Here is a 57671-nt window from a genome sequence, read left to right as displayed (position 1 = left end):
CGCAAAGCTTGTCCCGCTGATCAAAGGAGACGTTAAGATTTCGCCTCGCTCACAGGGGTTGGCAAGCAGGTCGAGCGCAGATCGTTCGCAGTTTTTAGAGCACGGCGTTGCTCGGATAAATGATGTCGGATGGCGGGGCCAAAGAGGTTTCGATTCCGTCGACCAAACGATGTTCGCGAAGAACCGTTCAGTCGCACTGCCTCCACAGATCGATCCGACCGTGAGCGATCTCACAGCGCTTGAGCCGATGCCGGATGTTGGTTTTGAAGGTGCTCGTCCTGCACCGAAGTCAGCGGACAACAGCCTCTTCATCCCACGATCTGCCTCTTCATCGCGATGAGCGCTGGATTTCGCCGAAATCGGGTCCTGGCCTGCTTTGTCGCGGAATGGGCGGCGGAAGTGCTGGCGACAGGGGAAGTCGGGGAGGGATGGCAAGATAAAAGGCCGCGATGTGCGGCTCGGTCGGTCGGTTGGTTTGATTGGCTTTTCTCGCGCTTTGCGCACATCGCCAGAAATCCCCGCACATCGCGCAAATTGACTTTCTGAAACGGTTTCAGCGTGGTTCGCACATCGCGGGTGAAGTGTTGTGAGCGGTGACGATGATTTCCGCGTGCGGCCCGGACGTATCCGCTCACGCCACAGCCAAAGGGTACGGCCCTTCATCGCCCAAGCGCTCGCCGCTGCGCAGAAAGCTGGGGGGAGGATTTGTCACGATGGCAGAATCACCAACGGGCGCGGCTCATCTTTTGGACGCGGCCGGGTGGCGAGCATCCGTGCCAATCGCTTCATCACCAGCCGCTCTCGTTCCTGCACGGTCAAGGCGCTCGTGGTCCGTCACAAGCGACAGAATGGCCCACTTGCCCGACACCTCAATTATCTGCGTCGTGAAGGGGTCACTCGCGACGGCGAGAAGGCGCGCATGTTTGGTCTCGAAACCGACGATGCCGACGTCAAGGATTTCGCAGACCGCTGCGCGAATGACCGACACCATTTTCGCTTCATCGTCTCGCCCCAAGACGCGATCGACATGGCCGACCTCAAGGCCTTCACTCGCGACCTGATGGGGCAGGCTGAAAAGGACCTTGGCACCAAGCTGGATTGGCTGGCCGTAGATCATTGGAACACCGACAATCCCCACATTCACATCATCCTGCGCGGCAGAGCTGAGGACGGTCAGGATCTCGTCATCTCCCGCGACTACATCAAAAATGGGATGCGTAATCGTGCACAGGACCTGATCACTCAGGAGCTTGGCCTAAGGACCGATCGTGAAATTCTTCGCACATACCATCAACAGATTGAGGCAGAACGCTGGACGGAACTCGACCGCCAGCTTGTTCGTGAAGTCGACAAGTACGGCATCGTCGACTCCGCGCCTATCGGGGGCCGAAAGCCTGATGAGTATCTCGCGATGAAAGTCGGCCGCTTGCGGAAGTTGGAAAGCCTCGGCCTCGCGCACCCGATCGGTGCAGGCCAGTGGACCTTGGGCGGCGAAGCCGAAGCCACCCTGCGAGCGCTTGGCGAGCGCAACGACATCATCAAGCGGATGCATCGCACGCTGGCCGAGCATGGGCTCGACAGAGGCGCTGCCGAGCAAGTTCTTGCGGGCGAGGCGAGCGACGCCCCGATCATCGGAAAGCTCATGGAACGAGGCCTCGATGACGAGTTGCGCGCATCTGCTTACGCAATCGTCGACGGAACCGATGGCCGCACTCATTACATCCGCTTTCAAAATATCGATGCCACCGGAGACTCCGCACCAGGTTCGATCGTCGAGCTTCGGCGCTACGAAGACGGGAACGGCCGGAGCCGCGTCGCCCTTGCCGTCCGTTCGGATCTTTCGATCGAAGAACAGGTCAGCGCTGACGGCGCGACTTGGCTCGACCGACAACTCGCGCATGGGCCAACCAATTTAGGCGAGGGCGGATTTGCACAGCAGGTCAAACAGGCACTGGAGGACCGCACCCAGCACCTTGTTGAGAAAGGCTTCGCGCGGCGTGAGGCTGACCGTGTCATACTTGCGCGCAACCTGATTGCAGCGCTTCGCGCTCGCGAGGTCGAGGCACTCGGTGAGCAATTGGCCGCCGGGACAGGTCTGCCCTTCACGAAGGCTACTGAGGGCGACCAAATTGCTGGTACCTACCGGCGGCGCTTCTCTCTTGCCTCAGGCCGCTTCGCGATGATCGATGACGGGCTCGGCTTCAAGCTCGTGCCCTGGTCACCTGCACTCGACAAACACCTCGGCAGTCACCTCGCTGGCGTCATGCGGGCCGGGGGTGGTGTGGATTGGGCTTTCGGCAGAAAACGAGGGCTAGGGCTGTGAGGGGGGCAAGTAAGCCGCTCGCCAACGCGCCCTGCTGCACGAGCGGTATAGCGGCAGCCATCGACGCGTTCTCCGAAGAGGCGGGTCGCCGCTCTGACACAAGGACACCGAACAATACTTCCTGTCCGGTTGGTCGCGTCCGCGACACGGTGGTGTTCGGTCGATCCCCTTTTACATCAGAAAAACCCGGTCTTGCGCTGTTGGCACGACGATTGAGTGTAACGCCTCGACCCCGCGCGCGGCCGTATCGGTTTTGTTTGTTTTTTCCATCGCGATTAATGTCAGGAATAAAGGTGACCAACATGTCGAAATCTGCATCGGAGAGATCATGCGCGCGCGAAGCCAGCGGTGGCTTTGGGGTCAGCCGCCTGCGATCTCGATATTGCCCAAAGACGCCGATCTGGTTCAAACAGCTCACGAAGCCAGCTTCGACATCGGCGCTTTACACCCTCCGCGCCTTGCTCTTCACAGCCGCCCTTGCGGTGGTCGGCCCCGCACTTGCTGCCGACAAGCCGCCGGCCGAGTTCAAGGAAACGGCTTTTCTGCTCGAGAATGGTATGGAAGTGGTCGTCATTCCCGACCATCGCGCGCCGATCGTCACCCATATGGTCTGGTACAAGGTCGGCAGCGCCGACGAGCCTCCGGGCAAATCCGGCATCGCTCATTTCTTCGAGCATCTGATGTTCAAGGCGACCGCCCATCATGAAGCCGGCGAGTTCGATCGCGCCGTCTCCGACATTGGCGGCTCCAACAACGCCTTCACCTCCTATGACTTTACCGCTTTCTACGAGACAGTGGCGCCTCCGGATCTCGAGCTGATGATGAGCTTCGAGGCCGACCGCATGCGCAACCTCATCCTCACCGACGACGTCGTCAAGACTGAGCGCGATGTGATCCTGGAGGAGCGCCGCTCGCGCATCGACAACAATCCGCAAGCCGTGCTTGACGAGGAGGTCGATGCCACACTGTGGCAGAACCAGCCCTATCGCATTCCGGTCATCGGCTGGATGCAGGAGATGCAGCAGCTGAACCGGACCGACGCCGTCGCCTTCTACTACAAATACTACCAGCCCAGCAACGCCGTGCTGATCGTGGCCGGCGATGTCGAGCCGGATGCAGTCAAGGCGCTGGCCGAAAAGACCTATGGCAAGGTGCCGCGCGGGCCGGATCGGCCGCCGCGTGTCCGCCCGGTCGAGCCGGAGCAGAACACCAAACGCACCGTCACGCTCTCCGACGCCCGCGTCAGCGTGCCCAATTTCTCCACCCAATGGGTGGTGCCGTCCTACGGCACCGCCAAGCCCGGCGAAGCCGAAGCGCTCGACCTGCTGGCCGAGATTCTCGGCGGCGGCAACCGCAGCCGGCTCTATCAGGAGCTGGTGGTCAGGCAAGGCATCGCTTCCAGCGCCGGCGCGAATTTCGAGGGCACCATGCTCGACGACACCAATTTCACCGTCTATGGCGCGCCGCGCGGCGACGCCAAGCTGGCCGATGTCGAGGCTGCGGTCGATGCCGAGGTGGCGCGCATCGTGAGCGACGGCGTGACCCCCGACGAGCTCGAGAAAGCCAAGGACCGCTATGTCAGGTCGAGGATCCTTGGCCGCGACAACCAGAATTCGATGGCCGACATCTATGGTTCGACGCTCGCCACCGGCGGCAATGTGCAGGACGTGCAGCAATGGCCGGACCGCATCCGCAAGGTCACGACCGACGAGGTCAAGGCCGTCGCCGCGCGCTATCTGGTGCTGGACCGCTCGACCACCGGCTATCTCTTACCACAAGTCAAGGCGGAGAATTGATATGATGACCAGTGAATATCTCTGCGGTTTCTCGTCTCCCGCAAAAGCAGAGGGGAAGGGCTTGCGCACTTTCGCGACCCTATTCCTCTCCATCCTCTTCCTGGTCCTGCCGGCGCTTGCCGCCCGCGCCACGGAAATCCAGTCCGTCACCTCGCCGAAGGGCGTCACGGCCTGGCTGGTGGAGGACTATTCCGTGCCGGTCGTCGCCGTCAGTTTCGCTTTCGGCGGCGGTTCGACGCAGGATCCGCGGGGCAAGGAAGGCCTGGCCAATCTGATGACCGGCCTGTTGACTGAGGGCGCTGGCCCGCTCGACTCGGAAGCCTTCCAGATCAAGCTCGACGACGCCGGCGTCGAGATGAGCTACCGGCAGACCCTCGACAGCATCCACGGCTCGGTGCGCATGCTGGCCGAACAGCGCGACGAGGCATTCGACCTGTTGCGGCTGGCGGTCAACGAGCCGCGCTTCGATCAGGCGCCGATCGACCGCGTCCGCGCCCAGGTCCTGTCGGGCATCATCGCCAACGAAAATGATCCCCGCTCGGTGGCGCAGAACCAATGGGCTCGCACCCTCTATGGCGATCATCCTTATTCGCGCTCCGACCAGGGTACGACGCAGAGCATCGCCGCCATCACCCAGGATGATCTGAAGGCCCTGCACAAGGCAGTTTTCGCACGCGGTGGCCTCCATATCGCGGTCGTCGGAGCCATCGACCCGGAAACCCTTAAGAAAAAGCTGGATTTGGTGTTCGGTGGCCTGCCGCAAAACCAGGCGGTTGCCCCTGTCGCCGATATCGAACCCAAGCTGGCACAGCATGTTGAGGTCGACTACGACCTGCCGCAGACCGCGCTGAAACTCGCCTGGCCCGGCGTGAAGCGCAAGGCCGCCGATTTCTTCCCAGCGGTGCTGCTGAACGAGATTCTCGGCGGGCCCATGACCTCGCGCCTATGGCAGGAAGTGCGCGAAATGCGCGGGCTGGCCTACAGCGTTAATTCCTCGCTGATCAACCAGGACCATGCCGACGCCCTGATCGTAACCACCGCCACACGCTCGGACCGCACCAAAGAGACGCTTGGTATTGTGCGGGGCGTGGTCAAGCGGCTGGCCGAGGATGGTCCAACCGAGGCCGAACTGGTGGCGACCAAGAAACATCTGATCGGCTCATATGCCATCAGAAATCTGGTTTCATCGGGTTCCATCGCTGCGACCTTGGTCGAGCTGCAGCTCGACGATCTCGGCATCGACCACATGCAGCGCCGCGCCGGCCTCATCAACGCGGTGACGCTCGATCAGGTCAAGGCGGCTGCAAAGAAGCTGTTGTCGACCGAACCGACCATCATGGTGGTCGGGCCGCCGCTGGCGGGAGCCCGCAAGGGATGAGCCCGACGTTCGGCATCGCTTTCGGCGGCAGCGCGCGAGGGTTGGGCATCAGGCCGGTGGCGATCGCCAGCTCGTCGATTCTGCGCCGGGCATGGCTTCGGGCATGATCGGCAAGGACATCCGCGCCTGTGCCCGCTCGATCCTCGGCCGGCGCGGGAAGCTGCCCGCCTGTTGGCAAATGGTTGCCAATCGGGCATCTCGGCGGCAACGGCGAAGACTGTAGCTTCCAGACCTCTAAGGATGCTTTGAAGAAGGGGCCGGCAAGGCTGGGCGTCTAACCGCCCAGCCTGCTTTGGCAAACAGCTCCTGCGGATCGCGCCCAGCAAGCAACCGGTCCCAGTAATTCCTTCTCGATAGCCACGCGATGATCTCCTTTCCACCATCATGACCTCACGCACGTAAATCCTGATAGTGCCCAGCGGAAGGAGTTTGCGGCCTCCCCAATAGCCCCAAGTGCCCGGGCTCGGTGGCGTCGCCCCGATCGGTCTTGGACCCCACCGGCAGGCCTGTTAAAGGCACGCGTATGCTGCGGGTTCATCTGACCAAACGACGGTCTTTGCCCTCGGCTTGCGCTCGCGCAGCCGGACTTCACAGCTGAACAGATGCCCGAGATTTACGCCGCGCCGCGTCGATTCCGCTCTCCAGAGGTGCAGGGCGAAAAACCCGCACCTCTAAGGGAGGAGCGGGCATGTTGCCTGGGCGCTTGTGGCGCCGCGGTACTCGAAACATCACCGCAGGATTGAACCCTGCCGAATTACGGTAAACATAACATTAACGTACCGGGGGGGTCGGAGGCTATTCGAACCGGAACAGAATGGGATGGGATGGCCGCGCCTGACCAGCGACCCAGACGCTGAAAGATGGAGCCCGACAGGAGAATTATCAACTCGCATCGTGACTGCATGAATCGACGCGCGACGGAGCACGGCACGTGGAGCGATTCAGCGACCCTCCGACGATTTTTTCAGCCTCGACCGAACTGCCGCCTGCCTTTCTCGCGTGCATCCAGCGCCTTTGCATCGAGTTCGGAGATCCCTGACTATTTGGAAAAATCGCCGCGTACGATGCCGTGCCGCTGCAGCTTGTCATAAAAGGTCTTGCGCGGAATACCCAGTGCCTCGACCGTGCGCCTGACATCGCCGCCATTGCGGCCGAGCGTCTCGCGAATGATGTCGGCCTCATAGCGTTCCAGGCGCTCGGGCAAGGGCATGGCGGTGTCCCGATCGGCCGGCCGGAGACAAGAGCTGCCACCGATCTCCTCCAACCCGAGCACGAAGCGCTCGGCAAAATGCGCGAGTTCGCGAACGTTGCCGGGCCAATCGTGTTCCCGGAGATGGCGCTGGACGGCGACTGGCACGGCGGGTACCGGGCGATGAAAGCGGGTTGCGGCACGCTCTGCGAAGTAGCCGAACAGAAGAGCAATATCATCGCGGCGCTCGCGCAGCGGCGGAATGGAAACTGTGACCACGTTGAGCCGGTAATAGAGATCCTCCCGGAAATCGCCGCGCTGGCGTGGGTCGCCGAGATCGATCTTGGCGGCGGCGACGACGCGCAGATCCACTGGCCTCAGGTCATTGGTGCCGAGCGGCATGACCTCGCGCATTTCCAACACCCGCAACATACGCACCTGTGTCGAGGTCGGCATGCTTTCGATCTCGTCGAGGAATAGCGTGCCGCCGCTCGAATGCTCGACGCGGCCGATCCGCCTCTTTTGCGCGCCGGTGAAAGCGCCAGCCTCATGGCCGAACAACTCGCTTTCGATCACCGACTCCGGAAGCGTGCCGCAATTGAGCGCGACGAAATTGCCCTTGGCGCGGCGGCTCCAGCGGTGCAGCAGGCCGGCCACCACCTCCTTGCCGGAGCCGGTCTCGCCGGTCACCAGCACGTCGACGTCGGTGTCTGCAATTTGTCGCAAGGTGCGGCGCAGCCTTTCCATCGCCGGCGTCTGGCCGATGAGCGGCAGGCTGTCCTGCGCCAGTTCGCCCGCGTCGCGCAAGGCCCGGTTCTCCATGGTCAGGCGGCGTTTCTCCGCTGCCCGCTGGACACTCTGTGCCAGTCCATCAGCGGCGAACGGCTTTGTGATGAAGTCGTAGGCGCCGTCCTTGATGGCCTTGACCGCCATTGCGACGTCCCCATGGCCGGTGATGAGGATGACCGGGATGTCCGGATCGAGCAGTAGGATGCGGTCGAAAAGCTGCAGTCCATCGATACCGGGCATGCGGATATCGGATACCACCACACCGGCAAAATCGGAATCGATGGCGGCCAGGGCCTTCGACGCCATCGAAAAAGCCGATACCGAAAATCCGGCAAGCTCAAGCGTCTGGGCGGTGGCTTGCAGTAGGTCACGGTCGTCATCGATCAGGATGACCGGTGCTGCACTCTGGTGCGTCATGCTGGACTACGCTGCCTTCAAGAGATGGATGGTGAAACATGTGCCGCTGTCGCCGCTCGCCACCTCAATGCGACCCCCATAGTCGGCGACGATGTCCTTCGAGATCACCAAGCCGAGGCCCAGGCCGGTTTCCTTCGAAGTGTTGAACGGCGTGAATAGCGAATTTAGGATGGCCGGCGGAATGCCGGGCCCATTGTCCAATACGCTGAGCGCCACGCCATCAGGCGTTTCTTCGATCGAAACCTCCACCTTGGGGTGGTCGCAGCCGTCAAGCGCTTCCAGCGCATTCTGGACGAGATTGATTAGTACCTGTTCGAGCCGGACCCGGTTTCCCATGACCTTGAAGGGCGCGGGCGAGGGCTCGATGACAAGCGCGTCGAGCCGACCGGCAAAACGGCTTCGTAGCAGGACTACTGCACTCTCAATGATGCCGCGCAATTCGACCGGCGCAGCGGCGGTGCGGCCTTTGCGGGCGAAAGCCTTCAATTCCTCGGTGATCGAGCCGATGCGCTCCGTCAGCGCCGCTATGGCGCCCAGGTTCTCCTCTGCCGGAGCGGTCTGCTTGCGCTTCAGGAAGGTACGGGCATTGTCAGCATAGGCCCGGATGGTGGCGACCGGCTGGTTAATCTCATGCGCAACGCCGGCCGCGACCTGGCCAAGGATGGCCAGTCGATTTGCCTGGACCAGTTCCTGATGAACCACCTGGAGTTTGGCCTCAGTGCTGCGGTGACCGATGATCTCGGACTGCAGCCGATCGCGGGCGCGGCTTAGATCCTCGGTCCGCTCCGCGACGCGGCGTTCGAGCTCTGAGCGCGCCGCCTGCTCGATAGCGATCCGCATCTGCGCCGACTGCCGGCGCCAAAGCAAATAGGCAGCCAAGCTCAAAAGCGGAAGCACGAGGCTAAGTGCCAGAAGCCGCATGCCACGGACAGCAGCAGTGAGCGGCGCTTCCGCAGGTACGAGGTAGTCGAGCCGCCAGGGTGTGGTGGGGACCGGCGTCGAGAGGCGCAGATATTCCGCCTCGTTGCCACCTGGCGTGACGGCATGGACCATCCATGCATCCTTGCTCAACGCCTCGGAGCGTTTGATCGGCAAGGGTACAAGCGGCGCATGGCCGACCTGCTGGCTGTCGCGGATCGCGACAAGTTCGGGCCCGGCAAGAGCTCCTGTCGTCATGAAGCGCCACGATGGAATGCTGGTGACCAGCACGATACCATGTTCGTCGCTGACATAGGTCGGCCGATTCGCATCGCGCCAATTCGCCTCGAGCTGGTCGAATTCCATCTTGACGACGACGACGCCGAGCGGCGCTATGGCGCTGCCGACGCGTCGCGAAATGTAAAGGCCCGCACGCTTGCTGACATTGCCGAGCGCGAAGTATTCGGCTGTTCCGGTCTGCATCGCCCTAGAGAAGTAGGCGCGAAAGCCGTAGTCGCTGCCGACGAAGCTGTTCGGCTGGCGCCAGTTGCTGGACGCGACCGCCACACCATTGGCGCCCGTGACGTAGAGCACTGACGCCTTGGTGCCGGTGACCAACCCCTCAAGCTTGCGGTTCAGCGCGTCGATCGCGGCGGCGCCTCGCTGGGAAAGCGCGTCGTGCACCTGCTGGTCCTCCGAGAGCAGCAGCGGCAGCGCGCGTGGGTTTTCAAGAACAGCGCTCAGCAGCGCTACTTTCAGGTTGGCATCTGTGCGCCCTTGCGCCGCCAGCGCCTTGAGCTCGATGCCGCGAGCATAGAGGCCAGCGCTATAGAGCGCCGCCGCTACGATTACGAACCCGACAGCTGCGAACCCGAACCAGGCTCGGCCCGCACGCCTGCCGACTTGCTCGGGCGTCGAAGAGATATCGGCGGGGCGCTTCAGCATCGCCCATTTGTGCATAATTTCGCACAACGGACAATCCAGTTTATGCGGTCAGCCGCACTCTTTGCCCGGCGGCAAACATCGGCAATTAAAAATTATGACGTGAGATCATAGACTTAATGGTAGAAGACTGCGTCTGGCATGGCAGTTGCGAAGTCCGATTAAGCAGCCGCGAGGCTGTTGAGTTCAAGGTCCCGGGAGGTCGGGCTTGCCGATTGGGGCGCAACGGAGGATATCATGCAGACAGAAAACGCTCCCGCCGAGCCGGGCGGCAAGGTTCCCTTCTATCGTCATCTCTATGTACAGGTCCTGGTGGCGATCGCCGCGGGCATTGTTCTCGGTCACTTCTACCCCGAGACCGGTGCCGCGATGAAGCCGTTCGGCGACGCGTTCATCAAGCTGGTGAAGATGATCATCGCCCCGGTGATCTTCCTGACAGTAGCGACCGGCATTGCCGGCGTCTCCGACCTGCAGAAAGTCGGCCGCGTCGCTGGCAAAGCGATGAGCTATTTCCTGGTGTTCTCGACGCTAGCGCTGGTTGTCGGCCTCATCGTATCCAATGTTGTCCGGCCCGGCGCCGGCATGCATATCAACCCGGCAACGCTCGACGCGTCGAAGGTAATGGCCTTTACCGATAAGGCGCATGAGACGAGCATCGTCGCCTTCCTGATGAACATCATCCCCGACACGATCACCGGCGCCTTCGTGCAGGGCGACATATTGCAGGTGCTGTTCTTTTCGGTGCTGTTCGGCAGCGCGATGGGGCTCGTCGGTGACCGCGGCCGTCCGGTCCTCGATTTCCTGCAGGCGCTGACCGCACCAATCTTCCGCCTTGTCACCATCCTCATGAAGGCCGCACCCATCGGCGCCTTCGGTGCCATGTCCTTTACCATCGGCAAATACGGCATTGGCTCGATCGCTAATCTCGCCATGCTGATCGGCACGTTCTACGCGACCTCGCTGCTCTTCGTACTAGTGGTGCTGGGCGCGGTCGCCCGCTACAACGGTTTCTCGATCCTGGCGCTGATCCGCTACATCAAGGAAGAGTTGCTGCTGGTTCTCGGCACCTCGTCGTCAGAAGCGGCGCTGCCTGGCCTCATGGTCAAGATGGAGCGTGCCGGCTGCAAGCGCTCGGTGGTCGGCCTGGTTATCCCGACCGGCTACTCGTTCAATCTCGACGGCACCAACATCTATATGACGCTGGCGGCACTGTTTATCGCGCAGGCGACCGACACACCGCTTACCTTCGGCGACCAAATCCTTTTGCTTCTCGTCGCGATGCTGAGTTCGAAGGGTGCCGCCGGTATCACCGGTGCTGGTTTCGTCACGTTGGCGGCGACGCTGTCGGTCGTGCCCTCCGTGCCGGTTGCCGGCATGGCGCTGATTCTCGGCGTCGACCGCTTCATGTCGGAGTGCCGGGCGCTCACCAACCTCGTCGGCAATGCGGTCGCGACGATCGTAGTGGCGCGTTGGGAAAAGGAACTCGATCAGACGAAGCTCGCCGCCGCCATGGCCGGTGAATTGCCGGCCGAGACAGACCTGTCGCTGCCGCAAGTTCAGGATATCTCCGACTCGGCCAATGATCGACCACGGTTCTGGGGCAACGAGATGTATGAGGGCAAACCTCATTGAGACCATTCAGCCCGGGCGGATTTTGCAGCCGGCCGGGCCTGTCAGGTATTCGCACTGATCGAAAGCCGGGCGCGGAACAGTTGGCCGTCAACCTCGGCAACTGTGGAGATCAGGGTTCGAAGGGACATAGGACATCGAGGAATGACGGTCAGTAATATGCAGGACGCAAACCGGTTCGGTCCGCGCGGGCAAATCTCCGAAATGCTACATATGAAACCATGAAAATATTGACTTTCAGAAGTCGATTGTCGATATTGCCGCTAAATAACACTCAATAATTCGTGATATTATGCAAATGTTACTTTCGTTCGGCAGCTCAATGACCACAAAATTATTTAGTCTAACGGTGAAGCTTGTTATATTTAGTTCATAGGTTGAGATCGCTAATTTTGCTGGATGACGGGACAATCCACCGGTGATGTGCCGGTTGAGTTCAGCATGGCCGTCCCGATTAGCAATCTCCGGACGCCTCGGCCGATAGCGGCAGTGCAGCGGGTTCCTCCCTCCCTTGTTGCACCACCCAATCGGCCGAGGCTGCCTGTCGCAAGGACGCGCCTCGGAAATGCAGAATTGCGTTGGCCGTAGAGCACAGCACCCGTGGAGCATACGAATGGCGGTCGTGGATTCTGCCACCAATTGTGACGTTGAGGAACTAGCGGTACATCCCGGCTCAGCTCAAAGTACTGAGTTGTTGATGCTTGGCGCACTCGGTGTGGTCTACGGTGATATCGGGACGAGCCCAATCTATGCATTGCGCGAAGCGCTCCATGCCTCGTCGGGCGGCAACGTCGCTGACCGCACAGATATTCTCGGCGTGCTGTCGCTGATCATCTGGTCGCTGACCATTACCGTCACGGTAAAGTACATCATGTTCGTGCTGCGTGCTGATAACCGCGGCGAGGGCGGCGTGCTGTCGCTGATGGCGCTGGCCCGCGGCAGTTTTCCGAAGCGCTCGGCGGTGATTCTCGGCATCGGCATCGTCGGCGCCTCGCTGTTTTTCGGTGACGCGGTCATTACGCCGGCCATTTCGGTGCTTTCGGCGGTGGAGGGCATGAATGTCGTTACGCCCGCCTTCCAACCCTATGTCGTGCCGCTGACCCTGGTCGTTCTCGCCATACTGTTCGCGATACAACGCTTCGGCACCGGCGGTGTCGGGCTGGTGTTCGGGCCGGTAACCGCCCTGTGGTTCCTGGCTATCGGCTTCTCCGGCCTCAACCACATCATCGCCGATCCGGAAATCCTGTGGGCCGTCAGCCCCCATTATATCGTCGCTTTCCTGATCAATTCGCCCGAGGTCGCCTCCGTCACCATCGGCGCCGTCTTTCTTGCCGTCACCGGCGGCGAAGCACTGTATGCCGATCTCGGCCATTTCGGCCGCAAGCCCATGGTGCTTGCCTGGCTCTCGATCGTGTTCCCCTGTCTGCTCTTGAATTATGCCGGGCAGGGCGCCTTCATCCTGGCGAATGGCGGCGTGGTCGGCCATCCGTTCTTCGAGATGAACGAGGGGTGGACGCTGATCCCGATGGTGGTGCTGGCGACAGCGGCTACCGTGATCGCCAGCCAGGCGGTCATCTCGGGGGCTTTTTCTCTGACCCGCCAGGCGGTGCAGCTCAACATGCTGCCGCGGCTCGAAATCCTGCACACATCGGAGAAACAACCCGGCCAGATCTACATGCCGCGCGTCAACCTGCTGCTGGCGTTGGCGGTGGTGATTCTGGTCGTCGGCTTCGGCGAGTCCAGCAAGCTGGCTTCCGCCTATGGTATCTCAGTCACCGGCAACATGCTGGTGACGACGGTGCTGCTCTACGTGGTCATGACCCGGATCTGGAAGTGGAAGCTGTCGGTGGCGATCCCGCTGACCGTGCTGTTTGCCTTCATCGATATCGTCTTCTTCGCCTCCAACATCGTCAAGGTGTTCGAAGGTGGCTGGGCTTCGCTGGTGGTGGCTTTCACCATCGTGCTGGGCATGTGGACCTGGGTGCGTGGCAGTCGCTATCTTTTCGACAAGACCCGCCGCAACGAAATCCCGCTCGATTTCCTCGCCGGCAATCTGTTGAAGAAAAAGCCGCAGCTGGTGTCGGGCACGGCCGTGTTCCTGACCAGCGATCCGCTCAGCGCGCCGACCGCGCTGATGCACAGCCTCAAGCACTACAAGGTGCTGCACGAGCAGAACGTCATCCTTTCGGTGGTGACGGCGCCGCAGCCCGTCGTGCCCGACAGCGAGCGGGTCAAGATGGAGACGGTCAACGAGCTGTTCATGCGGGTGACTCTGACCTTCGGCTACATGGAACAGCCCAACATCCCGCGCGCGCTGGCGATCTGCCGCAAGCAGGGCTTGAAGTTCGACATCATGACGACATCCTTCTTCCTGTCGCGGCGCTCGCTCAAGGCTTCGCCCAATTCCGGCATGCCGGTATGGCAGGACCGGCTATTCATCGGCCTGGCGCGCACGGCGGCTGATGCGACCGAATATTTCCAGATCCCGACGAGCCGCGTGGTAGAAATCGGCACACAGGTGGTTGTCTAGCTCTCGCCTACATCGGCCCATCACCGTCCGTGCCAGGCACTTGCACGGCATGACCGACGCGACCGCCAGCATGGGAGTGAACGAAACGTCCGCTTCGCGCTCGGCCTGCTCTTCTGCGAAGGAAGGCCACCTGCCCGGTCCGCCGCCAGCGACGAGCACAGCAACACTCACTGCAGCATGGCTCCGCAAAAAGGGGATGCAAGACACTCCGCTGTCAAGCTCGATGACAATCGAACGCAAGACCGTCACCGTTCGGCGGTTCCGACAATCCACAAACACGTCTGATCTCCGGTCCGGCAGATCTCCAGCGTGCGAACAACTCGTAACCCCGCCGCTACCTCTAACGAAACAAGGCCGCCCACGGCAGCAACAATTTCAAGCGTCTTGAGCGAGAGTGAGGTAGGTCAATTAGACTCCAGAGAGAACTCTCGAGAGCTACGATGGGCGTAAGTTACTCATATCCACAGCCTTACCAGGTCCTCGCTAGAGGGGCGCGGTATCGCTTTCATGATCGCGTGCGCATCGCTTTGTGCTTCGACTGAAACGCTACGGACTGCTTTGGCGCTATCAATCTCCTCAACCTTGAACGTTTGCATAAGTCCGCTTCATCGCACCTGAGCGATGGTCGTGACGCCACGTTTAGGCGTCAGACTTGCCGTTTTCACCTTGCAAGGCCCAACTCGACCTAATTCGATCGCTGGCCTCCAGGTAAGCCATGTCGACCAAATAGGTCAGCAGGCTTTCCCCGTCAGCCTGCACCGTCTGACGAATCTCTCTCAACATCGCTTGGACAAACTTCAAGTTATCCAAGTTTTTTGATGGCTTCATGGAATCCCCCTCCAACAAAGACAAGTTAAATGACGTTTCAAACGATTCAATAACGACGAAAAACCCGCTTTAGCAGGGCGTTACGGAACCGAACAACCGAGCAGTGAGACCACAAAACGCTGCTCTAGAAATACTTACGGCGCCTTCATCTGTTTTTTACCGATAAGTAAAGCTTGAGAGTGGATTTCGATGGCGCAGAACTCTCACATTATGTTGTTTTAAACAAGCTTAACCCGTAAAATTCAGGTTGCGGTGGCTGGGCCGCAAACGCGCAAGCGCTGCCTCCCGTGCATTGCTGATGACACAAGAGAGGTGGCTACCTCCGACGGCAAAGTTCAGAACCTGCTCTGACACCGGTGGACGGGAGTCTGTTGGCTGCAGGGCAGCGCGGAACTCCATATGACGGCCGCGATTGTCGGTCCAATCGATCCTGCCTTGCATTTCACGATATTGCTGCGTTTATGGAACCGGTTTGGCTTTTAAGCCCAAATCGCGATCAATCGTTAGGAAGGAATAGAGTATGGCAACTGGAACCGTGAAGTGGTTCAACAGCACCAAGGGCTTCGGCTTCATCACGCCCGATGGCGGCGGCCAAGACGTGTTTGTTCACATTTCCGCAGTCGAGAGAGCAGGTCTTTCGACCCTCGCCGACGGCCAGAAGATCAATTACGAGATCGAGCAGGACCGCCGCAGCGGCAAGTCCTCGGCCGGAAATCTTAGCAAAGCAGGTTGACCGCCCGGCGTAAGCCGGAATGACGCGGAAGTCGCGCGTGTAACTGGCTGTCGTTCAGCGCGCGCGGCAACAGGGCTCATTCGGGAGCCGCAGTTGGTTTTCTGAGCCTTTCGGCAATTCTGGCAGGACCAGAAATGTCAAGTGAGGCGGGGGGTCCCCGCCTTTGGTATCGGCATACGGTCCGGGCGGCTGTAATGCGCCAAGACGATCGGCCGGCCGATCAATCAGCCTGTAGGCTCATTGCGTATCCGCTTCGCAGGCTCTGGGTTTTCCATTTGCGTGGGTTTGCGTCCAAGACCCATGGCCTTGGCCAATGCCGACCGTGCGACGGCATAATTTGGCGTCACCATAGGATAGTCCCTCGGCAGACCCCATTTGGCACGATACTGGTCCGGCGTCAGCCCGTAGTGGACAGACAGATGCCGCTTCAGCGACTTGAACTTCTTCCCGTCCTCCAGGCAGACGATGTAGTCCGGCGTCACCGATTTCTTAATCGGAACGGCAGGCTTCAGAGCTTCCGGCTTCTCGTGCGCCACGCCGGCCGTGCTCTTCAGTGCTGCATGCACCTGGCCGATCAGGGCCGGAAGTTCGCCGGCCGGAACCGGGTTCTTCGAGACATACGCCGAAACGACATGGGCAGTGAGCTCAACAAGGACATCAGTATTGTCCTGGGCTTCCTCTGCCACGCAACGCTCCTTTGGCATGATCAACAAGCGGCGAAGCTTCCTTTTTAGAGACGACCCGACCCGAGCGCAATGATGTTCGGTGATAGCCGTGTTGATATCGTCTACTACTTCAAGAACCGGTGCGGGTCCCAACAAAGACCGTCGGTATCGCGGCCCAGTGGATTATATACTGCTTGGACCGCTGGCCGAGTAGCTTCTTGGGGAATTAGGACCGGGCGGCTCGAGAGAGCACGTCGAACTGTCTGCCACAGGACCTGGTCGGCGACGCTGCTGCGGACCCATCCTTTCGAGCGGGGGCGGGAGCTTTTAGTTCGAACCGCGAACTCGATCAGACGTGCGCCATCAGTGCGTTCGCGTTCGGCATCGAAGGGCAGCCAAGATCACAGTTCCGTGCCGAGAACTGACGGAAACGTTGCTCGACAACCCTCCCGGTAAAGCGAGTCCAGGCCTCGTCTTGCAATCGGGAAGGTCTGTCGTTTCCTTTTTTGCGAGTCCGCTAAAAAGTCTTCGGTACAACCCACTTTTGTGGTCTGCCCTGTCACATTTTTTGCGTTCGTCGCGCGGTAGCGTGACGCTTGGCTAGTGCGGCCGGAAAGTTCAGAGAAGCTGGAATTGAGCTGAAGGCCAAGCTTGTCAGGGGCAGGCCGAACCAGGAACGCAAATCCTCATTTGCAAGGGATGGCAAAGGTGAAGGACCCACAAGACGGCTCAGACCGTCGTGCTCGACAGCAATAACTATTCTCGACAGGGGACCATCATTATCCAACTGGCGGTTGGGAGGAACAGCCGGCTGAAAGAGGACGACGGAAATGATGCGCTCAGGAGATGGGTGGGGCGACATACACGAGCCGATTGCACGGTTTCTCTGCAAGAAATGGCGGACCGGTCGCGCAATCAACCCGCCATCGCGAACTGTTCGCGCCGGTGGAGGCTTCGCTGTTTGCTGTCCGCAGGATGAAGCGCGTAGCAGATGAACCCTGCGCCATAGACCCATTCTTAACCGCTTGCCGCGTTTTGCGGCGTCTGGCCTGCTTGGGAAACGGGGCTGAGCTAGCGTAGCTTGTTCCTTGAACTCGACCGGCTCAGATAGCCGAGGGTCGGGTGCCTTCGCCGAGGGCCGTGGAAGCGCTCGATGTAATCGAACATCGGTCCCTGGCGTTATCCCTCGTCCTGGAGACCTTGCGGGCTGTCCGCTCGGTTTTCAGCGAGGAGAAGAAGCTTTCCATCGCAGCATCGTCCCAGATCCGAGGCTCATTGATCAGGTGATGCCATGATCGATCATCGGCCACAGGAACTGCTCGCGGGCGGATTGCGATCCCATGCCCAGCGCAGATCGCAAGTCTTTTTAGGTCTGGTTACAACGAGCTGCCGCGATGAAGCCTTACCTCTTGCACTGCTTGTGTTCGTACTCTGCTTATTCGCTCCCTAGATGTTGAATCGGGAGTCATGATGCCGGCAACCAGAATATTGTGGGGTCAGATCGTCGCTGTTTTCACCATCGTGCTCACGACCACGTGGGGAGCAACGCAATGGACCGCCTGGCAGCTAGGTTACCAAGAGCAACTTGGTTCGCCCTGGTTCGAACTCGTTGGCCAACCGATCTATCCGCCACCGGCATTTTTCTGGTGGTGGTTTTTCTACGACGCCTATGCACCAACCGTCTTTGTTGAAGGCGCGATGATCGCGGCGAGCGGCAGTTTCATCGCGATTGCTATTGCTATCGGCATGTCACTATGGCGAGCGCGCGAGGCCAAATACGTGGCAACCTACGGCTCGGCGCGCTGGGCTGTGCGAAAGGAGATCGAAGCTGGAGGACTGCTCGGCGTCGATGGCGTGGTTCTCGGGAAGCTTGATTTGGACTACCTTCGCCACGATGGTCCGGAGCATGTCCTGTGCTTCGCGCCGACCCGAAGCGGCAAGGGCGTCGGCCTGGTCGTGCCAACCCTGCTGACCTGGCCGGGCAGCGCAATCGTTCACGACATCAAGGGTGAAAATTGGGAGCTCACCGCTGGCTGGCGAGCACGTTTCGGCCGTGTGCTGCTGTTCGATCCAACCAATGCTGCGTCAACCGCATACAACCCGCTGGTGGAAGTCAGGCGTGGCGTTTGGGAAGTCCGGGATGTCCAGAACGTCGCTGACGTGCTGGTCGATCCAGAGGGGTCGCTGGAACGCCGGAATCATTGGGAAAAGACCAGCCACGCGCTGCTGGTCGGCGCGATCCTGCATGTCCTCTACGCCGAGAATGACAAGACACTGGCCGGTGTTGCCAAGTTCCTCTCCGATCCGCAGCGGCCGATTGAGACGACGTTGCGAACCATGATGCTAACCAAGCACCTCGGCGATGCCGGTCCGCATCCCGTTGTAGCATCGGCAGCACGTGAACTGCTCAACAAATCGGAGAATGAGCGCTCTGGCGTGCTGTCGACCGCTATGAGCTTCCTTGGCCTTTACCGCGATCCGGTTGTGGCCCAGGTGACGTCCCGGTGCGATTGGCGCATTGCTGATCTGGTTGAGAACGCGCAACCCGCGACACTCTATCTGGTCGTGCCGCCATCGGATATCAGCCGCACCAAGCCGCTTGTACGGCTTATCCTGAATCAGATCGGCCGCAGGCTAACGGAGGATCTTCAGGCGAAGGATCGCCGGCATCGCTTGCTTCTGATGCTCGATGAATTCCCGGCACTTGGCCGGCTTGATTTCTTCGAGTCGGCCCTCGCGTTCATGGCCGGTTATGGCATTAAGTCGTTCCTTATTGCCCAGTCACTCAATCAGATCGAAAAAGCCTACGGGCCGAACAATTCCATTCTCGACAACTGTCATGTGCGTGTGAGTTTCGCGACCAATGACGAGCGGACCGCCAAGCGCGTCTCCGACTCGCTGGGAACGGCAACCGAAATGCGGGCGATGAAGAACTATGCCGGGCATCGTCTTTCACCTTGGCTTGGGCACCTCATGGTCTCGCGACAGGAGACGGCCCGCGCGCTGATGACGCCCGGCGAGGTCATGCAGTTGCCGCCGACCGATGCCGTTGTGATGGTCTCTGGACTATCGCCGATCCGCGCGAAAAAGGCGCGCTATTTCGCAGATCCGCGCTTTGCCGAGCGCGTTCTTTCTGCGCCCAAGCCCGTAACCACGGGCGCCCCTTCGCGCCCCGACGACTGGACTGGACTGGCGCTTGCCAAGGTGCCAGAGGCGCAGGCGGGACTTGCATCGTCTCACCAACAGGACAGTGATCCTGACAATGGCGGTATCCGCCGCCAGCCCGAATTGCCCGAACATGAGGATATCGCGCCGGAGCCCACGCTTGTGCGTAATGATGAATTCGATCTTGATCGCGACGAATCCGACGATGAGGTTGCCCGACGACGTTCGGTCGACCAAACGATGCGGCGCACCGCGCGACAGGCCGCACTCGATCCCAAAGACGGAATCGAACTTTGACCTCCATGAAGAAGCGCCGTCTCTCAGCCTATCTGGAACCGGCGGTCATGAATGCGCTTGCCGACTACGCCGCAAAGAGGGATGTGTCCCTGTCGCTGATCGCCGAGGCGGCCATCGCTTCTTTTCTCTCCCCGGATTCTGAGGAGCGAAAAGAGGCGGCAATCACAAGGCGCCTCGACCAGATCGATCGGCGCGTTCAGCGCGTCGAACGCGATCTCGGCATCTCGATCGAGACGCTGGCCTTATTCGTGCGCTTCTGGCTCACCTCAACCCCGGCCTTACCTGACACCGCTCAACCTGAAGCGCGCGCAAAAGGTCGGCAGCGCTATGACGCTTTCATCGATGCGCTCGGGCGCAGATTGAGCAAGGGACCAAACCTCAGGCAAGAAATTGCCGAGGACATTGCGCCTCCATCATCGGCGGACACGGCTGAGCCGCACGCGAAATAGCGAGCAGAGGCGGTCGGCCAGATCGATTGCACCGCATTTTGCAAGTCTCTGCACGTCGCCTTGCCTCCGGTCGTTTTCCTTGTTGCAAGGTAGCCGTTCCTGCTTCTTCTAATCATCCCCGTCAGCGGCGCGAAACAAAATCGCCCGGGAAAATGGGGATCATCGTGGCAGACAATCAAAATGCCGGCAGGGAAGCGATATCGCGCGGGGCGCGCATGCTGCGCACGGCGCTGGGCCCGGCTATAGCCGAGTTTCTTGAAGATCCCTCAATCGTCGAAGTGATGCTGAACCCAGACGGCCGTCTTTGGGTCGACCGGCTGAAGGAAGGCCTATCTCCCGCCGACGAGATGCTGATCCCGGCCGATGGCGAGCGGATCATCCGGCTCGTTGCCCATCACGTCGGCGCCGAAGTGCATTCCGGCTCGCCGCGCGTCTCGGCCGAACTGCCGGAAACTGGGGAGCGGTTCGAGGGGCTGCTGCCGCCCGTCGTTTCAGCGCCCACCTTCGCGATCCGCAAGCCGGCCGTCGCGGTCTTCACGCTCCAGAACTACGTTGCCGCCGGTATCATGACGGAAGCCCAGGCCAATGTGCTGCGGCTCGCTGTCGAACGGCGAAAAAACCTGCTCGTAGCTGGCGGCACTTCGACGGGCAAGACCACGCTCGTCAACGCGCTGCTGGCGGAGGTGGCAAAAACCTCCGACCGTATTGTCCTGATCGAGGATACGCGCGAGCTGCAATGTGCTGCACCCAATCTTGTGGCCCTGCGGACCAAGGAGGGGGTCGCCTCTCTCTCCGACCTGGTGAAGTCGTCGCTGCGGCTTCGCCCCGACCGCATCCCGATCGGTGAGGTACGCGGCGCGGAAGCACTCGATCTCCTGAAAGCATGGGGGACCGGACATCCCGGTGGCATTGGCACTATCCACGCCAGCACTGGCCTTGGGGCTCTGCGTCGACTTGAGCAGCTCGTGCAAGAAGCCGTCGTCACTGTCCCGCGTGCGCTCATTGCCGAAACGATTGATCTTGTCGCCGTGCTTGCCGGCCGCGGTTCGGCACGCCGTCTTGTCGAGATCGCGCTCGTCGACGGGCTCGATCCCGTCACCGGCGATTACCGCATCCTCGAAGCCAAAATCGAGGCCAGGCCAGAAGCGAATTCGCAGTCCTCATTGGAGCCAAAGAATGAACCCGATCCCCTTCATTTCATCATCTATCCGTAGAACTGGTACGGTCTTTCTGCCGGTCGCCGCTACTGCTGCGGTCGTTGCCACCATGATCGTGCCTGCCCACGCGGCGGGTTCATCCATGCCCTGGGAGCAACCGCTTCAACAAATCCTCGAATCGATCGAGGGACCGGTTGCCAAGATCGTCGCGGTGATCATCATCATCGTCACCGGCCTGTCGCTCGCTTTCGGCGACACCTCAGGCGGATTCCGGCGGCTGATCCAGATCGTGTTCGGATTGTCGATCGCCTTCGCAGCGAGCTCGTTCTTCCTGTCGTTCTTCTCGTTCGGCGGCGGAGCGCTGATCTGATGGAACAGGATGTTCGCGGCTTCTTCGTACCGGTCCACCGGGCGCTGACCGAACCGATCCTTCTTGGCGGCGCACCACGTGCGGTGGCTATTGCGAACGGAACGCTGGCCGGCGCGGTTGGCCTGGGGCTGCGCCTCTGGTTCGCCGGCATCGTGATCTGGGCCATCGGTCATTTCGCGGCAGTGCTGGCAGCCAAGCGCGACCCCCAGTTCGTCGATGTGGTGCGCCGACACCTGCGCTACCCCGCGCAGTTCGGCTGCTGAGTGGTTTTCCCAAATGATGAACCTGATCGAATATCGAAAACGGCCATCCTGCCTCGCCGACTATCTGCCCTGGGCCGCATTGGTGGCCCCGGGCATCGTGCTCAACAAGGATGGCTCTTTCCAGCGCACGGCGCGTTTTCGTGGTCCCGACCTCGACAGTGCAACACCGGCCGAACTGGTCGGCACGACGGCACGCCTCAACAATGCGCTGCGCCGTCTCGGCTCCGGCTGGGCAATCTTCGTCGAAGCTGCTCGGCTTGCAGCGCAACACTATCCGGCAGGTCTTTTCCCCGACAGCGCCTCGGCGTTGGTGGATGTTGAGCGCCGTGAACAGTTCGAGGGTGAAGCCGACCGGGGATCGCCCGGGTGGGGCAGTGGCGAGGCGCATGGTGAGCTCTTCGAGAGCAGCTATTTTCTCACCTTTGTCTGGCTGCCGCCGACCGAAGAAGGATCTCGGATGGAGAGCTGGCTCTATGAGGGCCGGGAAACAAGCGGCGTTGATGCGTGGGAACTGTTGAAAGGCTTTGTCGACCGCACCGACCGCGTTCTGAATCTTATCGAAGGTTTCGTTCCCGAGGTCGACTGGCTCGACGATGGCGAGACGCTGACCTACCTGCACTCGACAGTCTCAACCAAGCGCCATCGCGTGCGTGTTCCCGAGACGCCGATGCATCTCGACGCGCTGCTGGTCGATCAGCCGTTCGCCGGCGGACTGGAGCCGCGATTGGGCGAGTTTCATCTTCGCACGTTAACGGTCATCGGATTCCCGACCACGACCTTTCCTGGAATCCTCGACGAACTCAACCGACTTGCGTTCCCATACCGCTGGTCGACGCGGGCAATCATGCTCGACAAGACCGACGCGACCCGCCTGCTCACAAAAATCCGCCGGCAGTGGTTCGCCAAACGGAAGTCCGTTGCGGCGATCCTCAAGGAGGTGATGACCAACGAGGCCTCGGTCCTGGTCGATACGGACGCGGCCAACAAGGCCGCCGACGTCGATGCGGCATTGCAGGAACTCGGCTCCGACCAGATCGGCGAAGCATACGTCACCGCGACGGTGACGGTGTGGGATCTCGATGCAGGAATAGCTGACGAGAAGCTGCGGCTGGTGGAAAAGATCATCCAGTCCCGCGATTTCACTGCCATCGTCGAGCGCGTCAATGCCGTCGAAGCCTGGCTCGGCAGCATCCCAGGCCAGGTCTATGCCAATGTCCGCCAGCCACCTCTTTCGACGCTGAATCTCGCCCACATGATGCCTCTCTCGGCAATCTGGGCAGGGCCGGCAAGCGACGAGCATTTTCGTGCAGCACCGCTGTTCTTCGCCCGGACCGAAGGCACGACGCCGTTCCGGTTCAGCCTGCATGTTGGTGACGTCGGCCATACGCTTGTCGTCGGTCCTACCGGCGCCGGCAAGTCGGTTCTGCTCGCACTGATGGCGTTGCAATTTCGCCGTTATCCAGACAATCAGATCTTCGCCTTTGATTTCGGCGGCTCGATCCGTGCGGCCGTGCTTGCCATGGGCGGAGATTGGCAGAATCTCGGCAGCAGTGCGTCGAGCGGTCAGGGCCCGGGCGATCCGCTTGCGGTACTCTCATTGACTGATCTGCCTGACGGCGCCGAGGACGTCTCGCTGCAACCTCTGGCCGGCATCCATCACACGCCCGAACGGGCCTGGGCGGCCGACTGGCTCGTCGACATTCTCCAGCGCGAAGGTGTTCCCGTCACGCCGCAGGTGAGGGAATATCTGTGGTCGGCGCTGACGTCGTTGTCCTCCGCACCGGTACAAGAGCGGACGCTGACCGGCCTGTCGGTATTGCTGCAATCATCGTCGTTAAAGCAGGCGCTGCGACCCTATTGTATTGGCGGTCCCTACGGCCGGTTGCTCGACGCCGAGCACGAGCGTCTCGGCGAAGCCTCCGTTCAGGCCTTCGACACCGAGGGTTTGATCGGCACGGGTGCTGCTCCAGCCGTGCTCGCCTATCTCTTCCATCGCATCGAACAGCGGATGGACGGACGGCCGACGCTACTGATCATAGACGAGGGCTGGCTGGCGCTCGATGAAGGTGGTTTCGCCGACCAGCTCCGCGAATGGCTGAAAACGCTTCGCAAGAAGAATGCTTCCGTCATCTTCGCCACGCAATCGCTCTCCGACATCGATGCCAGCAAAATTGCGCCGGCAATTGTCGAAAGCTGTCCAACGCGGCTCTTCCTGCCGAACGAGCGTGCCATTGAGCCGCAGATCACGGATATCTATCGACGCTTTGGATTGAACGACCGCCAGATCGAGATCGTCGCCCGCGCGACGCCCAAGCGCGATTATTACTGCCAGTCGCGGCGCGGCAACCGGCTGTTTGAACTCGGCCTCGGTCCGATCGCGCTCGCTCTTTGCGCCGCCTCATCGAAAACAGATCAGGCGGCGATCGAGCGGATCATAGCTGAAAGCGGTCGCGAACATTTCTTGGAAACCTGGCTTTCCGATCGCGGTCTCTCCTGGGCCGCTGACCTCGTTGCCCACCTCACCAACATCATCGATCAATCCGCAAAGGAGATTCCGTCATGAAGTCCGTCCGCAATTGGCTCCGTGTTCCGCATTTGGCCGCGGCCAGTGTTGTCGTTGTAGGCATCGTCCTGTCGTGCGCGCCCGCATCGGCACTGATCGTCTTCGATCCCAGAAACTATGCGGAGAACGTCCTTTCCGCCGCACGAGCGCTGGAGCAGATCCAGAACCAGGTCACCTCGCTTCAGAACGAGGCGCAGATGCTGATCAACCAGGCGAAGAACCTGACCTCACTGCCGACGTCGCTGCTTGGGCGGATCGAAGGCAATTTCTCGCAGATGAAGAGCCTGCTCGGGGAGGCGGACAAGCTTGCCTATAGCGTCCAGGACATCGAGAGCCAGTTCAAGTCGACCTATGAGAATTTCGGCTCGGATCTGTCCAGCCGGCAGCTTGTCGATGGTGCGCGAGATCGCTGGCAGACTTCGGTTTCATCATTCGAGCATTCGTTGAAAGCCGGGGCCGTCGCGGTTGACAACATCGAGGGGACGCGAGAGCAGACGAGCACGGCCGTCGACGCTAGCCAGTCGGCCGTCGGCATCCTGCAGGCGACGCAAGCTGGCAACCAACTTCTCGCCGTCCAGGCAAGGCAGATCGCCGATCTGACTGCGATGATGGCCGCGCAAGGACGGGCCGCTGCGCTGGAAAGCGCCAGGCAGGCCGCGGCGCAGGAACAGGCCCGAGAACAGTTCAGCCGCTTCATAGTCGGCAAAACCTATAGCCCGTCCTCTGTTCGCATGTTCCACGACTGAGGTTTTCTCCGATGGACGTGAAGACAGCCGCCCGCTTGATCGGGGTGACGGCGCTCGCACTAGCGGTCGCCATCACCATCATCTCGCGCAATGACGACAAATACCCCGTTCGGCCGACCCTGCGCCCGGCAGACCCCGATGGCAGTCCGCTGATCGGTGAGCTCATGCGTTGCCGCGCGCTTGGCGAACAGGCGACCCGCGACATTGCGTGCAAGGCGGCTTGGGAAGAAAGCCGACGCCGCTTCTTCATGCCTGCCGACCGCGACAAACCGGCGTGGCCGGCCGATGATCGCTTTGGCCGGATCGACCGCTCGCTCGGCGAGGACAAGACGCCATGAACGATACCGGCGTCATCGATCGCTTTCTCGAAACCTTTACTCGGTACATCGATTCCGGCTTCGGCCTGCTCGGCGGCGAGGTGGCCTTTCTCACTTCGACTCTGATCGTCATCGACATCACGCTCGCCGGCCTGTTCTGGGCCTGGGGCGCTGACGAGGACGTTCTGCACCGGCTGGTCAAGAAAACGCTCTATATCGGCTTCTTCGCCTTCATCATCGGTAATTTCAATCGCCTCGCCGGCATCATCTTCGAAAGCTTTTCGGGGCTCGGCCTGAAGGCGGGCGGGTCGACACTTTCCGGTTCTGCGCTGCTACAACCAGGCCGGGTCGCGCAGGTTGGTATCGATGCCGGCAATCCGATCCTCGAAGCGGCCAGCCAATTGATGGGCTACGTCTCCTTCTTCGAGAATTTTGTCCAGATCGCGGTACTGATGATCGCTTGGGCGATCGTGCTCATCGCCTTCTTCATTCTGGCCGTGCAGATCTTCGTCACGCTGATCGAGTTCAAGCTGACGACACTGGCTGGCTTCGTGCTGACCCCGTTTGCGCTGTTCAACAGGACCGCTTTTCTCGCCGAAAAGGTGCTCGGCAATATCGTTGCTTCGGGCGTGAAGATCCTCGTGCTCGCCGTCATCGTCGGCATCGGCTCGGGCCTCTTTGGCGAGTTCACGCAAGGCTTCGCCGAACAACCCACGATTACCGATGCATTGTCGCTTGTGCTCGGCGCGCTCTCACTAATGGGGCTCTCGATCTTCGGCCCTGGCATTGCGACGGGCCTTGTGTCCGGCGCTCCGCAACTCGGTGCAGGTGCAGCCGTCGGCACCAGCATCGCCGGCGCCGGTCTCGGCGCTGCGACTTACATGGGCACGCGTGCAGGGCTGAGTGGTGCAGCAAGTACTGTTGCCGCGGGAGCCCGCATGTCGGCTGCTGCGGCGCGCGGCGGTGCGCATCTGGCGGGAAGCACGTCGACCGCCTATGGACTCGCCACTGCTGCCTCAGGACAGAGCGGCGGCGCCGCAGTTGGCGCCGGTCTCGGCGGTATTGCCCGGGCCGGGATCGGGGCCGCCGTCCAACCGGTCAGGCAAGCCATGTCGCGTGCCGCGTCGGGGCTGAGCAGCAGCAATCAAGCGGGTCGCTCAGCCGGGTGGACTGCGACTGGCGGGCAATCGCCTGTCGGCAGCATGGGCGAAGCCGCAAACGCTTCCTCATTTGCCGGATCGCCCACCGCATCCCCTTCGAACTCCACAGCCGGCTCTCCGCCGGAATGGGCCACTCGCATGAAGCGCAGCCAGGCCATGAGCCATGGCGCCAGTACGGCCGCTCACTCCATCCGCTCAGGCGATCACGGCGGTGGCTCGATGAATGTTTCTCTCCATCAGGATGACCACCGATGAACCCTTTCAAACGACCTTCCGTTCGTTATGGCACGAGGCCGCAGCCCGAGACGCCGTACCAGCGTGCCGCGCAGGCTTGGGATGAGCGCATTGGTTCGGCGCGCGTTCAGGCGAAGAACTGGCGGCTAATGGCCTTCGGTTCCCTCGTGCTCGCCGGCGGCTTCGCCGCGGCTTTGGTCTGGCAGTCGACGCGCGGCTCCGTCGTCCCCTGGGTCGTTCAAGTAGACAAGTTTGGTGAGGCGCAAGTGGTCGCCTCGGCCATGGCTGACTTCAAGCCGACCGATCCGCAAATCGCATGGCATCTCGCCCGCTTCATCGAACAGGTGAGAAGCATTGCGGACGATCCCGTCATCGTGCGTCAGAACTGGTTGCGCGCCTACGACTACACGACCGATCGTGGCGCCATCTCTCTCAACGACTACGCCCGCCTGAACGATCCTTTTGCCAAGGTTGGCAAGGTTCAGGTCGCGATCGACGTCTCAAGCGTTATCCGTGCCTCACCGGATTCGTTCCGCGTCGCCTGGACCGAGCGCCGCTATGAGAATGGCAGCCTGGCCAGGACCGAGCGGTGGACCGCCATTCTCACCATTGTCATTCAGCAACCCCGTGATGCCGAGCGGCTGAAAGCCAATCCGCTCGGCGTCTATGTCAATGCCATAAACTGGTCGAAGGAGCTTTCATGATCGATCCCGCACGAACACCGACAGGGAAATGGGCGGCGCGTGCGCTTACCGCAGGCCTGGTATCGGCGACGGCGCTCGTCGGCTGCGCCTCGAAAAAATACATTCCGCCGGAGGTCGGTTATGATGATGCCGCGCCCGCACTGAGGAAAGCCGATCCGTCCGGTCCAGTGAAGGTGGTGGAGCTTCCAAAACCACTCCCGCTACCCGGCCAGTTGAAGCCCGTCGGCAGCGGCAAGGCCAAGGCCGAGGCTGCCGACCCGAAGCTGCGTATAAGCCAGGCGAATGAAGCCGCGCGAATGCAGCCCGTCCGCGACGGCTTCATCAATGCGATTCAACTCTATCCCTGGAGCGAGGGCGCGCTGTACCAGGTCTATGCCGCTCCCGGTCAGGTCACCGACATTGCGCTGCAGCCCGGCGAGCAGCTTGTCGGCTCCGGTCCTGTCGCCGCCGGCGACACGGTGCGCTGGATCATAGGCGATACGCAAAGTGGGGCAGGGGAGCGCTTGCAGGTCCATATTCTCGTCAAGCCGACGCGTCCTGACCTCCAGACCAACCTGGTCATCAACAGCGACCGGCGCACCTATCATCTCGAGCTGCGCTCGATCGAGAAGACGTACATGGCATCGGTTTCATGGCAATACCCGCAGGATCAGATCATTGCGCTCCGGCGCCAGAACGCGGAGGCTTCCGCCGCGCAGCCTGTGGCGTCTGGCGTCGACATCCAAAAACTCAACTTCCGCTATCGCATCGAAGGTGACCCAGCGCCCTGGAAGCCGCTGCGCGCTTTCGACGACGGCGCAAAAGTCTATATCGAATTCCCTTCGGGCATCGGCCAGGGCGAGATGCCGCCGTTATTTGTCATCGGTCCATCCGGCAACTCCGAATTGGTCAACTACCGCGCGCGGCAAAACTATTACGTCGTCGACAGGCTGTTTGCCGCGGCCGAATTGAGGCTGGGGGACAAGACGAGCGAGAAGCGCGTCCGCATCGTGCGAACGGACGGCAAGTTACAGCGCCGCGCGGGGCTGTTCCGATGAACGACACTGCCAATTCATCGCACCCGGATATCAGGACGGAATTGCGGCTGCGCCCCGAACCCGCCAGGGTGACGCGGCTGTCGCGCAAAGTGCTCGTCGGGCTTGGTGGCGTCGCAAGCGTCGCGATCCTCGGAACGCTGATCTGGGCACTCGATAGCAGACGACGGGGCAACGAGCAGCCGTCCGAACTTTTCACGACGGAAAACCGTACCACCGCCGACGGACTGCAGAGGCTGCCGATGGACTATTCGGGCGTCCCGAAACTCGGTCCTGCTTTGCCTGGCGATCTCGGACGACCGATCCTGCGCGCGCAAGAGCGCGGACAACTGGTCCAGGTGCCGGACATCCGCACACCGCGTGCCGATCCGGACGAACAACGCCGCCTAGCCGAGATCGAGGCCGCCCGCGTGGCGAAGCTATTCACCGACAGCAACGCGCGGGCCAATCCTGCGCGACAGAGTTCTGCCGCGAACACTGGCGGCGATGTCTTGTCAGGCTCCGCGCCGCTGTCCGAGTCACCGGCGCTCGACCTAGGCCCGGCTCAAAATATGCGGGATGGCCAGCTTGCTTTCGTCAATGCCAAGCCTGATCGCCGCACCGTCAGCCCCGATCGTCTCGCCGAAAAAGCCTCGCCCTACATCGTGCAGGCCGGAACGATCCTCCCGGCCGCTCTCATCACCGGCATTCGGTCCGATCTTCCCGGCCAGATCACCGCTCAGGTCACGGAGAATGTCTTTGACAGCCCGACAGGATCGCATCTTCTGATTCCGCAAGGCGCGCGACTGATCGGGCAATATGACAGCCAGGTCGCCTTCGGTCAGTCGCGCGTGCTGCTGGTGTGGAACCGGCTCATCATGCCCAATGGCACCTCGATTGTGCTGGAGCGCCAGCAGGGTGCGGATACTGAAGGGTTCTCCGGGCTCGAAGACGAGGTTGACCATCACTGGGGCCAACTGTTCCGGGCTGCCGCGGTCTCGACCCTGCTCGGGATAGGGACGTCTCTTGGTTCCAGCAACGACGAAAGTAATATCGCCAAGGCCATTCGCGAAAGCGCACAGGATTCAGCTTCCAACATTGGCCAGCAGGTGGTGCGCAACCAGCTTAGCGTCCAGCCGACACTGACCATCCGGCCAGGGTTCCCGGTTCGAGTGATCGTCAATCGCGATCTCGTTCTGGAGCCCTACAGTGAAGCGAAGGATCCGTCATGACCAAGCTGAAATTTTCTGCAATTCCCGACGATCGGCCGGTCAAGATCACGCCGCGGACCGTTCGTCTCGATCTGACCGCCTATGCCGATCCTCTGAACGGTCAACATAACTCTGTCGCACTTTGTATATAGGAGGCGGCGCATGGGCAACCTGAAACTTGGCCCATTGCCGAAATTCGGGACGGTCCGCATGACAATTGTCCTTCCCGAGCCGCTCAAGGATGAGCTAGAGCGCTATGCGGCGGAATACAGCCGCATGTATGAGCCTGTCGAGGCGGCGGCTCTGGTCCCCCATATGCTCGAGACCTTTATGCGATCCGATCGCGGTTATCGCAGCCGCAAGGCACAAGCGGCGAGGGGACAAGTCCGGTGACATGGGGGTCGGCCGTCTCGAGACGGGTGCGGGCGTGCACCTATCTGACGCGGAAGGGATCATCCGCCTGGCGCGCCAAATATCGGCCGAGACCAATGCGGAGATCCGGGCCTCGGTGCCGCAGTGATCTCCGACAGACTTGAGGTCTGCACCATGCGCTTCACGCGGCTCATCTGAGGCACAGCGAGCAACAGGTAGGACTGTTCTGGGCAACTGCGGTGGTCCTCTACGTGTCCTGCTCGCGACAGAGCGGCAGCCCGCGCCAGCGCCGAAGTGCTGCTGCTAGACGAGCCGACCATCGATGTTGGCCGCCGGCGAGCGGCTACCCTTTCCTGCCAGTGTCCAAAATCGGACAGCGACAGACGCCATGTCGGTTTTGCTACAAAGGGCGATCTTGGCCGATGAGAGCGTCCTGAGCAAAGCCGTAGGCTTACTGGCCCTGAGCGTGGTGGCACGGCCTTTGCTTAAGCTGAAGAGCGGCAATACTGAGCGAGGGCTGCCACACGCTTCGGTCGCGTGTTCCGTTTCCCGGGAAAAACAAGATCGCGCAAAAAGTTGCGCATTTGGCAATAGCTTTGGAGAGCGACATGGTGCTTCGAATGGATTCCCCGGCCCCTGCGGTCAAGGTGCAGAGCTGGCTGCGTGGCGAGCCGCTGACAGCGTTCCAGCCTGGGAAATTGTACATCGTCGAATTTTGGGCGACGTGGTGTGGCCCCTGCCTGGCGGCGATGCCCCATCTGGCGCAGCTGCAGGACAAATACAAAGACAGCGGCCTCGAGGTCGTCGCAGTCGCAGCTTCTGAAGATGCTCCAACCGCGGACGAGGCGCGAACCAAGTTGGACGCGTGGTTGACCGAAAACTGCTCCTATCTGAATTATCGGATAGCGTTCGACTTCACAGGCGAAATGAAGAAGCTTTGGATGAAACCCAGCCTCTCCCTCGGGATTCCGACCTCCTTCGTGGTGGATCGTGATGGCGCCATCGCCTTTATCGGTCATCCGATGGAACTCGATGAGGTCTTGCCCAAAGTGATGAACGGCCGCTGGCGCGCCAGCAAGCAAGCGAAAGCCGGTGATGCGAAGCGGGTTGCCGAAAATGAAGCCGCAATGCGCGAACGAGCGGTGAAGATGCCGATCATGGAGAAGTATCATGCCGCGTTCAAGGCACAGGAATGGCACACAGCGCTAACGGCCATCGAAGAGGGCGTCGCCTTGTTCCCGGACGATCCCAATATCCGCACGTGCCATGCAACTCTGCTGCTTCACAAAATGCGCGACATGCGGGCGGGCTTGCCGGTCCTGCAGCTCGTCGTTCGCGACGCGATCAACAAAAATTCCGTGGATTGGCTGTCACACGTCCTGGAACAACTCTTCCATCCGGAGGAGGACTATTCGTACCTTCCGTCTGCCGAGCGCTTCGCGATGGGCAAAGAGCTATCCGAACACATCCTGACTCTGGATCCCCCGGCAGGCGACGGCGCCTTCAAGTTCCTAAATTATCCGGCGCTCGGTCAGTATTTTTACGAGAACGGCGACAAGGATCGCGCGATCGAGTTGATAGAAGTGGCCCTGAAATCGCTCGCCGACTGGAAGGATGGCCAGGAAAAAATGAAACGCCGGATTGGACAGCGATTGCTGCAGGCCCTGGCCAACTACAAGGGTGAGCAGGTTTGCTCGCAAGATCTTTGTGTGGCTCCACAACAGGATTTCCTGAAACCAAACCGCACCCGGAAGACGGAAGGGGATGACACGTCGGAAAATGCTTGAGCCTGACTGGGCGAATTGTGGGGCGGGTGCACGCGCGCCGCAAGCAGACAGTAGAAGGCGATTGACGTCTGGGCCTATGCGCCGTCGCCATCCTGGGTTGGATGGATGCGGTCCCTGATCCTTTCTCTTTGCACAGTAGCAAAGGCCTGCCTCGCGAGCTCAGGCGGGACGTCGTCAATGATGGCAGGTTGGCGCCGCGCCCAAAAATCGGTGAGCTAACGTCGAGACATCGGTTCTCCAACAACGGAGCGTCTTCGGCGCGAACCATGTCGGGAGCGGTACTCCTCGCGCTGTCCCGCTGGCTGCGTAGCCAAGATGCAGGACTTCACCTGCATCCCAAGAACCAGCTCTGCAGCCGCCGCTGGATTCAGCGTGAAGTCTGGACGCCACAAGCTGTTCGGTCGTCAAGCCGGCTGCAAGCAGATCCAACCAGATTTGGCTGCGCCCGTGTTGTGGCAGTTCATGCCACGGATCGAGCGTTCGCTTGGGGCCGCCGCGACATCAAAGGCCGCGAATTTCGCGCGCGGGCGATCTATGGGGATCAGAGCTCGGGATGATGTTTACGCAGAAATGCGACGAAAGCAGGTAAGTTGGGATTCTTGTCCAAGCAGGCAACAACAGCACTGAGAAACCCGCAATGGCAGGGTGGACCGTCCGATCCGATCGGCAGCGGCTGACCATCGCTGTGGCCTGCTGATTCAACCCCCTGAAGCGTGTCGTCCAGATCTTTCAGAATGTGTCGTATTTTGGCCAGGAAACAGGCGCTGACGGCCGTCGCCCTGACCCCTCCCGGGTGGCGGTCGAACAAAGTCACGCCCAGCCTCAATTCGAGATCTTTTATGCGCCTGCTAAGCGCGGAATGATGAATCCCCAGTCGCCGGGAGGCGCCGAGGAAGCTTCCCTCCTCAGCGACAACGGTGGCAAAATGAAGCGTGAGAAGCTGGATGGAGCGGCGCATGGCACCTCTTCCGTGCTCGGACCTGACTCGCGACTACGATGCGGATTTATTGTTGCTTGGGCTGCGTGTCTCACGAAGCCTTTGCAACGTGCGTTCATCAAAACGGGCTGTCACCGCGACCGTCTCTTCCCCGGCGATCATTTTCGGCAGACCCAGAGGCGTCACCTTGAAATGCAACTGAACCAGGCGCAGCAGCCAAAGCGGGTTCATTTCGATAATGATTGTGTCCACCTCGCTACCCAGGCCCCACTCGACGATGCCGGACAACAGCGCATTGGCAACCGGGCTCAGCATCCGTCCCCGTTCGCGATATTGCGGCTCGACGCAGTAACGCGACCATTCCCAGATGTTTTCTCCCACTGGACGGGCGCCTTCGCACAACTCCGGTAGAATGTCCGACAGAAGATGAGGTCGCGTCGACGGCAGCAAGCGTTGGTAGCCGACCACACGGTCCTGCTCGGTGAAGAGCATATGGACGGCACGCCTGTCGTCAAAGCGGTCGACTTCACGACCGTCTTCACGCCACAGGTCCGTCCAGCCCTTTTCCTCGACAAACACCTTGTGGCGAAGACGGAACGCCTGATCCAATTCCGCCTGATATTCGTCGGCATTGTGCGACGTGACGACATGAAGCATCTCGGTTGTCCTCCAGTTTGGAGGCCAACCAATGGTTCATCGCGGACCGATGCGGCATCACGCGATTGCGTGAGGCTAGCTGATCAGCCCCAGGCGGAAAGCTGTCGTGACGGCCTGCACGTTGCTTGTCACGCCGAGCCTCTGGCGCACCAATCGCAGATGCGTATCTGCCGTGTTGCGGCTGATGTTCAGGTGATCGGCGATCTCGACGACGGTGAGGCCTTCGGCAACCCAGCGCAGGACGTCCTGTTGTCGAGGCGACAGACGCACCGGTGTCGAGGCCTGTTTGCCATCCGCAAGAAGGGCCGCGCATCCGAAGGCGCAGGCGGCGACCAACTGAAAGGCGAGACGGTCGTGAGGACCCGGCTCGAGCTTCTCCCCTGCAACAGAAAATCCAACAGGCTGTCCGTTCAGTGTCGCGAACGGAACCGTGAAGCCGTCACGCAGATTAAACTCTGATGCCTCCGCCATGATCTGTCGGCCAAAAGAACAAACCCGGAAAATTTGATCCATCTCGCTCCACCGGAAGGGCGTGACCCCACGCTTCACAAGCTGAATGGTAGGATCGCGATGGAGATAGCCTTTGGAGAAATAGCGCTCCGACCATTGCTGCGGCCAGGCGTCAAGCAGCACATCGGAAATCTGCTCGCGCCTCAGCGCACGCGGCGGCGGGATCGGTCCTGCCAGCACGTTTCTGGCGCCAAAGCGCTGGGCATAGGAAATCAGGTGCTGACAGATTTCCTGCTGGCTTGAACTCTTGCGGATCTGATTGAGAAACTCGAACGTGTCATCGAGGTGCCGACGCCAAAGCGCAGGTGCTTCCATAACGCATTGCTTCCATGATGGTGATGGTAGTGGGTGGTTGGGGGCTTGGGGTGGATTGCAGGCATCAAGCTGCCGCATGGCTGGTCGACCGGTGCCGGTCGACAACTCTCCTCGATTCTTGTTGCACCAGTTGAGCAAGTTGCTCGGGGTAAGGTACAGCAGGATGCCAATCGCGAAGCCGACCGACCGATCCGTTCCCTCGTATATTGCTGGATGCTCGGGCAATGGCGTGTGATTGCATCTGCCTATGCTCATTTCGAGTATATCAAGAATGTTGCTTCCAGCATCGTCGGAGTCAACCCCCAACAACAGGCAGTATGGCCCTGCGACAGTCCGGCTGGCTCAAGCGGAAGAAACTGAGCAGTCCGCAGCCGATTGGGAATCAGCCCGCCGATCCTAAGTCCAGCCGTCTTGCCCTCCCGAGCAATCTTTAACCCGCCAACGGGTCACACCGATCCGCGTAACGGATTGATGAATTCGAGTCCGGCAAAGTCCTTTTCGTTATCCGTCACCACCACGCACTCGTTCGCGCCGGCGACACCGGCTATGATCATATCGAGCCCGCTGCGCGGCTGGCCGGTCGCTCTGCCTTCGGCCATCAGTCCGGCCCAGATCAGTGCCGCCTTGTCGTCGAATGAGAGGATACGGTTCGCAAACAGCGCTTGCGGCCCATCAGACCCCGAGAACCACTTGTCGAGCGCGCCGCGCTTTTTGCCTTGCGGCTTCTCCAAAATACCGCGGCGGATCTCAGCAAGCGTCAGCGACGCGATGAACAGATCCTCGTCGCGCTGAGACGACATCCATGCCATGAGCGATTCCGATGGCTGTGGTTTGACTACATTGCTGATTATGTTGGTATCAAGCAGGTAGCGCGTCACAGATCGACCTTGCGCCCTTCTTCGCGGAGCCGCGAAAAATCGAGATCGGCCCCCACCAGCGGCGACCGCAGCAACGCGGCGAGGATTCGGCCAGGCTTGGGTGGCTCGCCGGCGATCGACTTGCTCACGGTCGCGCGAAGTTCAGAAGCTTCGGGGGTATCCTCCGACAGTCGCCGGGCAAGCGATCGGATAAGATCGCGATCGGCGTCCCGACCAAGCACTTCGAAACGCGTCAGGCCGCGCAGGGCAAGTCGGGAGCGGTATTGTTGGATGGCACGCTTCTGTGAACTTCCCATAGTGAACCCTTTGATTTCCAGTAATATAGCCAGAAACAGAAGTTTCGACAAGGAGTGGGCGGTCGGGCGCAATGCGCGGGCGGCGACGAGACGGACGTGCTCGGTCAGGTTGGTGTGCGTAGCGAAAAAATTGCACCACGATCTGTTCGGATGGCGTGGTTCTTTCGTTTGTGGGTAGTTATTTCCGAGCGGTGGGTGAACAACCTCATCTGTCAAACAGCAGGGCGCTATCCCCCGGCATCTGGCAGGCCCCCCAATAGACTTGGAGAGGCAGGCACGCTGGGTTTTGAAAGTTGCCGTTCACCCACTGAGGACGAGCCAATAAACGCCTAGCGATATCCGGAGGCCTGAAGTTCGAAGAGCTCGGCGTAGCGACCGCGCTCGGCCAAAAGCTCCTCATGTGTACCCTGCGCCTCAACTTTCCCGTCGGCCAGCACCAGGATTCGATCGGCCATCCGCACACTGGAAAAGCGATGGGAAATCAGAACCGATGTCTTGCCCTTGCTCAGTTCCTTAAAACGTCGGAACACCTCGGATTCCGAACGGGCATCCAGTGCGGCCGTCGGTTCGTCCAGGATCAATAGCTCGGCATCGCGCATGTAGGCACGAGCAATTGCGATCTTCTGCCATTCGCCGCCTGACAGCTCCACACCATTATCAAACTGCTTACCGATCATCTGGTCATATCCGCCCGGCAGCCTGCCGATGACCTGGCCGGCTTGGCTGCGTTCAGCGGCACGTTCTACGCGATCTCTATCCTCGCGCGCCTTGATACGGCCAACCGCGATGTTGTCGTTAGCAGTCATGTTGTAGCGAACGAAATCCTGGAAGATCACGCCGATCGAATTGCGCAGTTCAGCCACATCGTATTCGCGCAAATCCTTGCCATCGAGAAGAATCCGGCCCTCATTGGGATCGTAGAGGCGCGCCAGCAGCTTCACCAGCGTGGTCTTGCCGGCGCCGTTCTCTCCAACGAGCGCCAACACCTCTCCGGCCCGTAGCGTGAAGCTGAGACCGCGCACCGCCCACCGCCCCGCTCCCGGATATTTGAAGCCCACATTCTCGAAGACGAAGCCTTCTCGGATTGGACAAGGCACGGACAGTGCGTTTTCGGGCGACAGGATTTCAGGCTCCAAGTCAAAGAACGAGAACAGGTCCTTGAGGAACTCCGCCTGACCAGCGGTTCTGGCGAAACCCAACAGCAGCGATGCCACCGCCTCGCTCAGTTGCAGGAATGAACCGGCGAGGAAGGTAAGGTCGCCAACGGTGAACTTCCCCTGTAGCGCACCCCATACGATGTAAGTGTAAGCCCCGTAGTAGGCCATCGTGCTGACGGCGGTGAATAAACCGCTCCACATCGTGCGCCGTACTGCTAGCTTGCGGTTTGCGGTATAGAATTGGTCTGCAAGCTGCACATAACGATCGATGAGAAAGCGGCTCAAGCCGAAAATCTTAACCTCTTTGGCCGCCTCTACGCTGGTTGCCGTCAGGCGTACATAGCTATGCTCACGCTGCGCGGGCATACGGCTGAAATGGAGCGAATAGCTCCTCGCATTGAAATAGAATTCGCCGAGAAATGCCGGCACCACCGCGATCAACATTACAACGACCAGCCAGGGAGCAATGATCAAAAGGCCCATTGCGAAGCTGATTGCCTTTATCAGGCCCGCCGCCTGATAAGAAAGGGAGAGCAGCGTCATGGAATTGCTTGTCTGGACGCGCGCACGTTCAAGCTGGTCCTGAAATTCCGCGTCCTCGAAATCCTTTAGATCCAGCGTCGCGGCATGTTCCATAAGACCGACGCTTGAGGCGATTGTAACGCGCTCGGCAAGTACATCTTCAACGAGAGAGCTGACGCGGCTAAACAAATCGGTGAACACGGCCAGCCCCAACCCAGCCGCGATCAACAATAAAAGCCACTGCTCGTCATGAAAGGACAGGGCGGGCGCCCCCGATCGGATTTGGTGGCTGACCTCGTCGACGATGAGCTTGCCGACATAGAGTTTGCTGACGGGAAGCACCGCATCGACAAGCCTCAACAGCAATGTGGACAATGTTAGAAACGGGCTTGTCCGCCACACCATGGCGATAAACAGGGCTATGGCGTGAAACGTGCCGAGCCGCTTCTTCGTCGGTGGCAAGGACATATTGTGACAAGGAGCCTTTGGTTGAGGAGCTTTGGGATTTTTGCCATTGGGGCTCTTCATACTAAAAACCTCGCGTCCTCTGATGCGAAGGATCAATGGACTGCTCCTTGCCTGTGTGTCGGTCATGCTCGTTTCGGTCGGCGGAGCTCGCTTTCCGACTCCACTGCGGGTTGGGCAAGCTGAGATGGGGATGATTTCTCCTGCGCCGAGTTGCAGGCTGATTGCCAATCTGCCGCGCAAACGCCGTGCCAGGTGAAAGCCCTTCAATGCGACGGGTAGATTGTCGAAGCGCAGTCCGATGGCCGACATTGTCGGTCATGCATCACCCTGCCGCGTTCGTCGAAATCCCGCTCGCGTTGGGCAACCGATACCAGGTCACCGAAGGGCACGACCCGACGCCGCCTATCTATTCCTGGGTACGATGTGGCTGGTTGCGCGGCCTGCCGCTTGTATGCCCAAGGCTTGGCGTCGATCTCCTGAGCGCCTTAGTACCGGGGCCTCGGGCCTGACACGATGCAGGGCTTCCAGCACGATCTCGGATTTGGCGACCGCCAATTTCGATCAGAAGGTGAGGTACTCGGCATTTCGGTCGTCCTCGATGATACGTTCGAGTTCCTCAACTCTCCAAAATACCGCGGCAGATCTCCGTAGCGACACGATTAACAGATCCTCATCGCGCTGCGACGACATCCATGCCCCCGAGCGATTCCGATGACGGGGTTTCACAATTTTGCTGCCGACGTTTGTGTGAAGTAGGTAACAGAAGTCGACCTTGCGCCCCTATCTCGGGATCCACGAAGGCCAGGCGCGTCAACTACGCCACCGGTCATGGGCATCTCGGCCCGACCCACACGGCTGCGACGCGGATCATCGCGAATCTCGTCACTCCGAGGACGCTACCGATGGAGGTTGCGTCCTATCGAGTCGAGCGATTGTGTGGCTCCCAACGAGTATGAAAGCGGCGATTCGTGTCATGGTCGCACCTACACGAAACCATATCCCCCGATGTGCCGATCAGATTTCGGCCTAGCGGAAATCGTAGGAGCTCAAAGGCCGGGGATCTCGTGCATACTCATCGCTCGGTCTGGCGCAGTGCTAAGGGACCCACCGAGACAAGTTTGCGGCTCCGCCCATCAGCGCCTCGAGCGGACCTCTGCCGAGCGCGCGCCTCCATAACATTGCGAACGCACTGATTGCGAGCATGAATCCCAGCAGGTGGAGTGAGGGTGATCCTGGCTGGAGCACCCAGATTCCCCCAATGTGCAGGACATAAGCTGTCAACGACATGGAACCGACAGTCGCGATTGGAGCGGTCAGCACGCGAAGACGCGTGTCGGAAACGGCCAGGCTGATCGCCAGAACTAGAAGGGCGACGCCGGTGTTCCCAAGGATGGAGAAGGTGGTCTCACTGTGAGGTGAGGCCACCCACAACCAAACGGCCTCGTCCCCAAAGTCCATCCACGACCTGAATCCTCCCGCATCCGACCACCAGAGATCGCCCACCTTCCCGCCGTGCGCGGTGATCGTCTGTGCGACCCCCGGCAAATAGTGCAAGGCGAGGGCGGACCCTCCATATCCAAGGACGGCGAGCGCTATTCCAGCGGTCGCCAACCACTGGCGGGTGGTCATTTTCGTCAGATTCAGACGTGCGACCGCCATGCCTGCGATCATGAATGGTATCCATGTCACGGCAGGGTACCACCCGCTAATCGACATGGTAACAAGCGGGTGGTGCATCCCTTTGTCCATCACTCCGTTGATCAGGAATCTTAGCTGAGGAAACACAAGTGCCGTCGAAAGCGCTATGGCTGCGAGCGCGAAAAAATCGAGCCGGTAGAGTGGAAGAACCAGAAGAAAGCACAGTCCGTAGTAGGAGAGGACCACAGCCACCGGCGCTCCGATCTCCTGTAGCAGCATACCTAAGCTTAGCAGGATGAGCGCGCGTATCACCACTTTGATCTGAGCTTGGCGACCTGCTTGTCCTGTCTTGGGGACCCTTCCAGTGATAAGGACAAGGGAGAACCCCGCCAACAAGGCGAAGAGCGCGGAAGAGCGACCATGAGCGAGTTCTAGAATAAAGCCGGAGACCCCCCCTTCGCGTGGAGAGGGTCCGACATGTGCGGCGTACATGCCGAACACAGCCAATCCGCGCGCCAGGTCGACGCCGACAAGTCGGTTTGCCGGCGAGTGACGACCCGAATTGGCACCTCCTGCCACATGGGCGTTAGCCTCCAAGGTCGAGTTGTGTCGAAAAAGGCTCATGGTGTCCTCGAGTGCGTTGGCGACGCGTCGCCCGGGGGATAAATCGGAGCGCGCCGCAAGCTCGTGGCCCAAGACGCACCTAATTGGGAACAGGTCAGCGCGAGCGTGGGGCGGTCGCGCGACACGACTGCGGGTTTGGCGAGCTGGGTTGGTTGATTTCGCCTGATCCGAGGCGGAGCCCGGTTGTCGCTAGGCCTGCATATTGCCGTGCCAAAGCTGTCGAGATCCTGACCGATATCCGGGAATGTCGGATATGCGACGAACAACTGACATCACGAAGCGAGGCGGCACGCCTTTTTCGGCGACGGGACGACGACCCATTCAAGAAGCTGGCGAGCGAACGCCGGACAGCTATGGACTTCGCTCGACAAAGATTGGGGTACAGCACCGGCGCCATGAGCTGACGGGCTTAGAATCGTGCGACGGATACTCTCTCAAAGAAGGGCCGAAAACGCCTTCAGTGGCTTTCCGTTGTGACTTACCGGCCATCGTGTTTGTGCCAGCAGTCGAATACGGCCGAAGAAAAGCGGTTATGTCTGCCTTCTGATGTCCCCCGGCAGCGCGGCGAATGGCAAGCTCTGTCGCCACAAACCCGGCTTGTCGCGGCGAGCGTGCAGGCAAGAGCGATGTGGCTCTGCGACGGACTCCCTGGGTGGAAAAGGCTGTTCTTATAGGCTGCCGTGCGACTCGGTGCTTCGCAGGTTTGGAACTGGCGCTGGCCGGCCTTCGGACAGTCGTCCTTTTTGACAGCGGCATTCTCAAGCTGGCAAGACTTGGGCTGGTCGATGGCGCTGACGAGGCCGAGCTGTGGATCGCGCAATGCAGGTTCAGCCTGGAATGGGATCTCGCGTACCAACCGCGCGGAATCTCGGTTGCGGTACGGCGGCGTTTCGGCGGGCATTCTATGCCGCGTCCGCGCCGAACAACTGATCGTCGATTGCCGGTCGATGCACATGCCGACCGATGTGAAGATCATAGACCAAGGCGCGAAGACTTTTCGGCGACCGCACACCCATCGTCGGGCATGCAAACAACAAAGCGATTGAGATCTGGGCTGTCTATGCAGTCGTGCCAGGATGACTTGATGCTGTTGCTGAGCCCGAGCATCTCGGTTGTCCTCCAGTTTGGAGGCCAAATGGTTCATTGCGGACCGATGCGGGATCACGCGATTGCGTGAGGCTAGCTGATCAGCCCCAGGCGGAAAGCTGTCGTGACGGCCTGCACGTTGCTTGTCACGCCAAGCCTCTGGCGCACCAATCGCAGATGCGTATCTGCCGTGTTGCGGCTGACGTTCAGGCGATCAGCGACCTCGACGACAGTAAGCCCTTCGGCAACCCAGCGCAGGACGTCCTGTTGTCGAGGTGACAGACGCACTGGTTTGGAGGCCTGTTTGCCATCCGCAAGAAGGGCCGCGCATCCGAAGGCGCAGGCGGCGACGAACTGAAAGGCGAGACGGTCGTGAGGACCCGGCTCGAGCTTCTCCCCTGCAACGGAAAATCCAACCGGCTGTCCGTTCAATGTCGCGAACGGAATCGTGAAGCCGTCACGCAGATTAAACTCTGATGCCTCCGCCATGATCTGTCGGCCGAAGGAACAAACCCGGGAAATTTGATCCATCTCGCTCCACCGGAAGGGGGTGACCCCACGCTTCACAAGCTGAATGGTAGGATCGCGATGAAGGTAGCCTTTGGAGAAATAGCGCTCCGACCATTGCTGCGGCCAGGCGTCAAGCAGCACATGGGAAATCTGCTCGCGCCTCAGCGCACGCGGCGGCGGGATCGGTCCTGCCAGCACGTTTCTGGCGCCAAAGCGCTGGGCATAGGAAATCAGGTGCTGACAGATTTCCTGCTGGCTTGAACTCTTGCGGATCTGGTTGAGAAACTCGAACGTGTCATCGAGGTGCCGACGCCAAAGCGCAGGTGCTTCCATAACGCATTGCTTCCATGATGGTGATGGTAGTGGGTGGTTGGGGGCTTGGGTGAGATTGCAGGCATCAAGCTGCCGCATGGCTGGCCGACTGGTGCTGGTCGACAACTCTCCTCCAGTCTTGTTGCACCAGTTGAGCGAGTTGCTCGGGTTAAGCTCGACAGCGGGATGCCAACCGCGAAGCCGGGCGACCGACCCGTTCCCTCGCGTATATTGCCGGATGCTCGGGCAATGGCGTGTGATTGCATCTGCCTATGCTCATTTCGAGTATATCGGAAATGTTGCTTCCAGCATGGTCGAAGTCAACCCCAACAACAGGCAGTATGGCCCTGCGACGGTTCGCCATCAGGACAGTGGGAAGGAAGCGGAAGGGCTTGCCCGCGCGCTGTTTAAGTACGATCGCATTCAATCGACATCGCGGCTATCTGCGCCTCACCAGCGACACCAAAATCGGATAACGGCATAAAGATTTGTTTATGTCCGCTTGACAGGAGTCTTCTCTTCGGCCAGTGTCGGCTTGTCGTGGTTCTCTGATCCGGTTACTCGCATCAGAGCTAAGAGGGAAGCCGGTGAAGATGCCGGCGCTGCCCCCGCAACTGTAAGCGGCGAGCCAAGCCCACTCATGTCACTGAGGCCATGCGCCTCGGGAAGACGGGCAGAGGTGTCGACCCGCGAGCCAGGAGACCTGCCTCGGCGAACAAGGTCCACAGGCGGGGTGTCTCGGTGGGCGTGGTAACCGGCCGGTCTGCTTGCCAACGTCTGCCTTGCGTCCACCCCCAATCATCGGGGTATGGTATGTCTCTCTCTCGGAAAGTTCCTGTTGCCACACTTGGCGTGCCTCGCATTGGACGTCGTCGCGAGTTAAAGCGCGCGCTGGAGGCCTACTGGTCGCGAAAATCTTCCGCTGCCGACCTTCTCGAAACGGCGCGGGCGCTGCGTGTCGCGAACTGGACTGAACAATGCGACCGTGGCGTGACCATAATTCCGTGCAACGACTTCTCGCTTTACGATCATGTGCTCGACACGGCAACAATGGTCGGCGCTGTGCCGCCACGTTATGGCTGGAGCGAGGGGGAAGTCTCGCTCGACACCTATTTTGCCATGGCGCGTGGGAGCCAAGGAGAGGCTGCCGGACTGAAAAATGCCAATCACGGTAACGCGGTTACCGCGCTGGAAATGACCAAGTGGTTCGACACCAACTACCACTACATGGTCCCGGAGCTCGCCGACGACCAGGACTTTGCTTTGTCGTCGGCAAAGCCGGTGGATCATTTCCTTGAGGGTAGGGCGTTCGGCGTTCACACCCGCCCGGTCATTCTTGGGCCCGTCACCTTCCTCAAGCTGGCCAAGTCGCCTAATCGGGACTTCAACCCAATTGCGCTGCTCCCGCGGTTGCTGCCGGTCTATGAGGAACTCCTGCGCCGCCTGAAAGTGGCGGGCGCAGACTGGGTGCAAATCGATGAGCCGGCGCTCGTGCTCGACCTCATTCCAAACGAGCAAGACGCGTTCAATTTTGCCTACGACCGTCTTTCGAAAGCGGCCCCGGAGCTAAAGATCATGCTCGCCACCTATTTCGGCGGTTTGAATGGCAATATCGAGACCGCTCTTTCGCTTCCTGTGGCGGGCTTGCATCTCGATCTTGCACGCGCTCCTGAACAATTGGAGGCGGTCGGCCGGCTTGCGCCAAAGGACATGGTGCTTTCGCTTGGCCTGATCGACGGTCGCAACGTCTGGCGTGCGAACCTGCGCCTCATCCTTGACCGCATCAAGCCGGTCGTCGCGGGCTGGCCACTGGAGCGAGTGGAGATCGCGCCTTCGTGTTCCCTTCTGCATGTGCCGATCGACCTGGAACTGGAAACAGCGCTCGATAGCGACATAAAGTCGTGGCTCGCATTCGCGGCGCAGAAGATGGACGAACTGACCACGATCGCCAGGGCCTTGTCCGAAGGCCGGGAGGCGGTTTCAGCAGAGCTGGAGTCCTCTACCCAAGCAGCCGCTGCGCGTTTGACGTCCCCCAAGGTGCATGATCCGCTGGTCGAAGGACGCCTCGCCTTTATCGACGAAGACATGATGCGCAGGAAAAGCCGCTTTGCTGAGCGCTCCAGGCTTCAGGACCAAACGCTCCGCCTACCGCCATTCCCGACTACGACCATCGGCTCCTTCCCGCAAACACCCGAGATTCGCAATGCGCGCGCGGCCCATGCGAGGGGAGAACTGAGCTACGTCGACTATGAGGTGTTCCTCCGGAAGGAAATCGAGGCAACCATCCGTTGGCAGGACGAGATCGGGTTGGACGTGCTGGTGCATGGTGAGTTTGAACGAAACGACATGGTGCAATATTTCGGTGAGCAGCTTTCCGGATTCGCCTTCACGCAGCACGCCTGGGTGCAGAGCTACGGGTCACGTTATGTGCGGCCGCCGATCATCTTTGGCGACGTGTCGCGTCCCAATCCGATGACGGTGCGCTGGTGGCGGTACGCTCAATCGCTAACAGATAAACCCGTTAAGGGCATGCTCACCGGCCCGGTGACGATTCTGAACTGGTCCTTTGTACGCGACGATCTCGCACGCTCGGTCGTTTGCCGCCAGATCGGGCTCGCCCTCCGTGGCGAAGTGGATGATCTCGAAAGCGCCGGCGCCAAGGTGATCCAAATCGACGAAGCTGCACTGCGCGAGGGCTTGCCGCTGCGCAAGTCCGAGTGGAAGCATTATCTCGAATGGGCCATCGAGTGCTTTCGGCTCGCTTCGACGGGCGTGTATGATGTGACCCAGATCCACACGCACATGTGCTACTCCGAATTCAACGACATCATAGACGCGATCGCGGCGATGGATGCCGATGTGATCTCCATCGAAACCTCGCGCTCGCAGATGGAGTTGCTCAACGCCTTCGAAAAGTTCAATTATCCGAACGAGATCGGACCGGGCATTTATGATATCCACTCACCGCGGGTGCCGGGAGTCGACGAGATGACGAACCTGCTCTCGCAGGCGCGACAGCGGCTTTGCGACAGTCAGATTTGGGTTAACCCCGATTGCGGCTTGAAGACACGTCGGTGGGAGGAAGTCCGTCCGGCACTCATCAACATGGTCGAAGCCGCGCGTTTTCTGAGAGGCGCACCGAGGGCCGCCTAGCAAAAGTGTATACCCTCGCCGGTGGGGGCCAGATACACTGCGCTGAAGCGGATCGAAATTGGGTGAACCCAAGAGGCGAACGGGCAACGCCATTTCGTTAGAAATATGTGACAGTCCGCTGAGGGCATTGATTTGACGGGTCCGATGCTTCTTCCGACTCGTCGGTCAATATACCGACCACCTTGCCAATACGATGCCGTCAGGTCGGAGCGCATCTCTAACAGCGTGCGGTCGGATTTGCTCATCTGAACATTGCGAGTCGTAATGTGATGCCCGTTTGAACCCTATGCGCGGGAGGGTGATGGCCTCCATTTCGTCCGAAAGGGCCGACTGATTGCTTCCACCGGATCATTCCACGCAAGAGCTCGTTATTGCGTCGATTGCGGTAGTCACAAGTCTACAGCATGTCGCGGCGAATAGGATTCGCCCGACCTGCTGTAAGCTTCTGATTTTATGCATGTCGTTATCCCGGAACCGAGGACACTTCCGGGCAACATGCATTAGGGGGGTTATATCGCCCCAAACTTTACCGGAAGCGTCCACGACGCTGCAAAGCCGCCCGCTCGCTTCAGCGCTATTGAGGGCGCGCTCGCGAGCAGCTTTTGCTCGGCCGAGCTACTACACCATGGGCCGCGATCGCCCTTTCAGATTTCCTGCTCTTCGAGCGCATAACCGGCCGAGCGTACGGTTCGGATTACGTTGTGGGGGGAGAGCGCCTTTCTCAGTCGGCTGACATGGACGTCAACTGTGCGCGGACCAACAAAGATTTTTTCCGGCCAAGCGGCGCTAACCAGTTCCTCGCGGCTGCATACCTTGCCAGGGTTTTCCATCAGGTGGCGCAGCATGTTGAACTCGAGTGGGCCAAGATGGAGCTGCTGGTCACTGCAGTGCACCCGACGGCTTCTGGGCTCCATACTAAGCTGACCGCATGTCAGCGCCTCGTCGTTCCCGCCGTTGGGCAGCAGGCGAGTCCGCAGTTTCCCCTTCAGGTACGCGAGCAATTTAGCCGGCGCGAAGGGCCGCAAGAAAGTTTCGTCTATGCCCGCCTTGAGCAGATCGAGCTGCTGGTGCTCGGCGCCGGAAGCGATCAGAGCGATCACGGGCAGTGCATCGGTTTGCAGCTCGCCTTTCAGCCGGGCGCAGATCGCCGGGCCGGTAGCGGTAGCCGGTTGGCAGTCCAGGACAACAGCCTGCGGCTCGCACTCAGTCGCCTGCTGGACCACATCCTCGACGCCACCGGCCAGTACGGTTGCGAAGCCGTCCACCTCCAGGACGTGGCTGAAGAACAGGTAGAACTCGACATCCTGCGAACAGATCAGGATTAACGGCTTCATCTGCGTCCTACATCAATGGAGCATTCAACGCCGGTCGTCACGCAGCACCCTCGCAATCGCCGCTTTGCTACGCCTGCCCTTGCCTCTGTCAGTGCCACCGGACATCTCCGGCGTCCGATTGGCAATTTGGCGTGCCCTGGAAACGAAGATCTACCCAAACACACCACAAGTGGGTCGTTGGCGGCCACGGCGACGCCGGATCGGCTGCTCGATCAGGTCGGCCAAGCAGACCCAGCCGGTACGATCCGAGCTGGTGCGATAGGGAGCCCACGTAAATCGCAGCGATCATTTCGGCGCAATCTCCTCCGCTACCACTCGGCGCCTCGTTATGCGCGCAGTAGCTGATGCTGACCTGACAAGGTCGGTTGCTACCTTCGTTCCGGTTCGCTCCGCGCCATCAAATGCCTCTCGGCAGTCCCTTGTCTCAAAACCAGAAGATCAAAATTTGTGCCAACACGAAGGCAGCCGCAGAGAAGATTTTGCGACTTTTATTTCAGCGGTTTAACGGGAACGCAGCAGAAAATGAGCCCGAACCCATAGTCGCGGACACGACAAAACGCTGCATTGCTGTCGCCCGCTCAGTGCTTTCGTCCCTCGCGCCGGTGATCGAAGCCGTCAGCGGGCAAGTCTTCCAGAAGTGTCTACAACAGCCCCGCCTGCTCGGCCTCTTTGCGCAGGTTCTGCCGCGGTCTTGGGCCGATCTGCTGGATCACCAATCCGGCCGCCAGTGAGCCAAGATCGCCGCAGGTCTGGAGGTCGCGTCCCTGTGTATAGCCATGCAGGAAACCGGCGGCGTAGAGATCGCCGGCGCCCGTCGTGTCGACAAGCTCCTTGATGGCGGTCGCCTTTATGATCACGGTCTCGTCGCCGCGCACGATGACCGAGCCCTTTTCGGAACGGGTCACCGCGGCGATCTTGCAATCCTTGCGGATCTGCGCCACCGCCTCGTCGAACGACGAAGTCTGGTAAAGCGACTTGATCTCGTGGCTGTTGGCAAAAACGATGTCGACCGTACCTGAACGCATCAGGTCGAGGAACTCGTCGCGGTAGCGGTCGACGCAGAACGGGTCCGACAAGGTCATCGAGACTTCTCGCCCGGCCGCGTGCGCCAGCCTGGCCGTCTGCCGGATGGCTTCCTTGGCGCGCGGCGGATCCCACAGATAGCCCTCGAAATAGGTCACCTTGGCGCCCGCCGCCTTGTGGGCCTCGACATCTTCCGGCCCGAGTTCGACGCAGGCGCCGAGATAGGTGTTCATCGAGCGCTCGCCGTCGGGGGTGACGAAGATCATCGAGCGCGCCGTCGGCGGCTCGCCCTCGAGCGGCCTCGTGTCGAAGGCAACACCCTGCGCGTGGATATCGTGCGCATAGATTTCGCCCAACGCATCGTTGGAGACCTTGCCGAAGAAGGCGGCGCGTCCGCCGAAGGAGGCGACACCGGCCGCCGTGTTGCCGGCGCTGCCGCCGGAGGCCTCGATCGCCGGGCCCATGCGGCTGTAGAGCAATTCGGCGCGGTGGGTGTCGATGAGGTTCATCGCGCCCTTGATGATGCCGTTGGTCTCGAGGAAGTCCTCCTCGCACTGGGCGATGATGTCGACAATAGCATTGCCGATGCAAAGCACGTCATAATCCGGCATCAATGTCTCCGCCAAAAACCCAGGCCGGCTTCTTGCCATGCCCGCGCGGGGACCTTTCAATTCTACAATGGTCCAGCGCTTCAGATTGATCCGGCAGCAGCCTCACGCAGCAGCCAGACCTGCCTCCCGCCTCAAGAAATCGGCTCTGTCCGTCCTCTCCCAGGTGAACTCAGGCTCTTCACGGCCGAAGTGCCCGTAGGTCGCGGTCTTACGGTATATCGGGCGCAACAGGTCAAGCATCTCAATAATACCTTTTGGCCTCAGGTCGAACAACTCGACAATGAGGCGCTCGATCCTTTCTTCTTCGATCGTCGCCGTCCCGAAGGTGTTGACGAAGACCGAGACCGGTGCGGCTACGCCGATTGCGTAAGCAATCTGCACTTCGCAGACCTCCGCAAGTCCCCCAGCCACGACATTCTTGGCGACGTAGCGGGCCGCATACGCGGCCGAACGGTCAACCTTTGAGGGGTCCTTGCCCGAAAAGGCACCGCCGCCGTGGCGTCCCATCCCGCCGTAGGAGTCGACGATGATCTTGCGCCCAGTGAGGCCGCAGTCACCGCGCGGCCCACCGACCACGAACCGTCCTGTCGGGTTGACCAGGAGCCTAATCCCTGTCGTGTCCAGGTCGGTCGGCAAGACCGGCTTGATGATCTCCTCAATGACGCCTTCCCGCAGGGCTTCCTGTGAGACCTCCTCATCATGTTGGGTCGACAGGACGATGGTATCCAGCCCCACAGGGCGCAAACCTTCATAACGTACCGAGACTTGCGATTTCACATCGGGGCGCAGCCAGCTTAGCTGTCCTGCTTTGCGGACTTCTGCCTGCCTTTTCGTCAGGTGGTGAGCGAGCTGGATTGGCAAGGGCATCAGTGTATCGGTCTCCCTGCAAGCGTACCCGAACATGACGCCCTGATCGCCCGCTCCCTGGTCGAGATCAATCCCTCGTCCTTGCTCGACGCCTTGGCTGATATCAGACGACTGTTCGTTGATAGCCAGAACGACAGCGCAACGCCGACCATCAAACCCGATTGCATCATCGTCATATCCGATGTCGAGAATGGTATCGCGGGCAACTTGGCTATAGTCGATTTGGGCATCACTGGTGATCTCGCCAGCCAGCACGACCATTCCGGTCTTCACCAACGTTTCACAGTTTTTCACCAGCGCTTCACAGGCGACGCGCGCCTTAGGATCCTTGAGGAGGACCGCATCGAGAATAGCATCCGAGATGTTGTCGGCCAACTTGTCCGGATGTCCGGCGCCGACGGATTCAGAGGAGAATACGAACTGTCTAGCCATGGGATAGCCTTGCTGCAGGTAATAAGTTGTAAGATAGATTTCGTTTAGTCCGCCTTACTGGTCGGCGATGCCAAGTACCTCGAATGCACCGGAACGCGCACCGGGGTGCCCTTCGGCTTATTAGTTGGTGAAGATCGAGCCAGTCGCGTACATGAATGCGATGAGTTGAGCGTCGTCCGCTCCTACCGCCCCCGCCTAAAAGCAGTTCGTGAACGGCAATCTAACCTCGCCGATGAAGACCGTGGCAGGCTTTGGACTGAGCGATGCCGCCGGATGCAAAGTTTGTTCATGGTGATTTCGCGTTCCACTTGGTTTGAGCTATTCAGATCATTTGTGGCTCTCCGGGCTCACGGCGGGATGAATGCGTTTTCGCCGCTCCAAATGGGGGAAAGTCTTGACGAAGCGCTCAAACTTATACATGCCGCAGGTGATCGGTGGGTAACGGGCCGGCCTCGCCTCAGAGACACAGCTCTCCAGGGGCGCGAAAACAGCGTCGTAATCGGCATCAATGAAGAATGGAATCGAATAGCGTTCCCGTCCCGAGGTGTTCACCACCCGATGCAAGTTGGCTAGGTAAAGGTCGTTGGTAAGCTTCTGCACCAGATCGCCGATATTGATGACAAAGGTCCCAGGAATGGGCGTGCCCTCGACCCAAGCGCCGTCTCGGTTCATAACTTGTAGCCCGCCGACACTGTCCTGCGCGAGAATGGTGAGGGTGCCGTAGTCGGTGTGCGCGCCAATGCCGATGATCCTCTCGTCCACGACTCCGGTTTGCGGCGGATAATGTAGTAACCGCTGGATCGTGATTGGGTTCTTCATTCGAGGTTCAAAGAAATCTGAAGGGAGATCCAGACTGAGCGCGATTCCGCTCAGAATCTTCATTGACAACTCTTTCATCGCTTCGTGATAGGCGACCACGCTCTGTCGGAAACCGGGCAGGGCGGCCGGCCACTGGTTGGGCCCGAAGAATGGGCCCTCGATAATCGACCGCTCAGGACCGACGTCGAAGCACTCTTTGAGATCCTTGGTCTTTGAAGGATCAGTGTTTTCGCCAAACACTTCGATATAGCCGTGTAGCGCCACGCCGGAATTGCTGATGTGCAGTTTCATTTTTTTGTCGACGGGCAGATCGAAGAAAGCGCGAGCCTGGGCAAAGGTCTCATGCACCAATTCTTCACATACACCATGGTTCTTGACGTACATGAACCCGACATTGGTCAGGGCCCAGCGGATCTCTTTCGCCACGCTTCGCTTGTCGCTTCCGTCGACCAGCGGAGCCATGTCGACAACTGGGAATTTTTCGAAGGACTGCCGCTGGGCTCGAAGCCTATCGTCAAGTTGGGCTAGATTCGGTTTCGTCATTAAGTCACCCCTGTTGAGTCGCGTCAGTTAGGCTCGGCCAATGCGCTCTCGCGGCCGAGTTGAATTCTATTGCTCAGACCATGAGCGCCCGAGGCTGGTGCCGTTCAAGAGATCGACGGAAACCACCCTGCGGTTGGCAGCCAGAAACAGCATCTCGTCCCGATCGGGTTTCATCAAACGTGCTGAAGCATGGGGCGTGCAATTCACCCCCGGGGCAAAGACGCGTGGCGTCGGCTGCCATTTCGGCAGCGCGATTTTCGGAAGCGTGATCACAACCGGTGTTCCGCTGGTGCGCTGGCCTTCTCGGGTACCCGGAAGACCCAGTAGTGCGCGCCCTCTTCCGCGATGTACCTGCCGTCGTTTAAGCACTGCGCCGGCACAAGGACGCCCTCATCCTGCAGATGCCGCACCTCGTCTTCAAAGCATGTAGCGTCCGCATAGCTTTTTCGGGTGCTTACGATAACAAATCCATTCGGGCGCGTGACGCGAGCCAGCTCCCGTAGCGCATCCGGTCGGACATGCCCGAGCGTGAAGACGCCGCAGCAGACTGTAATATAATAGCTCGCGCTGGGGTAGCCAGAGAGCGGCCCGTTTAGATCGACACCGGCTCGGATATGGCGGTAGACTTGGGTTTGCCGGGCCTTTTCGGCCATCTCCTCGGAGAGATCCAGCCCGTCGATCGTCCGGAAGCCGAGGCGGTCCAATTGCACGCCAACGAGGCCTGTTCCGCTGCCAGCGTCCAGGATTGGGATGGCTGGTCGCTCCCTGGCCAAATATGCCGTCTGCACGGCACCCGCCAATTCCGCCACGATCACGGGTCCGCAGTATTCGTCGCGGCCAACCTCCAGCTCGTAGGCACTGGCCCATCCGCGATAGAACTCCGCCAAGCGGCCGGCGTCTCCGTCGAGGGCATGAGAGTCCTTGATGCGCTTTCGTGCGGCTTGCTCCAGCGCGGTGCGTTGGTCCTTGGTTTGCATGGTATTTCCTCCGTATAGCGACAAATATGGAATGTGGCGGCCCATCGGCGCCTGCTGCGCCTCCACTACGAGAGCTTCAAAGCTCGTGCCAATTGGCCGAAGGAGGCGAAGAAAACATTTTTCAATTGCTTTCAACGATTTGGCTGAAGAAAGTAGGAACGCCGCTAAACAGTCCTGTCGCAGACCCGACACCTGCGTCGTTTGACACGCAAATACGCAACGTCGCCGGCGTGCCACAACGGCAGCCCGTCTCCCGGAATCGTGAGGGCTGTTCGGGAAAACTGCCTATCCTGGCAGTTTGACTCACCCGTACCTTCCCGAGGCAGCCCTGTAGAAGGGGAGATGGGCAGCTCGTCTTAAAAGGCTCGCCCAAAGCAATCCCGCCTGCTCGAGGAGCCGAAAACTGCCGCAGGCCTGCAGGGCGAGGCGAGCAATCTCGGTTCGTCCTCAACCTACCAGCTTGCCAACCGGCCCATCAAGGCGGGCAAATAGTTCGACACACTACTCCATGTGCCTGGCGCCGATCACGTCACGCCGCGCCTATGGTGAGCTCAACCTGCTGGACTTTTCGTTCAGATTCTCGGGGAAGGCCCACCCGAATGGAATGCCGCAGCAATCGACTCACCGGAGCAAGGGCTGATGGCAATGGGGAACTTCCTGTCCCAGAAGATGGCTTTCAGATCGATGGTGTTCGGGGGTCGAGACAACTAGCTAGTTTAAAGTAGTTCCTGTTCCGCAAGTTCAGGTCAAAGTGCTTCGAAACTGCAGCATTTGCGCTGTCTGGCCGGAGTTGGACAAATGCGTTGGGACCAGACAAACGCTGTCCAAGCCGGACCGGCCGTTCGTGGCGAACGGTGTAATGCAAATAGTAGTCAATCCGGCATGCAATTTGCTTCGCAATCCTAGCAGTCAGGCTTCCGCTGTGCTCACTGAGATCAGCGGGTGATTGGCAAGCTTCGAATATTACAACACGGCTGGCGGAGGCGTCTCTTACCAAGCTGCTGCCTGTAGCAACTGGTCTGACAGAGTATTTCATGGGCCACCCATATTACAATCTCCCATCTCCGACCGCACTTGCTGCGTTCGAGGCATTGGCGCGGCATCTGTCGTTCAAACTTGCGGCGTCCGAGCTCAATGTCACGCCTGGCGCCGTGGGCCGGCAGATCAAAGCTATTGAGGAGGAACTCGGAGTTCCACTCGTTGCAAGGCTCGCGACGGGCGTCACGCTCACTGGACCTGGCGAAGACCTTTACCAGGCACTCGCTAGCACCTTGTCGAGAGCGTCCGAAGTCGTCAGCAGGCTGGAGCGAGGCGGTCGCTGTAAAAATTGTTGCGATTGCCTGCTCGGATGCTTTCACGCGCGCCGATGCCGATGACCTCTCGTCGACAACCCAAGTCTGAGGCGGCAAGTGTAGCAGTGTCAAGCGCGCTAGATCGAGATTGGTCCTCATTCGTGGCTCGTAGAAATCTTCAGGAAAGTCCACGTGTGGGACTCTAAACGCAAGTGGCAGCCAAAGCGAAGGTGTTGCAGTCTATAAACAAAGTGCAACGTTGGGGCAAAATACAGGTAATGCAGTGTAAACTGGTGGCGTTCCTTTGCGAGAATCAGGTGACGTTGAATTCACCAGACTCATGACCGTCCCCGCTCAGCGAATTTGCAGAATCCTCAGCACCCTACCGGAACGGTCGGACCGTGACACAAATTGTCAACTTTGTCGAAACCCTAACACTGTGGCCCTCGGAGTCGGCGCCGGTCATTCCCACTTAGGCCTCGGTTATTGTGCGAGATATTGTTCTACTGCTGGCTCTGCTCAGTTGGCACGATTCTTGAGCCTTCCTTGTAGTGAGGCAAGGCGCTGCCGGACAAGTCGGAAAATCGCTCCGCGTTTTGCCAAGCACTTGGCCAGAGAGAAGGTTAATGGACAAGAGGATCTTTTCCGTTTTGTGGGGTAGAATCGCAATTCTGCATCTTCAGGTCGCTCAGGGCGAAGTCGTCTTCGCCGCGCAAGGCAGCAGTCGCGCTGCCGCCCATTACATGTGCGACGCGCCTGTTGAGGTGAATGGCGGAAAGGCGGTCGCATGACCCGCTTCGCCGGGAAAGTCGCGCTAGTGACCGGCGCCAGCAGCGGCATTGGGGCGGCAATCGCCGGCAGGCTTGCCGGCGAGGGAGCCCGGGTCTTTTCGGTTCAACTTGACGAGGCTGACCGTATAGAAACGATTGTAGCGGACCTTTGCGACCCCGACGTTCCAGCCCTGATCATTGACAATGTCGTTCAACAGGCCGGCCGCCTTGACATTCTCGTGAACAACGCGGGTCGCATGGTTGAGGCGAAAGTAGATGAGATCGGGCTGGATGAGTGGCGACGCACAATGGCCCTCAACCTTGATGCTCCTTTCCTGCTGATCCGTCGCGCTATGCCTCATCTTTGCAGAACCCGCGGCGCTATTGTCAACATAGGTTCGATAGAGGGGCTGGCGTCCAACCCTGGGCACGCGGCCTATTGTGCCTCGAAGGCAGGGTTGCATGGTCTGACGCGCGCAGTGGCGGTGGATGGTGGGCCAGAAGGGGTTCGTTGTAACGGCGTGGCTCCTGGCTGGATTGATACGGAGCTCAACACTAATTTTGTCGCCGCTTTGTCCGAGAGGGCGCGGGGGCGGCTTGGTGCCATTCACCCGCTGGGTCGAACCGGCCGGGTTGAGGAAGTCGCGGCTATGGTCGCCTGGATAGCCTCCGATGAGGCTGCGTTCGTCACCGGCCAAATCTTCGTAGTGGATGGTGGTCGCACTGCTAAGCTAAGTCTTCCATGAACGCAATTTGTCTTCCAAAGGAACTTGGACCGGTGGGATTGAACCCCATGGCAAGCGCGCATCGCGCACCGATCCAACCGTCATTTGCCCCGAACCGCCGATTTGCGCACTCTGTCCAACCGAGAAGAGCTACCCAAAAGCTAGGAAGGACAGATCAACCGCTTGTCCAAGCCGCGTCGAAACAGGTCTGGTCCGTTGGCTTTGAAAGTGGGTGAATGCACTGGATGTCCCTCCGGCGCCATCAGCATGGAAGGCCCGCTTGATCCGCATCGAACAGAGGGGGTCCTTCTGATGGCGAACTGCCGATAACGCCTAGCAGCAGATGGCACGAGATTGGACACAGCCTTTATGCCCCGCCATACCGGTCGGGGTTTCCCGAATAGTCCCAAGCGAGACTGCGTCTTTTACTGCATCTTGAAGGAACGTTGGATCATGCAGATGAACGGTGATCAGCAACTAGAGGCTTACCGGCGGATGCTTCGCATCAGACGCTTCGAAGAAGAGGCTATGCGCCAATTCAGTCGTAACAAGATCCCTGGTTTCTTCCACTCGAGCGTGGGGCAGGAAGCCGCTATCGTAGGGGCATGTCTCGCCCTTCGGGACGATGACGCCATGACCGGAACGCATCGTTCGCACGGCCATCCAATCGGGAAAGGTGCGCGTCTGGACGCACTCATGGCCGAACTGATGGGAAAGCAGGGCGGCATTTGCAAAGGCCGCGGCGGTTCCATGCACTTTGCAGACAATTCAGTCGGGATTATCAGCGAATCGGGCATCGTCGGCGGAGGCATTCCCCTTGCTACAGGGTGCGCGTTCAGTGCCAGCGTGCGAGGCGTCGATCAGGTTACCCTTTGCTTCTTCGGTGATGGAGCAGTGAACGAGGGCACCTTCCATGAGAGTCTCAACATGGCATCGCTTTGGAAGCTTCCGGCCATATATCTCTGCGAGAACAACGGCTATGCAATCGTGACTTCGGTGGAGCAAAGCCACGCGCAGCCGGACATCGCGCTGCGGGCGGCGGGTTACGGCATGCCAGGAGTAACGATTGACGGGCAGGACGTGACCGCCGTCTTTGAAGCTACAGCACAGGCCGTCGCGCGAGCACGCGCGGGCGAGGGGCCTATTCTCATAGTAGCTAACACCTATCGGTTCGATGAGCACAACTATGGTTTGCTGGTTCCCGGGCAGCCTTATCGATCCGTTGCAGAAATCGAAGCTCACAAACGCGACCGGGATCCGATCTTGCTGTATCGAGCTGTCCTCCTCGAAGAAGGCGTAAGTGAAAAGACTTTAAGAGAAATCGAAGAGGAGGTCACAGAACATATCAAGAAGGCTGTAAAATTTGCTTTGAATAGCCCCATGCCCGAGACAGAAACGTTTTCAGACTATATGTTCAACACGCCGATTTAAAGCCTTCCAGCTTCGTTGTTAGACTGAAAAGGAATTAGTCGACATGCATACCGATGCACAGAAACACGCCGCGCCGCACGGGACCGATATTCAGATGACCTATGTCGAAGCAATCGTGCAAGCGCAGATAGAGGAAATGGATCGTGATGAGCGCGTCATCTTGATGGGAGAGGACGTCTCCATCTACGGCCGCGGTAAACTTTTTGAGCGGTTCGGTAAGAGGCGGGTTTGGAACATGCCGATTTCAGAAGGCGGTTTCACCGGCCTCGCAATCGGGGCTGCCATCAGCGGATTGCGACCCATCGTAGACCTCTCAACTGCCAGCTTCGTCTATCTCGCCTCGGATCAGATCATCAATCAGGCCTCGAAATTGCGGTTTATGACCGGGGGCCAGATCGACATTCCCATCGTGTTTCGTTGCTTCATGTACTCGGCGGGGTCTATGGCCGCGCAGCATGCCGATCGGCCCTATCCGCTTTTCATGAATGTGCCGGGCCTCAAGATCATCAGCCCGACCAGCGCCGCCGACATCAAGGGCCTTATGAAGTCGGCCATTCGTGACGGCGATCCTGTACTCGTCTTCGAAGACGCTCGCCTGTGGTCGCTCGAGGGCGATGTGCCCACAGATCCGGACCGTGTAATCCCGATTGGCAAAGCGGATGTGAAGCGCGAGGGAAGGGACGTAACCCTTGTCGCTATTGCCGGCGCGATTCGGCCAACGATCGAAGCTGTCGACGCGCTCACCGAGGAAGGCGTTTCGGTCGAAGTGATCGATCCACGTACGTTGAAGCCGCTCGATCATGAGGCCGTTAAGATGTCTGTCGCGAAGACCGGTCGCCTTGTGATCGTCGAGAACGGGCACCGCGTCTGTAACGTCGGAAGTGAAATCGCCGCAGTGATGGCAGAAGAGGCTTTCGATCTATTGAGGAGACCGATCCTGCGCCTGAGCGCTCCGGACATTCACGTCCCGTTCAGCCCAGCCCTCGAGAAGGGTTTCTTCCCGACGAAGGATGACATCGCAGCCGCCGTACGGCGGCTGCTCTGATATCTTCGAACACTCTGAGTACGATGGAGCAAAAGAGGCGGAACGGACGTGCTATCCCTTTACCGGCGCGGGGGTGCTGAGGAGGACGCCAAAAAGATTTCTGGAATAACTCGGGCAAACCAGACGGCCGTTCACTTCCGTCTGGTCGAGATCGAAGCGATGCTTTCGCGTTAGCGGGAACCGGACCATCAGCCATGTTACTCTGATCACGGCGGGTGCGTTGTTGTTGGCCGGTGACCCCCTTACTTGCCGGACTAAACAGCGAATATACCCCATACGCCGCTTCCGGACGAGCGGACCCGACGACAGCCGGAATAACGAGCCGCCACATTCCTGAGTCGGGATCGGGCAGATGGTTGCTACTCGCTCTCGGTACCACGCATGTCGCGAATCTTGGATGGCACCGTCGGTGCTGCAAAACAGTAACTTGCCAAGTGATTTTATTTCGGCTGCTCACGCTCGTCGACTTACATATAACAACGAGCCTGTAGCCAGATCTGGAGCTAGGCAGATGTCCTTCAAAGGCATTATTCCGCCCGTCACCACGCCGTTTCACTCTGACGGATCGATCGACCGCGACGGTTTGTGCGTGATGGTCGAGCATCTGGTTTCGTCGGGGGTACACGGCATCATCGTCGGAGGCACGACCGGCGAGTACTATGCCCAATCGAGGGACGAACGCGTCGGTCTGCTCAAGCTTGCCAAGACCATGGTTAAGGGCAAGGTGCCGCTGATCGCCGGCGTTGGCGCCATCCGGACCGAAGACTGCATCGAATATGCGCTGGTCGCCAAGG

General features: G+C 59.9%; 48 protein-coding genes, 1 pseudogene and 1 riboswitch (2 of these 50 cut by a window edge). Of the genes and pseudogenes, 29 read left to right on the top strand and 20 right to left on the bottom strand.

The window, feature by feature from the left end; translation table 11 throughout:
- The 4 genes from C7I87_RS23790 to C7I87_RS23775 all read left to right on the top strand — a co-directional run.
- A protein-coding gene (locus C7I87_RS23790) for a lytic transglycosylase domain-containing protein (protein ID WP_246696381.1) crosses the window boundary here: on the top strand, positions 1-340 show its 3' portion. It extends 794 nt beyond the left edge of the window; 340 of the gene's 1134 nt are visible here — the last part of the coding sequence; the start codon falls outside the window, past its left edge; it ends in the stop codon at positions 338-340.
- Between the two features lie 246 nt (positions 341-586).
- Entirely contained in the window at positions 587-2323 is a 1737-nt protein-coding gene (locus C7I87_RS23785) for a relaxase/mobilization nuclease domain-containing protein (RefSeq protein WP_149906487.1), read from the top strand.
- Between the two features lie 302 nt (positions 2324-2625).
- Positions 2626-4119 carry a M16 family metallopeptidase gene (locus C7I87_RS23780; RefSeq protein ID WP_246696380.1) on the top strand — a complete coding sequence of 498 codons (1494 nt, stop codon included), beginning with the start codon at positions 2626-2628 and terminating at the stop codon, positions 4117-4119.
- Position 4120: 1 nt separating this feature from the next.
- Positions 4121-5497 carry a M16 family metallopeptidase gene (locus tag C7I87_RS23775; protein ID WP_373424755.1) on the top strand — a complete coding sequence of 459 codons (1377 nt, stop codon included), beginning with the start codon at positions 4121-4123 and terminating at the stop codon, positions 5495-5497.
- Between the two features lie 1039 nt (positions 5498-6536).
- On the opposite strand, the gene C7I87_RS23765 is transcribed toward C7I87_RS23775, so the two are convergent.
- Positions 6537-7892 (bottom strand): sigma-54-dependent transcriptional regulator, encoded by a 1356-nt coding sequence (locus C7I87_RS23765; protein WP_149906486.1) that lies wholly within the window; start codon positions 7890-7892, stop codon positions 6537-6539.
- Positions 7893-7898: 6 nt separating this feature from the next.
- Positions 7899-9770: a sensor histidine kinase gene (locus C7I87_RS23760; protein WP_149906621.1), complete on the bottom strand. Its 1872-nt coding sequence runs from the start codon at positions 9768-9770 to the stop codon at positions 7899-7901.
- A gap of 219 nt (positions 9771-9989) precedes the next feature.
- Between C7I87_RS23760 and C7I87_RS23755 the strand changes: the two genes are divergently transcribed.
- Together C7I87_RS23755 and C7I87_RS23750 are read left to right on the top strand one after the other, a co-directional pair.
- Positions 9990-11384 carry a dicarboxylate/amino acid:cation symporter gene (locus C7I87_RS23755; RefSeq protein ID WP_149906485.1) on the top strand — a complete coding sequence of 465 codons (1395 nt, stop codon included), beginning with the start codon at positions 9990-9992 and terminating at the stop codon, positions 11382-11384.
- Positions 11385-12078: 694 nt separating this feature from the next.
- Positions 12079-13911: a potassium transporter Kup gene (locus C7I87_RS23750; protein ID WP_373424754.1), complete on the top strand. Its 1833-nt coding sequence runs from the start codon at positions 12079-12081 to the stop codon at positions 13909-13911.
- A gap of 639 nt (positions 13912-14550) precedes the next feature.
- Here the strand turns inward: C7I87_RS23750 and C7I87_RS23745 are convergent.
- On the bottom strand, positions 14551-14739 hold the full coding sequence (locus C7I87_RS23745) for a hypothetical protein (protein ID WP_149906483.1): 189 nt from the start codon (positions 14737-14739) through the stop codon (positions 14551-14553).
- A 520-nt stretch (positions 14740-15259) separates the two neighbouring features.
- Between C7I87_RS23745 and C7I87_RS23740 the strand changes: the two genes are divergently transcribed.
- Positions 15260-15472: a cold-shock protein gene (locus tag C7I87_RS23740; protein WP_149906482.1), complete on the top strand. Its 213-nt coding sequence runs from the start codon at positions 15260-15262 to the stop codon at positions 15470-15472.
- Between the two features lie 224 nt (positions 15473-15696).
- Here C7I87_RS23740 and C7I87_RS23735 read toward each other — a convergent pair whose 3' ends face one another.
- On the bottom strand, positions 15697-16158 hold the full coding sequence (locus C7I87_RS23735) for a Ros/MucR family transcriptional regulator (protein WP_149906481.1): 462 nt from the start codon (positions 16156-16158) through the stop codon (positions 15697-15699).
- Positions 16159-17206: 1048 nt separating this feature from the next.
- Positions 17207-17476: pseudogene (locus C7I87_RS23730) on the bottom strand (IS3 family transposase); the annotation flags it as partial.
- Positions 17477-17607: 131 nt separating this feature from the next.
- Here C7I87_RS23730 and C7I87_RS23725 point away from each other — a divergent pair.
- The 15 genes from C7I87_RS23725 to C7I87_RS23655 all read left to right on the top strand — a co-directional run bounded on the left by C7I87_RS23725 (position 17608) and on the right by C7I87_RS23655 (position 31945).
- Positions 17608-19599, top strand: coding sequence for a conjugal transfer protein TraG (locus C7I87_RS23725; RefSeq protein ID WP_149906480.1), 1992 nt, complete (start codon positions 17608-17610; stop codon positions 19597-19599).
- Positions 19600-19604: 5 nt separating this feature from the next.
- Positions 19605-20048: a CopG family transcriptional regulator gene (locus C7I87_RS23720; RefSeq protein ID WP_149906620.1), complete on the top strand. Its 444-nt coding sequence runs from the start codon at positions 19605-19607 to the stop codon at positions 20046-20048.
- A 215-nt stretch (positions 20049-20263) separates the two neighbouring features.
- Positions 20264-21262 (top strand): P-type conjugative transfer ATPase TrbB, encoded by a 999-nt coding sequence (trbB, locus tag C7I87_RS23715; protein WP_188393970.1) that lies wholly within the window; start codon positions 20264-20266, stop codon positions 21260-21262.
- 52 nt (positions 21263-21314) lie between these two features.
- Complete coding sequence (locus C7I87_RS23710) at positions 21315-21575, top strand: TrbC/VirB2 family type IV secretion system protein (RefSeq protein ID WP_245262400.1); 261 nt, start codon at positions 21315-21317, stop codon at positions 21573-21575.
- Positions 21575-21838: a VirB3 family type IV secretion system protein gene (locus C7I87_RS23705; protein ID WP_149906478.1), complete on the top strand. Its 264-nt coding sequence runs from the start codon at positions 21575-21577 to the stop codon at positions 21836-21838. Before C7I87_RS23710 ends, C7I87_RS23705 begins: the two co-directional genes overlap by 1 nt.
- 13 nt (positions 21839-21851) lie before the next feature.
- Positions 21852-24401 carry a conjugal transfer protein TrbE gene (gene trbE / locus C7I87_RS23700; RefSeq protein ID WP_149906477.1) on the top strand — a complete coding sequence of 850 codons (2550 nt, stop codon included), beginning with the start codon at positions 21852-21854 and terminating at the stop codon, positions 24399-24401.
- The gene (trbJ, locus tag C7I87_RS23695; RefSeq protein WP_149906476.1) at positions 24398-25147 is read left to right on the top strand and encodes a P-type conjugative transfer protein TrbJ; all 750 of its coding nucleotides are present in this window, start codon (positions 24398-24400) and stop codon (positions 25145-25147) included. Before trbE ends, trbJ begins: the two co-directional genes overlap by 4 nt.
- 11 nt (positions 25148-25158) lie before the next feature.
- Positions 25159-25485, top strand: a complete 327-nt coding sequence (trbK-alt, locus tag C7I87_RS23690; protein WP_149906475.1) for a putative entry exclusion protein TrbK-alt — start codon at positions 25159-25161, stop codon at positions 25483-25485.
- Entirely contained in the window at positions 25482-26879 is a 1398-nt protein-coding gene (gene trbL, locus C7I87_RS23685; RefSeq protein WP_149906474.1) for a P-type conjugative transfer protein TrbL, read from the top strand. The genes trbK-alt and trbL overlap by 4 nt, the downstream gene beginning before the upstream one ends.
- Complete coding sequence (gene trbF / locus C7I87_RS23680; RefSeq protein WP_149906473.1) at positions 26876-27562, top strand: conjugal transfer protein TrbF; 687 nt, start codon at positions 26876-26878, stop codon at positions 27560-27562. The genes trbL and trbF overlap by 4 nt, the downstream gene beginning before the upstream one ends.
- Positions 27559-28599 (top strand): P-type conjugative transfer protein TrbG, encoded by a 1041-nt coding sequence (gene trbG / locus C7I87_RS23675; RefSeq protein ID WP_149906472.1) that lies wholly within the window; start codon positions 27559-27561, stop codon positions 28597-28599. The genes trbF and trbG overlap by 4 nt, the downstream gene beginning before the upstream one ends.
- Positions 28596-29807 carry a TraB/TrbI/VirB10 family type IV secretion system protein gene (locus C7I87_RS23670; protein ID WP_149906471.1) on the top strand — a complete coding sequence of 404 codons (1212 nt, stop codon included), beginning with the start codon at positions 28596-28598 and terminating at the stop codon, positions 29805-29807. The genes trbG and C7I87_RS23670 overlap by 4 nt, the downstream gene beginning before the upstream one ends.
- A complete protein-coding gene (locus C7I87_RS23665; protein ID WP_149906470.1) occupies positions 29804-29938 on the top strand; it encodes a DUF2274 domain-containing protein in 135 nt (44 codons plus the stop codon). Before C7I87_RS23670 ends, C7I87_RS23665 begins: the two co-directional genes overlap by 4 nt.
- Before the next feature lie 10 nt (positions 29939-29948).
- Positions 29949-30179 (top strand): DUF2274 domain-containing protein, encoded by a 231-nt coding sequence (locus C7I87_RS23660; protein ID WP_149906469.1) that lies wholly within the window; start codon positions 29949-29951, stop codon positions 30177-30179.
- 587 nt (positions 30180-30766) lie between these two features.
- Positions 30767-31945: a TlpA disulfide reductase family protein gene (locus tag C7I87_RS23655; protein WP_149906468.1), complete on the top strand. Its 1179-nt coding sequence runs from the start codon at positions 30767-30769 to the stop codon at positions 31943-31945.
- Between the two features lie 541 nt (positions 31946-32486).
- On the opposite strand, the gene C7I87_RS23650 is transcribed toward C7I87_RS23655, so the two are convergent.
- The 9 genes from C7I87_RS23650 to C7I87_RS23605 form a co-directional block, all read right to left on the bottom strand.
- The gene (locus C7I87_RS23650) at positions 32487-32903 is read right to left on the bottom strand and encodes a LysR family transcriptional regulator (RefSeq protein WP_149906467.1); all 417 of its coding nucleotides are present in this window, start codon (positions 32901-32903) and stop codon (positions 32487-32489) included.
- Positions 32904-32936: 33 nt separating this feature from the next.
- Positions 32937-33539, bottom strand: a complete 603-nt coding sequence (locus tag C7I87_RS23645; RefSeq protein WP_149906466.1) for an acyl-homoserine-lactone synthase — start codon at positions 33537-33539, stop codon at positions 32937-32939.
- A 75-nt stretch (positions 33540-33614) separates the two neighbouring features.
- Positions 33615-34364 carry a helix-turn-helix transcriptional regulator gene (locus C7I87_RS23640; RefSeq protein WP_188393969.1) on the bottom strand — a complete coding sequence of 250 codons (750 nt, stop codon included), beginning with the start codon at positions 34362-34364 and terminating at the stop codon, positions 33615-33617.
- 446 nt (positions 34365-34810) lie between these two features.
- Positions 34811-35242, bottom strand: coding sequence for a type II toxin-antitoxin system VapC family toxin (locus tag C7I87_RS23635; protein WP_149906464.1), 432 nt, complete (start codon positions 35240-35242; stop codon positions 34811-34813).
- On the bottom strand, positions 35239-35538 hold the full coding sequence (locus tag C7I87_RS23630) for a hypothetical protein (RefSeq protein ID WP_149906618.1): 300 nt from the start codon (positions 35536-35538) through the stop codon (positions 35239-35241). The genes C7I87_RS23635 and C7I87_RS23630 overlap by 4 nt, the downstream gene beginning before the upstream one ends.
- 329 nt (positions 35539-35867) lie before the next feature.
- Complete coding sequence (locus C7I87_RS23625) at positions 35868-37685, bottom strand: ABC transporter ATP-binding protein (protein WP_188393978.1); 1818 nt, start codon at positions 37683-37685, stop codon at positions 35868-35870.
- Between the two features lie 1095 nt (positions 37686-38780).
- On the bottom strand, positions 38781-39947 hold the full coding sequence (locus tag C7I87_RS23615; protein ID WP_246696378.1) for a heparan-alpha-glucosaminide N-acetyltransferase domain-containing protein: 1167 nt from the start codon (positions 39945-39947) through the stop codon (positions 38781-38783).
- A gap of 478 nt (positions 39948-40425) precedes the next feature.
- The gene (locus C7I87_RS23610) at positions 40426-40923 is read right to left on the bottom strand and encodes a hypothetical protein (protein WP_149906463.1); all 498 of its coding nucleotides are present in this window, start codon (positions 40921-40923) and stop codon (positions 40426-40428) included.
- Positions 40924-41126: 203 nt separating this feature from the next.
- On the bottom strand, positions 41127-41876 hold the full coding sequence (locus tag C7I87_RS23605) for a helix-turn-helix transcriptional regulator (RefSeq protein WP_188393968.1): 750 nt from the start codon (positions 41874-41876) through the stop codon (positions 41127-41129).
- Between the two features lie 503 nt (positions 41877-42379).
- A riboswitch (cobalamin riboswitch) is annotated at positions 42380-42581 on the top strand.
- Positions 42582-42668: 87 nt separating this feature from the next.
- Here C7I87_RS23605 and metE point away from each other — a divergent pair.
- Complete coding sequence (metE, locus tag C7I87_RS23600) at positions 42669-45008, top strand: 5-methyltetrahydropteroyltriglutamate--homocysteine S-methyltransferase (RefSeq protein WP_149906461.1); 2340 nt, start codon at positions 42669-42671, stop codon at positions 45006-45008.
- 644 nt (positions 45009-45652) lie between these two features.
- Here metE and C7I87_RS23595 read toward each other — a convergent pair.
- The 6 genes from C7I87_RS23595 to C7I87_RS23575 form a co-directional block, all read right to left on the bottom strand.
- On the bottom strand, positions 45653-46342 hold the full coding sequence (locus C7I87_RS23595; RefSeq protein ID WP_149906460.1) for a response regulator transcription factor: 690 nt from the start codon (positions 46340-46342) through the stop codon (positions 45653-45655).
- Positions 46343-46983: 641 nt separating this feature from the next.
- Positions 46984-47976 carry an adenosine kinase gene (locus tag C7I87_RS23590; protein WP_149906459.1) on the bottom strand — a complete coding sequence of 331 codons (993 nt, stop codon included), beginning with the start codon at positions 47974-47976 and terminating at the stop codon, positions 46984-46986.
- Positions 47977-48078: 102 nt separating this feature from the next.
- Positions 48079-49275 carry a methionine adenosyltransferase gene (metK, locus tag C7I87_RS23585; protein ID WP_149906458.1) on the bottom strand — a complete coding sequence of 399 codons (1197 nt, stop codon included), beginning with the start codon at positions 49273-49275 and terminating at the stop codon, positions 48079-48081.
- 327 nt (positions 49276-49602) lie between these two features.
- The gene (locus C7I87_RS23580) at positions 49603-50637 is read right to left on the bottom strand and encodes an isopenicillin N synthase family dioxygenase (RefSeq protein ID WP_149906457.1); all 1035 of its coding nucleotides are present in this window, start codon (positions 50635-50637) and stop codon (positions 49603-49605) included.
- 66 nt (positions 50638-50703) lie between these two features.
- On the bottom strand, positions 50704-50910 hold the full coding sequence (locus C7I87_RS35630) for a hypothetical protein (protein ID WP_210250650.1): 207 nt from the start codon (positions 50908-50910) through the stop codon (positions 50704-50706).
- Positions 50907-51614 carry a class I SAM-dependent DNA methyltransferase gene (locus C7I87_RS23575; protein ID WP_149906456.1) on the bottom strand — a complete coding sequence of 236 codons (708 nt, stop codon included), beginning with the start codon at positions 51612-51614 and terminating at the stop codon, positions 50907-50909. Before C7I87_RS23575 ends, C7I87_RS35630 begins: the two co-directional genes overlap by 4 nt.
- Positions 51615-52648: 1034 nt before the next feature.
- Here C7I87_RS23575 and C7I87_RS36105 point away from each other — a divergent pair.
- The 6 genes from C7I87_RS36105 to C7I87_RS23550 all read left to right on the top strand — a co-directional run.
- Positions 52649-52990 carry a LysR family transcriptional regulator gene (locus tag C7I87_RS36105; RefSeq protein ID WP_149906455.1) on the top strand — a complete coding sequence of 114 codons (342 nt, stop codon included), beginning with the start codon at positions 52649-52651 and terminating at the stop codon, positions 52988-52990.
- A gap of 542 nt (positions 52991-53532) precedes the next feature.
- Positions 53533-53697 carry a hypothetical protein gene (locus tag C7I87_RS35355; RefSeq protein WP_188393967.1) on the top strand — a complete coding sequence of 55 codons (165 nt, stop codon included), beginning with the start codon at positions 53533-53535 and terminating at the stop codon, positions 53695-53697.
- Positions 53694-54422 carry an SDR family NAD(P)-dependent oxidoreductase gene (locus C7I87_RS23565; protein WP_149906454.1) on the top strand — a complete coding sequence of 243 codons (729 nt, stop codon included), beginning with the start codon at positions 53694-53696 and terminating at the stop codon, positions 54420-54422. Before C7I87_RS35355 ends, C7I87_RS23565 begins: the two co-directional genes overlap by 4 nt.
- A 432-nt stretch (positions 54423-54854) precedes the next feature.
- Positions 54855-55832 (top strand): thiamine pyrophosphate-dependent dehydrogenase E1 component subunit alpha, encoded by a 978-nt coding sequence (locus C7I87_RS23560; protein WP_149906453.1) that lies wholly within the window; start codon positions 54855-54857, stop codon positions 55830-55832.
- A gap of 43 nt (positions 55833-55875) precedes the next feature.
- Positions 55876-56877: an alpha-ketoacid dehydrogenase subunit beta gene (locus C7I87_RS23555; RefSeq protein WP_149906452.1), complete on the top strand. Its 1002-nt coding sequence runs from the start codon at positions 55876-55878 to the stop codon at positions 56875-56877.
- Between the two features lie 511 nt (positions 56878-57388).
- Positions 57389-57671: the 5' portion of a dihydrodipicolinate synthase family protein gene (locus C7I87_RS23550; protein ID WP_149906451.1), read on the top strand. 662 nt of this gene lie beyond the right edge of the window; 283 of the gene's 945 nt are visible here — the first part of the coding sequence; its start codon is at positions 57389-57391; the stop codon falls past the right edge of the window.

It is taken from the genome of Mesorhizobium sp. SARCC-RB16n (assembly GCF_008520305.1).
Classification (GTDB): Bacteria; Pseudomonadota; Alphaproteobacteria; order Rhizobiales; family Rhizobiaceae; genus Mesorhizobium.
This window is presented reverse-complemented; position numbering and strand designations above follow the sequence as displayed.

Coding starts and splice junctions, on each gene's coding strand:
- C7I87_RS23580 (WP_149906457.1), bottom strand. CDS start 50,637: ATGACGAAACCGAATCTAGCCCAACTTGACGATAGGCTTCGAGCCCAG.
- C7I87_RS23645 (WP_149906466.1), bottom strand. CDS start 33,539: ATGCTTCATGTCGTCACGTCGCACAATGCCGACGAATATCAGGCGGAA.
- C7I87_RS23575 (WP_149906456.1), bottom strand. CDS start 51,614: ATGCAAACCAAGGACCAACGCACCGCGCTGGAGCAAGCCGCACGAAAG.
- metE (WP_149906461.1), top strand. CDS start 42,669: ATGTCTCTCTCTCGGAAAGTTCCTGTTGCCACACTTGGCGTGCCTCGC.
- C7I87_RS23760 (WP_149906621.1), bottom strand. CDS start 9,770: ATGCACAAATGGGCGATGCTGAAGCGCCCCGCCGATATCTCTTCGACG.
- C7I87_RS23610 (WP_149906463.1), bottom strand. CDS start 40,923: ATGATCTTCACATCGGTCGGCATGTGCATCGACCGGCAATCGACGATC.
- trbL (WP_149906474.1), top strand. CDS start 25,482: ATGAACGATACCGGCGTCATCGATCGCTTTCTCGAAACCTTTACTCGG.
- C7I87_RS23725 (WP_149906480.1), top strand. CDS start 17,608: ATGCCGGCAACCAGAATATTGTGGGGTCAGATCGTCGCTGTTTTCACC.
- C7I87_RS23720 (WP_149906620.1), top strand. CDS start 19,605: ATGAAGAAGCGCCGTCTCTCAGCCTATCTGGAACCGGCGGTCATGAAT.
- C7I87_RS23750 (WP_373424754.1), top strand. CDS start 12,079: ATGCTTGGCGCACTCGGTGTGGTCTACGGTGATATCGGGACGAGCCCA.
- C7I87_RS23775 (WP_373424755.1), top strand. CDS start 4,121: ATGATGACCAGTGAATATCTCTGCGGTTTCTCGTCTCCCGCAAAAGCA.
- C7I87_RS23745 (WP_149906483.1), bottom strand. CDS start 14,739: ATGAAGCCATCAAAAAACTTGGATAACTTGAAGTTTGTCCAAGCGATG.
- C7I87_RS23565 (WP_149906454.1), top strand. CDS start 53,694: ATGACCCGCTTCGCCGGGAAAGTCGCGCTAGTGACCGGCGCCAGCAGC.
- C7I87_RS23765 (WP_149906486.1), bottom strand. CDS start 7,892: ATGACGCACCAGAGTGCAGCACCGGTCATCCTGATCGATGACGACCGT.
- trbB (WP_188393970.1), top strand. CDS start 20,264: ATGCTGCGCACGGCGCTGGGCCCGGCTATAGCCGAGTTTCTTGAAGAT.
- C7I87_RS23710 (WP_245262400.1), top strand. CDS start 21,315: ATGATCGTGCCTGCCCACGCGGCGGGTTCATCCATGCCCTGGGAGCAA.
- C7I87_RS23740 (WP_149906482.1), top strand. CDS start 15,260: ATGGCAACTGGAACCGTGAAGTGGTTCAACAGCACCAAGGGCTTCGGC.
- C7I87_RS23665 (WP_149906470.1), top strand. CDS start 29,804: ATGACCAAGCTGAAATTTTCTGCAATTCCCGACGATCGGCCGGTCAAG.
- C7I87_RS23755 (WP_149906485.1), top strand. CDS start 9,990: ATGCAGACAGAAAACGCTCCCGCCGAGCCGGGCGGCAAGGTTCCCTTC.
- C7I87_RS23640 (WP_188393969.1), bottom strand. CDS start 34,364: ATGGAAGCACCTGCGCTTTGGCGTCGGCACCTCGATGACACGTTCGAG.
- C7I87_RS23705 (WP_149906478.1), top strand. CDS start 21,575: ATGGAACAGGATGTTCGCGGCTTCTTCGTACCGGTCCACCGGGCGCTG.
- metK (WP_149906458.1), bottom strand. CDS start 49,275: ATGGCTAGACAGTTCGTATTCTCCTCTGAATCCGTCGGCGCCGGACAT.
- trbK-alt (WP_149906475.1), top strand. CDS start 25,159: ATGGACGTGAAGACAGCCGCCCGCTTGATCGGGGTGACGGCGCTCGCA.
- C7I87_RS23780 (WP_246696380.1), top strand. CDS start 2,626: ATGTCGAAATCTGCATCGGAGAGATCATGCGCGCGCGAAGCCAGCGGT.
- C7I87_RS23660 (WP_149906469.1), top strand. CDS start 29,949: ATGGGCAACCTGAAACTTGGCCCATTGCCGAAATTCGGGACGGTCCGC.
- C7I87_RS23630 (WP_149906618.1), bottom strand. CDS start 35,538: ATGGGAAGTTCACAGAAGCGTGCCATCCAACAATACCGCTCCCGACTT.
- C7I87_RS23655 (WP_149906468.1), top strand. CDS start 30,767: ATGGTGCTTCGAATGGATTCCCCGGCCCCTGCGGTCAAGGTGCAGAGC.
- C7I87_RS35355 (WP_188393967.1), top strand. CDS start 53,533: ATGGACAAGAGGATCTTTTCCGTTTTGTGGGGTAGAATCGCAATTCTG.
- C7I87_RS23670 (WP_149906471.1), top strand. CDS start 28,596: ATGAACGACACTGCCAATTCATCGCACCCGGATATCAGGACGGAATTG.
- C7I87_RS23560 (WP_149906453.1), top strand. CDS start 54,855: ATGCAGATGAACGGTGATCAGCAACTAGAGGCTTACCGGCGGATGCTT.
- trbE (WP_149906477.1), top strand. CDS start 21,852: ATGATGAACCTGATCGAATATCGAAAACGGCCATCCTGCCTCGCCGAC.
- C7I87_RS23590 (WP_149906459.1), bottom strand. CDS start 47,976: ATGCCGGATTATGACGTGCTTTGCATCGGCAATGCTATTGTCGACATC.
- C7I87_RS23555 (WP_149906452.1), top strand. CDS start 55,876: ATGCATACCGATGCACAGAAACACGCCGCGCCGCACGGGACCGATATT.
- C7I87_RS23650 (WP_149906467.1), bottom strand. CDS start 32,903: ATGCGCCGCTCCATCCAGCTTCTCACGCTTCATTTTGCCACCGTTGTC.
- C7I87_RS23625 (WP_188393978.1), bottom strand. CDS start 37,685: ATGTCCTTGCCACCGACGAAGAAGCGGCTCGGCACGTTTCACGCCATA.
- C7I87_RS23595 (WP_149906460.1), bottom strand. CDS start 46,342: ATGAAGCCGTTAATCCTGATCTGTTCGCAGGATGTCGAGTTCTACCTG.
- trbG (WP_149906472.1), top strand. CDS start 27,559: ATGATCGATCCCGCACGAACACCGACAGGGAAATGGGCGGCGCGTGCG.
- trbJ (WP_149906476.1), top strand. CDS start 24,398: ATGAAGTCCGTCCGCAATTGGCTCCGTGTTCCGCATTTGGCCGCGGCC.
- C7I87_RS23605 (WP_188393968.1), bottom strand. CDS start 41,876: ATGGAAGCACCTGCGCTTTGGCGTCGGCACCTCGATGACACGTTCGAG.
- C7I87_RS23615 (WP_246696378.1), bottom strand. CDS start 39,947: ATGAGCCTTTTTCGACACAACTCGACCTTGGAGGCTAACGCCCATGTG.
- trbF (WP_149906473.1), top strand. CDS start 26,876: ATGAACCCTTTCAAACGACCTTCCGTTCGTTATGGCACGAGGCCGCAG.
- C7I87_RS36105 (WP_149906455.1), top strand. CDS start 52,649: ATGGGCCACCCATATTACAATCTCCCATCTCCGACCGCACTTGCTGCG.